Raw genomic sequence first — 57357 nt, 5'->3', positions numbered from 1 at the left:
CGATACGGCGATCGGGCCGACCGGGCGCACGGTGCGCTGCGCCAATTGCCGCCATAGCTGGTTCCAGGAACCCGCCGCCCAGCCGCCGCTCGAGCTGGCTGCCGGACCGATGGAAGCGGCGCCGCTGCCTGCCGAACCGGGAGGTGAAGACGCGGTCGCGGCGACCTCGGATGCGGCGATATCGCCCGCAGCCCCAACCGTCCCCGATAGCGCTTCCGTCCCATCGACACCTGCCGAAACCCCGCCGGACGGTGCTGTGACGGAGGTTGCCGCGCCCCCGCCTCCGAGTGCCTTTTCGGCGGCGCCCGACCCGCAGCCACGCACTGCTTCCGTTGCGGCCGAGGAAAAAGAGCCGCCGCTGCCTTTCCGTCGTCCGCGCCGCAACCCGGCCAAGCGCTGGACCGCAGTGGCGGCGGTCGCGGCGGTGCTGATGGTCGCCACGACCGCCAGCCTCGCCTACTTCGGGCTGCCAGGCTGGGCTCAAGGGCTGGGCATCGGCGGTTCAGCGGGCGAGCCCGACCTCGTCATCGAATTGCCGCCCAACCAGGACCATCGCGAACTTGCGGACGGAACGATCTATTTTGCTGCGTCGGGCGTGATCATCAATCCGACCGACCGCGAACAGCGTGTCCCGCCCATCCTGGCCGAGCTTCGCGATGCGCAGGGTACGATCGTTTACAGCTGGACGATCAAGCCCCCGGTGCGGATGCTGCCGCCAAATGAAAAGGTCAATTTTAGCGAGGCGAAGCTCGACATTCCTCGCCGCGCAACGCAGCTTACGGTAAGTTGGTCGCTGCCGAAAAATTGACGTATCGGCCGGCTGATTCGGTGTCAGGGCTTCACAGGCTGACGGCCGCGGCCAGCGAGAGCAGAAAGCTGGTCCCGGTCGCGATGATGATGGGGACGAAGCAGCGCCACCCCTGATCGAGCAGTAGCGCGAGCCGGGCCTTCATCGCGGTTGCGACGATGGCGAGCAGCAATAGCCCCTGCGCCGCACTCCCCGCTCCCTTTTGCAGCGCGTCTGGAAAAGCGAACAGTGAATTGACTGCGGCGATAGCCAGAAAGCCCATGATGAACCAGGGCAGGCGAAGCGGAATCCGCCTCGCTTCGCCGTCCGGCCGTCCAGATCCGCGGCCCAGCCATAGCGCGACCAGCATCAGCATCGGTGCGAGCAGGGCGACGCGGGTCAGCTTGACGATCGTTGCGATCTCACCGGCATTGGCCGAATAGGAAAAGCCGCCGCCGATCGCCTGTGCCACATCGTGGATCGATGCGCCGATCAGGAAGCCGGCTTGGGCATCAGAGAGGCCGAACTCGCGGGCGAGGACGGGATAGAGCGTCATGGCGAGTGCGCTGGCGACGGTGATGCCGACCAGCGTGAGGGTGAAGCGGGCCTGGTCGACCCGCTTTTCACCGATTAACGAATAGAGTGCCAGGGCGGCAGAGGCGCCGCAGATCGCCGTCGCGCCGCCGGCGAGGAGCGCGGCGTGACGATCTTGTGCGAACAGCCGGGCACTCGCGACGGTAACGACGATAACGGCGAGCATTATCAGCAGCAGCAGGGCAAAGGGCAGCGGCCCCAGTTCGACGAATTGGGCGGCGGTGATGCGGGCGCCGACCAGGACGATGCCTATGCGTAGCGCTGTCTGCGACAGAAGATCGAGCCCCGCGTGGGTGCGCTTGTCCTGCGACAGAAAGCTGAGCGCCAGACCGATGAGCAGCCCCATCAGAACGATCGGCGCGGCATAATGGTCGGACAGCCAGGCCGCGGCGAGCGCGGCAATCGCCGTGACGAGCACGCCGGGTAGATAGTCCCGCCACCGCCGCCGCGTGGGCGGGCGGGCTTCCAGTTGCAATTCGCCATAAAGATCGGCGGCCATCGGCCAGCTTTGTTCGGATGCACGCATCGGTTTTTCGTCCCCTTGCGCCGTGCCGCTTGGCACATCGACGCCCTGCGGTCGATAGGCCATTGCTGGCGGGCGCACAGCTTGCTAGAGGCCTCGCTCAATCAGCACCCGTAGCTCAGCTGGATAGAGCGCTGCCCTCCGAAGGCAGGTGTCAAGCCGCATTGGCGGGAATTCTTTCTTCCTAAACACCTGAAAATGCGTCGCTTTTCCTACCATCCGTTTTGCGGATCGTAACTTTATCGTCTCACGGAAGCACCACGGAAGCAAAGTCCAGAAAGCTGCCGGAAGCGATGGGATATCAGCGGCGGTCAGACCGGTCTCGAGACCGAGCTATCGAATCCGTTGACCAACACCGGTTCGACCGGCTAGGCAGCGCCGCGAAGCACCCGTAGCTCAGCTGGATAGAGTGTCGCCCTCCGAAGGCGAAGGTCACAGGTTCGAATCCTGTCGGGTGCGCCATTCAAGCATTTTCGGGTCGAGGGTTCGAATCTCTTCGCCCTCGTCATAGATGGCGTTGTCGTCGTTGCACATGTCGGTCGGGCCATAGATCATGGTCGCCGGCAATAGAGCCAACGGGTAAATGCCCGGTTTCGCGGTGTCGCACGCAATATCGCGGTGGCTCGAATCCGGCCCGCGAGCCCATCCTGCGCAATCGCCAATCAAACTTCTTGCTGGCGGCTTTCCTGCCTTGCGTCGCGCAAAATCTCGATGCCGCCCTTGATGGCGATGAGGGCTGTCGCAAAACCGACGAGCAGATCGGGCCAGTTGGTGCCGAGCCACCAGACCAAGACGCCGGCAATCAGGATGCCGCCGTTCGAGATGAAATCATTGAAGCTGAAGGTCGTGGCAGCCCGCAGGTTCACGTCAGGCTGTTCGATGCGCTGGAGCAGTCGGAGGCAGGCATAATTCACGACCGCAGCGACCGCCGACATGATCATCATGGTGCTCCCGATCGGCTCGCTGCCTTGCAGATAGCGCCGTCCAACGTCGAGCAGGACACCGGCGGCGAAAATCAGGAGCATGACGCCAGAAGCGGTGGCGGCGCGCGTCTTCCATTTCATGCCGCGCATCAGCGCGACCAGACTGAGGGCGTACACCGCGGCATCGGAGAGATTGTCGAGGCCGTTCGCGATGAGTGCGCTGGAATCGCCCATCGCTCCGGTGATGAGGAAGGCGGCAGCGATCGCCGCATTGAGGAGCAGGACGATCCACAGCGTCCGCCGTTCGTCCTTCACCTTCGCAATGTCCTCAGCCATCACAAACTCCTTCGCCCCTCGGCTTCAAAAAGGGGACGGAACCCATTTGGGTTCCGCCCAGTGTCGTCTCCCGGAAGGCGCGGACAGGGGGGAAGCGCCGACCGGGATGACGGTCAGGTCGCGAGTTTCTGCTCCTGGCGCGGACCTGCGAGCTCTTCTTCCTCGGCCTTCGCGCTCCGGCGATGGACCAGCAGGTAGAGCGCCGGCAGCACCAACAGCGTCAGGATGGTCGACGAGATGATCCCGCCGATCACGACCGTTGCCAGAGGCCTTTGCACTTCCGAGCCCGCCCCGACGTTGATCGCCATTGGCACGAACCCGAGCGACGCAACGAGCGCGGTCATCATGACGGGCCGCAGCCGGGTCAGCGCCCCTTCGCGGATCGCGTCGAGCAGGCCTTTGCCCCGTTCGCGCAAATCCTTGATGAAGGAGAGCATCACGACGCCGTTCAGCACCGCGACGCCGGAGAGCGCGATGAAGCCGACGCCCGCCGAGATCGACAAGGGTATGCCCCTTAGCGCCAGCGCCGCGACGCCGCCGGTCAGCGCCAGCGGCACGCCCGAGAAGACGATCGCTGCGTCGCGTACCGAGCCGAACAACATGAACAGCAGCCCGAAGATGAGCAGCAGGACCAGCGGAACGACGATCTGGAGGCGCGCGCTCGCCGACTGAAGCTGTTCGAAGGTGCCGCCATATTCGACATAATAGCCGTCGGGCAGTTCGACCTCGCCTTCGACCTTTTGTGTCAGCTCGTCGATGAACGATCCGAGATCGCGCCCGCGGACATTCGCCGTGATCACCGCGCGGCGTTTCCCATTTTCGCGGCTGATCTGGTTCGGTCCCGCCGCCAACGAAATCTCCGCCAACTCTGACAGCGGAACGAAACCGCCGGCCGGAAGCGCGACGGGCAGATTGCCGAGCGAGGCGAGATCGGTGCGGATCGCTTCGGGGAGCCGGACGATGACGTCGAAGCGCCGATCGCCCTCGAACAGCTCGCCCGCCTGCCGTCCGCCGGTCGCGGTCGATACCGCGTCCTGGACCGTCTCCATGCTCACGCCATAGCGCGCCAGCTTGTCGCGGTCGGGCGTGACCGAGAGCATCGGCAGGCCGGTCACCTGTTCGAGCTTCACGTCCTGCGCACCCGATATGCCGCCGGCCACTTCCTCGATCGCCTGGCCCGTTTCGAGCAGTTGATCGAGATCGTCGCCGAAAAGCTTGATCGCGACATCCGCGCGGACGCCGGCAATCAGCTCGTTCATGCGCATCTTCACCGGCTGGGTGAACTCATAATTGTTGCCGGGCACCTCGTTCACCGCCTTGTTGAGCTCGGCGACAAGCTGATCGCGCGGCTTGCGCGGATCGGGCCAGTCCTTCCGGTCCTTGAGCATGATGAAATTGTCGGCGACAGAAGGCGGCATCGGATCGGTTGCCACCTCGGGCGTTCCGATTTTGGCGAACACCCGTTCGACCTCGGGGAATTGCCGGATGCGCTTTTCGAGCGCCTCCTGCATCGCGATCGACTGGGTGAGGCTGGTCCCCGGAATGCGCATCGCGTGCATTGCGATATCGCCTTCGTCGAGATCGGGGATGAACTCCGATCCGAGCCGCGTCGCCGCCGCCCCGCTCAGCGCAACCAGCAGGATCGCGCCGGCAAGCGCGGCCTTGGGCCAGTCGAGAACGCGGTCGAGCATCGGGCGATAGCCCTTGCCGAGGCCGCGCATCAGCCAATTTTCCTTTTCCTCGACCTTGCCCGTGACAAACAATGCCACGGCGGCGGGAACGAGGGTCAGCGAGAGGATAAGCGCTGCCGTCAGCGCGAGGACGACCGTGATCGCCATCGGGTGGAAGGTTTTGCCCTCGACGCCTTCAAGCGCGAAGATCGGCAGATAGACCGCGGTGATGATGATCACGCCGAAGATGCTCGGCTTGATCACTTCGGCGCTTGCCGAGGCGACGAGGCCGAAACGTTCGTCGCGATCGAGCAGGCGGCCGAGCCTGTGCTGCGCCTCGCCGAGCCTGCGCAGGCAATTTTCGACGATGATCACGGCGCCGTCGACGATGAGACCGAAGTCCAGCGCCCCGAGGCTCATGAGGTTCGCCGATGTCCGCGTCTGGAGCATGCCGGTGAGCGTCATCAGCATCGCGACCGGGATGACCGCCGCGGTAATGAGCGCGGCGCGGAAATTTCCGAGCAGCAGAAAGAGGATCACGATGACGAGCAGCGCGCCCTCGGCGAGATTCTTCTGCACCGTCGCGATCGTGCGCTCGACGAGCGCGGTGCGATCATAGAGCGGCCGGGCTTCGACGCCCTGCGGCAGCGCGCGCGACGCTTCGGCGAGGCGTTCGGCGGACGCTTGGGCGACGACGCGGGGATTTTCCCCGATCAGCATCGACACCGTGGCGAGCACGACTTCTTTGCCATTCTCGGTCGCAGCGCCGGTGCGGAGGCCCGAGCCGATCGCAACGTCGGCGACGTCGGCGATACGGATCGGCACGCCGCCGCGCGTCGTAATGATGATCTGTGACAGGTCGCGCTCATTCGCGGCCTGACCCGGAACACGGATCAGGATCTGCTCGCCGCTGCGCTCGACATAGCCGGCGCCGCGGTTGGCATTGTTGCTTTCCAGCGCCGTGACGACGTCGTTCAGCGAAAGATTGAGCGCCGCCAGCGAAGCCGGGTTGGGGGTTACATGATATTGGCGGGCATAGCCGCCGATCGTGTTGATCTCGGCGACGCCGGGGATCGTGCGCATCTGCGGACGGATCACCCAGTCCGAGAGAGTGCGCAGATCCTCCGCCGTGTAGGGCGTGCCGTCAGGCTTCTTCGCCCCCGGCTTGGCCTCGACCGAAAACATGAAGATCTCGCCGAGACCTGTCGAGATCGGTCCCATTTCGGGTTCCATGCCTGGGGGCAGCTGTCCCCTTGCGGCTTGCAGCCTTTCGTTCACCTGCTGGCGCGCGAAATAGATGTCGGTGCCATCCTCGAACACCACCGTGACCTGGCTGAGGCCGTAGCGGGAGATCGAGCGCGTGTAGCTCAAATTGGGGATGCCCGCGATCGCAGTCTCGATCGGGTAGGTGATGCGCTGCTCGGATTCGAGCGGCGAATAGCCTTCCGCCTTGGTGTTGATCTGGACCTGGACGTTGGTGATGTCGGGAACGGCGTCGATCGGAAGCTTCGTGGCGCTCCACGCCCCGATCGCGCAGAGGAGCGCGACGACGGCGAGGATGAGCCAGCGTTGCCGGATCGAGAAGCCTATGGTTTTGGCTAGCATGATTTCCTACTCCCCGATCAATGGTCGTGGCCCGCGCCCGACTTTTCGATGTCGGCGCGAACGAGGAAACTGCCTTTGGTGACATAGGATGTGCCGGGCTTGATGCCCGACAGGACCTCGGTCCATTCGGGCGACGAGCGACCAAGCTTCAGCATCCGGACCTCATAGTCCTGCCCGAAATTGGCATAGACCACCTTGAAGTCGCGGAAGGGCTGGATCGCCTCGGTGCGCACCGCGAGCGGGACGTTGACGGGATTGACCATCACGCGTCCGCGCAGCGCCATGCCGGGGCGGAGCGCGCCCGAGCGGTTCGGGATCGTCGCGCGCATCAGCGCGGTTCCCGCCTCGGCATTGCCCTCGGGGAGGAACTGGCCCAGGCGCGCCGTGGCGATCGCCGCCCCGTCCTGCGTCTCGACGGTTACCTGCATCCCCGGCCGGATCGTCGCGAGATCGCGCGGGAAGATGTTGAACACGACCGTCGTCTGCGCCGGATCGGTGACCACATAAAGCGCGCGGCCATCGGTCACATCGCCTGGATTGGCGTTGCGCTCGGCAACAACCCCGCCGACCGTTGCGTGAACGGGATAGACCTGGAGGCTCTCGCTCGATTCGATACGCGCGAGGAGTTCGCCGCGGCGGACCGTGTCGCCGACCGCCTTGGTGACCGAGACCACGCGGCCGGGAAACTGGCCGCGAATCTCGGAGCGGGCGGTCGGAGACAATTGCACGGTGCCATAGAGTTCGCGCATTTCGCCGACAGTCGCGGGTCCGACGATCGCGGTCTCGATGCCGCCGGCCTTGGCGGCATCGGCGGCGATCCGCGTGCGGCCTTCGGGGTTCGCATATTTCCAGACATGGCGCTTGCCATTCACCACCGCGACCACTTCGACGTCGAAGCTGTGCGGTTCGGTGACCACGCCCTGGCCGACGAGGAACTTGCCCTGCGGGCGGAAGGTGAAGCGATCGACGTCGCCGCCGAGGCGGGTCAGCGTGATCGCGAGCTGGACGCTCTTCGGGTCGACCGGCTTGCCCGCCACGGTCGGATAGACGCGGAACTGGGGCTCGGTGCCGCTCTCGAAGATGGTCACCTCGACCGCGACGTCGCCGCTCTTGAGGAGGCGTCCGCCATTGGGACCTTCGCTCTCCTCTTCGCCTTCGCCTTCGCCATGGCTTTCGCCTTCTTCATGCTTGTCTTCGCCCTCGGCGCCGCCGCCGCAGGCCGCCAGTGGCACGGCGAGGAACAACGCCGCGGTCGCGGCGCGAAACGGAAAAGTCTTCATGGATTTGTCTCCGCAAGAGGGGCCGCGTCGAAGCGGCCGGTCAGGCGATCGATCTCCGCGAGCGCGTCGCGGTAGGTCGTCATCGCCTCGGCCCATTGGCCCTGTATCTGGATGATGGTGTCGGCTGCGTCCTGGACGTCGGCGAATAGGAAGCCGCCGCGCGCATAGCCTTCGCGCACCTGTGCGAGGGTCTTGACCGCTTTCGGATAGACCTCGTTCATGATGCCTTCGGCCCGCACCCGCGCAGCGTCCGCGTCGGCCCGCAGCGAGGCGAGGCGGCGAAGCCGTTCGAGGCGGTTCGCTTCCGACTGGAACTCGATCTGCCGTCGTTCGGCCTGCGCCCGGGCGATATTACCCTGGTTGCGGTCGAAACGGCCGATCGGGATCGACACCCCGCCGAGGACCGCGATATCATTGGTCTCGCGAAGGAAACGCGTGCCCCCCGAGACCGTATAGTCCTGCACCGCACGGCTCTGCTCTACGACGACCTGCGCCCGAGCGCGGTCGACCGCGGCATCGAACACCGCGGTATCGGCTTCGGCGAGCGGCGGATCGCGCGGATCGGGCTTCTCGATCCCTTCCGAAACGACGAGCCCGTCGGCGCTGCCGCCCCAATAGGATGCGAGCAGCGACCGGGCGGCGATCCGCTTGGCCTGCACTTCCTTGAGCGCCAGTTCGGCCTCGAGAATGCGGGCATCGGCCCTCGTCTCGACGAACAGCGGGTCCTTGTAACCGCGGACGCGCCGGATCGCCTCGCTCCGCATCTCCTTTTCGAGTTTGACCCGGTCTTCGGCGATCCAGACCATCTGTTCGGCGATCTGGACGTCGATATACGCTCGCTGCACAGTCTGCGCGATGTCGAGCCGGACGACCCGCCATTGCGCCTCGGCAAGCACGACACCGCGTTCGGCGAGCGCCATGCGCGCCGCACGCTTGTCGCCGCGCTCGATCGGCTGCGAATAGGTGACGGTCAGCTCGGACTGACGAAACAGCCCATAGCCTCCGGTTCCGGCGGCATTGTCCATGTCCACCGACACCGTCGGGTTCGGACGAACCCTTGCCTGCAACTGGTCGCCGCGCGCGGCATCAACGCCTGCTTCGCCCGCTCTAATCTCGGGGGATGCGGCTATGGCCCGCTCGACCGCCTGGTCGAGCGTTAGCGGCTGGGCCCAAGCGGACCCTGCCAGCAGCGCAGCCCCGGCCAACAGGGCGGCGCGCATACGGATATGCATATTGATTCACTCCTGAACGAGTCGGCTGAGCGCAGACCGGAAAGGGTCGCGCGGCAGGCTGATTCAGGCGAGGGGCGGGTTCAGGGGAGGCGCGATGGCGCGCGAGGTGAGGCGGGTCGCAGGCACGGAGAACAGGAGTCCGCCCGAGAAGCAGCGAAAATTGTCGCTGCCCGCGAGCGCCTGGTCGGAGGCGACCGGGCAATTATGATGGCTGCCGTGAAGGTCCGCGTCCTGCTGGCTACCGGAAGCGTCGCCGCCCGACAATTGATCGGGCCCATTGTGCATGAAAACATGGGCGCTGTCGGCGTGATGCGGCATGCTGGCGTCCGCAGGCGCAGCCATGTGCAACCCGCTCAGCAGCAGGACAAACAGCATAAACAGGCGGAGCGGAGCGCCGGACATCGTCGCGCCCCTAACAGCCAAAGGGCTGTTTCGGAAGACCCCTTGCCGCGGCATCGCGATTAATTTGCCCGATCGCCGTGCAAATCTGTATCGACGCGCGCCTGTTCGATCCGGGCAGCGAGCGCGTCGGGGATGGCCATGTTGCGGAATGCGCTGATCCGGGCACGCCCGCTGTTGCCGATCGGCAAGCGGCCGGTCAGCGAACCGAGCGGCACAAGCATGAGGCGAAATGCCTGCCCGCCCGATTCGCGCCAATCGCCCTGCGACACGGCATAGCCAAGCATGCGCCAGTGCGAGGCAAGATGCGCATCCATATAGGGCTGCGCGACGATATGCTCCCATTCGAGCGCCTTCCAGGCCGCGGCCGAATCACCGATTCGCCGCGCATCGGCAAAAGCGCGGCGCTGTTCGTGCAAAATCGGATCAGCAGCAGCTCGCGGAAGCATGGTTTCGATCGTTGCGGCCATATTTTTTCTCCCTCCTCTTCGTCCCGCCCCCTCTTGCACCCTGTAGTAGCTACAGGGTCAAGCCTGCATGTGGCGGATGAACGACTGGACGATTCCGCCGCCCCGGCTGACCGGCGAGAAGAGAAAGCGGATGGGGTCGCGAACAACAGTCGGCCAATTTGCTTAAATATAGCTGGCCACGGCGATCCACTTTCTTGGATGATGTGACCCAAGAGATATGAACGTCCATCGCTCTGGTTTGCTATTATAGTGCATTATGATGCTTGCGATGAAGTAATCGCCAAGTGACATTTTGGAACGAAGGCCGAAATGTGATAACGTTACAGGGTGCTTGGGCCCACTGCCAAGTCGGCATGCGCCACCGCTAACCAACTTCTTCTTTCCAAAGGAGGGTTCCGATGCTAGGGGCGGGCTCAATGCGACGGGTGCTTCTCCTCTTGCTGACGATTTTTCTCGCATCGGGAACGATTGCGGGTTCGATCGCGCATGCGAATGAGGAACGTGCCGAAATGAGCCTGGCGGCAGTCGGGCTCGATCCGGGATGCATGTCGACGCCGGCTACCGATGCCGCCGAACCCGAGAAGAAATCCTCGGACGACCAGAAGCCGACCCCCGCCGCACCGCATGGCTGTCATGGTCATCATTCGGGTGTGCCCGCCGAAGCGCTCGCCGCTTCGAGCGAGATACCTGTTGGCCAGTCGCATGCGCAGATGATGGCGGCCGCCTTGCCGCCTGCCACCTTTTTAGGGACGTTCCGCCCTCCAATCGCCTGACGCTCTAGGTCTGCGCGCGCCCTTCGCGTGCGCCATTCCCTGGAAACGTCAGGAGTCCCCTTTTCATGAAGTATATATTCGCCGCCGCGTCTCTCGCGGCGCTTGTGGCCGCCGGCTATGGTGCGCCCGCTGCCGCGCAGGCACGGGATGCGGCCGTCGTAGGCCCCCCTTCCGAGACCGGCGAAGCCGTCAGGACGGGCCCTCTCCCCGCGCGGCTGTCGCTTGCACAGGCCATGGAGGAAGCCGATGCGCGTTCGCCGCGCGTTGTCGCCGCCCAGGCTGAAGTCGAGGCCGCACGCGGTCGCCAGCGCCAGGCCGGCTATCGCTACAACCCGACGCTCAACGTCGATGTCGAGAATTTTGCTGGCACCGGGCCCTATTCGGGGTTCAACGGCCTCGAAACGACGGTGTCGGTCAACCAGCGGATCGACGTCGGGGGCCGCCGCCGCGCGCGGATGACCCTCGCCGACGCCGAGTTCCTGGCCGCGAAATATCGCCTCGAGATTGCGCGCGCCGACCTCGCCTTCGACGTGCGCAACCAGTTCGCGACCGCGATCGCGGCACGCGACAATCTGGCGCTCGCCCGCGAGAATGAAGCCCGCGCCCGCGAACTCGTCCGCGTCGCGCAGGCGATGGTCGACACCGGCAACGAGCCGCCGCTTCGCGCCTTCCGCGCCAATGCGGCGCTCGTGCAGGCGACCGCCGAGCTCCGCACCGCCGAGGCCGAAGAGCTGACGGCACGGCGCTCGCTGGCCGCCTTGCTCGGCGCGACCGTGCCGCCCGCTGAACTCGCCGATGGCGATCTCGGCGTTGCGCCGACCTCGGCCGATGCGCTCGAGACGCTCGACGTCCGCCTCGCCGAAACCGAGAAGCTCATCGCCGAGGCTCGCCTTCAGGGTCAGCGCGCCGATGGCCGTCTCGATCCGTCGGTCGGCTTCGGGGTGCGCCAGCTTCGCGAAACCGGCGACCGCGCCCTGATCGCGAACGTCTCTGTCCCGCTTCCGGTCTTCGACCGCAACCGCGGCAATATCTCGGCCGCGAGGTCGGATGTCGCGGCGGCGATTGCCCGGCGCGAGAATGCGGTCGTCAATGCGCAGGCCGAGATTGCCAATGCGCAGGCCGAACTCGAAGCCTCCGAGGCCCGCCTCGCCGCGCTTGAGGGAAGCGGCATCGAGCAGGCGCGCGAAGGCGTCCGGCTCGCCGAACTCAGCTACCGCGCCGGCAAGTCGACGCTCGTCGAATATATCGACGCGCAGCAGGCTTATGCGACGACGCAGGCCGAGCTGATCGCGGCGCGGCAGGCGCGCGCGGAGGCCCGCGCGATCCTCGCGAGGCAGGCGGCCGCCGACGGCGACGCGGACCATCAGCCATGACCCGGCGGGCCCTTCCGATGGAGCGGGCCCCGCGCCCGGTCCCGGCTTTCATCAGCAACAGGCGCGCGGAGGCCTTCGCGCGAGCTGCCTCAATTTTCGGAGATAGAATATGATCACCAAGGACAAGCGTCTCCTCGGCACCGTCGCAGGGGCCATGGCGCTCGCAGCCGTCACCGGTTTCGGTGTCGCGCGCTGCACCGCCGATCCCGCCCCGGCGCCAGCTGCCGAAGGCGGCGAGGAAGCGGCGGCCGAAGCGGCCCCGAGCAGCCTCGTCATCACCCCCGAAGCGATCAAGGCCGCCGAGATCGGCGTCGAGACGATCGGAGCGGGCGGACTCGGCTCGGAAATCATCTCGCAGGCGACCGTCACCGCCGCGCCAAGCGGCGAAGCGATCGTCACCGCCCGCGCCGGCGGTGCGGTGACGCGCCTCTTCAAGCGGCTCGGCGATCCGGTCCGCGCCGGCGAGACGATCGCCATCGTCCAGAGCCGCGACGCCGCGCAGATCGCGGCCGAGCGGGTCGCGGCCGATGCGCGCTCGACGCTCGCGCAGAAGAATCTCCACCGCGAGAAGACCCTGCTCGACCAGAAGGTGTCGGCGCGCGTCGATTATGAGCGGGCGCAGGCCGAAGCGGCGGCCGCCGCCGCCGAAGCCCAGCGCGCCCGCGCCGCGGCAAGCGCCGCGCAGGTCACCCGCGACGGCAGCAGTGTGATCGTCGCGAGCCCGATCTCGGGGCGTATCACGTCCGAAGCCGCGAGCCTCGGTGCCTTCGTCCAGCCCGAAACCGAATTGTTCCGGGTGGCCGATCCCTCGAAGGTGCAGATCGAGGCCGCCGTTGGCCCCGCCGATGCCCAGCGCCTCAGCCCCGGCGACCGAGCGATCATCGAGCTGCCCGACGGGCAGACGATCGACGCGCGGGTGCGGGCAGTCACGCCCGGCCTTTCGGGCGACACCCGCTCGGCGACCGCCGTACTCGATGTGTCCGGGACGCTCCAGCCGGGTCTCGGTGTGCGCGTCCGCCTGCTTCCGAGCCGCGGCGCCGCGGTTGGTGGTCCTGCCCGCATGGTGATCTCCGACGAGGCGCTTCAAACGCTCGAAGGCCGCGACGTGGTCTTCGTGCGGACGAACAACGGCTTCCGCGCCCAGACGGTCACCGTCGGCCAGCGCAGCGCCGGCCGTGTCGAGATCCTCTCGGGTCTGAAGCCCGGCCAGATCGTCGCGACCAAGAACGCTTTCCTGCTCAAGGCCGAACTCGGCAAGGGCGCGGGCGAGGAGGAATAAGCCGTGATCGCGAAACTGATGGCGCTATCCGTCCGCGCGCGCTGGGCGGTGCTATTTCTCTTCCTCGTCGTCGCGGGCCTTGGGGTCTGGCAGCTCACCAAGCTGCCGATCGACGCGGTTCCCGACATCACCAACAAACAGGTCCAGATCAACACGATCGACCCGCGCCTGTCGCCGGTCGAAATCGAAAAGCTCGTCACCTATCCGGTCGAAATCTCGCTGGCCGGCATTCCGGGGCTCGAGACGACCCGTTCGATCTCGCGCAACGGTTTCAGCCAGGTGACGGCGATCTTCACCGATGACACCGACCTCTATTTCGCGCGCCAGCAGGTGGGCGAACGCCTCCTCCAGGCGGGTGAAAATCTGCCCGATGGCGTCACGCCGCAAATCGGGCCGGTGACAACGGGTCTCGGTGAAGTCGTCATGTATACCGTCGGCTACAAGAATCCCGACGGCAAGGGCGCGAAGAAGGTCGCGGGGCAACCCGGCTGGCAGCCCGACGGCAGCTATCTGACGGCCGAAGGCGACGTGCTCACCGACGAGGTGGCGAAGGCCGGCTACCTGCGCACCGTGCAGGATTGGATCGTCAGCCCGCAATTGAAGTCGGTCGGCGGCGTTGCCGGCGTCGACTCGATCGGCGGCTATGCCAAGACCTTCGTCGTCGAACCCGATCCGACACGCCTCACCAGCTACGGCATCTCCTACAGCGAACTGGGTGAAGCGCTCGAACGCGCCAACCTCGCAGTCGGTGCCAACTATTATAACCGGGCGGGCGAAGCCTATCTCGTGCGCGTCGATGCGCGCGTGCGTTCGGTCGACGAGATCCGCAACGCCGTCGTCGCGACGCGAGGCGGGGTTCCCGTTACCGTCGGGCAGCTCGCCAATGTGAAGATCGGCGGCGACCTGCGCACCGGTGCGGGGAGCATGAACGGCAAGGAGGCGGTCATCGGTACCGTGCTCATGCTGATCGGCCAGAACAGCCGCACGGTCGCGGAGGATGTGTCGGCGAAGATCGCGCAGATCTCGAAGACCCTTCCTCCCGGCGTCGAGGTGAAAATCGTTCTCGACCGCGCCAAGCTCGTCAACGCAACGGTCGGCACGGTGGAGAAGAATCTGACCGAAGGGGCCCTGCTCGTTGCGGCCGCGCTCTTCTTCCTGCTCGGCAACTGGCGCGCGGCGATCATCGCGGTGCTCGTCATTCCCTTCTCCTTCCTCATGATGGCGATGGGCATGAATGCCTTCCGCGTTCCCGGTAACCTGATGAGCCTCGGTGCGCTCGACTTCGGTCTGATCGTCGACGGGGCGGTGATCATCATCGAAAACTGTCTGGCGAGACTGGCGCACAGACAGGAACATGAAGGGCGATTGCTGTCGCTTCGAGAGCGTCTCGAAGAGACGATGCGCGCCAGCCAAGAGATGATCAAACCGACCGTCTTCGGCCAAGCAATCATCCTGCTCGCCTTCGCTCCGCTGCTGATGTTCACCGGCGTCGAGGGCAAGACCTTCTCGCCGATGGCCATCACCATCATGCTCGCGCTGGTCGCGGCGTTCATCCTCGCGATCACGCTCGTTCCCGCGCTCGTCGCCCTGATGATCCGCGGCAAGGTCGCCGAGAAGGAAGTCTGGGCGATCCGCAAGACCAAGGAACGCTATCTGCCCTTGCTCGACAAGGCGATCGCGCGTCCGTGGCCGTTCATCGGGGGCGGGCTTGCCTTCTTCCTGTTGGCGATCCCGGCCTTCGGTCTCCTCGGCTCGGAATTCATTCCGCAGCTCGACGAGAAGAATATGGCGCTCGCCTCGACGCGTGTCCCGTCGGTCAGCCTCGAACAGTCGCTTGCCATGCAGCGCAATGTCGAGGCCGCGATCACCAAGCTGCCCGAAGTCGAGCTGATGTTCTCGAAGACGGGTACCGCCGAGGTGGCGACCGACCCGATGCCGCCGAACATCTCGGATGGTTTCGTGATCCTCAAGCCGCAGGACCAGTGGCCGGCGGGTGTCGACAGCAAGGCCGATGTCGTGGAGCGGATCGAGAAGGCCTCAGGCGGCCAGCTCGGACAAATGTATGAAGTCAGCCAGCCGATCCAGCTTCGCTTCAACGAGCTGATCGCGGGCGTCCGCGGCGACGTGGCCATCAAGCTCTACGGCGACGACCTCGACAAGATGTCGCTGTCGGCTAACGAGATGGTGCGCGTCCTCCAGGGCATACCGGGAGCGGGCAGCGTCAAGGCCGACCAGGTCGGCGGCGCGCCGACGCTCGACGTGAAGCTCGATCGCAATGCGATCGCGCGTTACGGCCTCTCGGTCCAGGAAGTTGCCGACACGGTGTCGGCAGCGCTCGGCGGCCGAGAATCCGGCCTGCTCTATGAGGGAGACCGGCGCTTCGACATCACGGTTCGTGTCCCCGATGCGACCCGTGTCAATCTCGACGACATCCGCGCCATCCCCGTCCTGCTCCCGCAGGAAGGTGGCACGCGCGGTCAAATCCCGCTCGCGCAGGTCGCGCAGATCCGGCTGACCGAAGGGCTCAACCAGATCAGCCGCGAAAACGGCAAGCGGCGTGTCGTCGTGCAGGTGAACCTCGAAGGCCGCGATGCGGGCTCCTTCGTGGCCGAGGCGCAGCAGAAGATCGCGCAAGTGAAGCTTCCGGCAGGCTATTACCTCGAATGGGGCGGCCAGTTCGAAAGCCTTCAGGCGGCGTCGAAGCGGCTCTCGATCGTGGTGCCGCTCTGCTTCGCGGGCATCTTCATCCTGCTCTACATGGCGCTCGGCACCTTCGGGCGCGCGACCGCCGTGTTCCTCGCGGTGCCGCTCGGCCTCGCGGGCGGGGTGTTCACCCTCGCGCTCACCGGGATCAACTTCTCGGTGTCGGCGGCGGTGGGCTTCATCTGCCTTGCGGGTGTCGCGGTCCTCAACGGACTCGTCGTCATGACGGCGATCCGGGAACGGCTCGAGGATGGCATGCCCCTCGTCGAGGCGATCCGCGAGGGCATGACCGAGAAGATGCGCGCGGTGATCATGACCGGTTTCGTGCCCGCGATCGGCTTCGTGCCGATGGCGATCGCGACCGGCACAGGAGCCGAAGTGCAGAAGCCGCTCGCGACGACCGTCATCGGCGGTCTCATCGCGGCGACGATCCTGACGCTGCTGGTCCTGCCGGCGATCGCCAAGGTCGTGCTCGGCTCGAACTGGCAGCCGCCCTTCATGAAACGCAAGTCCGAACCGGCCGGCGAGCCGGTCACTGAATAGGAGAGGTTCATGCAAAAAGCGTCCAAGCTCTTGCGCGTCTATACCGACGAGTCCGCCTTCTTCGGCGACCAGCGCGTCTTCGAGTTCATCGCCGATCTCGCCCGCCAGCAAAAGCTGGCGGGGGTGACGGTCCTCGAAGCGGTGCTCGGCTTCGGCCGTTCGGCGCATCTCCATCGCAAGCATGCGCTGGAGAATGACCGGGCGGTGGTCATCGAGATCATCGACGAGGAAGGGAAGCTGCGCGAATTCGCCGCGCAGCTCGCGGAGATACCGGACATCGGGCTCATCACGCTCGAAGCGGTCGACATCCTCGGCGGCAAGTCCGCTGCGGAGCCTCCCGATGTTCAGAGCTGACCGGCGTCCACCCGGTCTGCACCGCGACGCAGGTACCCGGCCTGCGTCGCGGACTAACGCACGGTCGCGAGGAGCCTGCCCATGTTCTCGGTAGGCTCCTCCTTCCGGCTCCCGGTTCCGATCGGACGCGTCTGGCGCCTGCTCGTCGATATCGAACGCTATCGCGACTGGCATCCGACTTTGCGCTTTGCCGATCGTCCCGGCGACGACGAACGGGTGGATTATGTCTATGCGCCGCGAACGGGTCGGGGACCCGAACTCACCGGCGAGGGGACGATCATCAACCTCGACTGGCTCAAGGGCTTTGCCTGGCGGACCGGAATGCGCGGAGTGCTCGTCATCGAGGAAAGCTACCGGCTCGAAAAGCTGGGGCAAGGCGTCGAGGTCACGCACCTCGTCTCCTGCCGCGGCGTCTTTTCCTGGCTCGGCTACCCCTTCCTGAGACGCGCGTTCCGCATCTTCCTCAAGCGCTCGAATGATGCGCTTGAGCGTCACCTTCAAAAGAGCAGCGTGCAGACCCGCTACGCGGGCCGCAGCGGAATGCGCGGATGATTGTTCGAACACTTGGCCGCCAGGACTCCTTGGCTGTTGCCCTCACACCCCGGTCGAGGGTGGCCGGCGGTCAAGGAGGTGCGGGGGGAGGTCGCAGTTTCGCCCCCCGCACCTCATCCTTCGGGACGCCGGACTCTTGCCCGGTTCCGATCAAGAATAGCCACACGAAGAGGATTGCATAATGGCTGACCAGTTGAGGCTCGATATCCCCCTGCTTCTGCCCGAGGTTGACCGCGACGCTGATCAATGCGTCTCACGCCTGACGGCCGATCTCGAAGGACGAGACGGTGTCGACAAGGTCCATGTCATCCGGACCCGCGACGGCTCACCGCCACAGCTTTGCATCCATTATCGCCCTGACGTCCTGCCGCTTGAGCGGGTCCGCCAGCTCGCGCGTAGCGTCGGCGCCAATCTCACCGAGCAATATCAGCATCTTTTCTGGAGTGGCCTTGAAGGTGTCGGCCATGCGCGGCGCGCCCGGACCATCAGCGATCGGCTCCGCCAGCTTCCCGGCATCATCGAGGCCGAAGTCGGCGTCGCCGGCACGATCCGCGTCGAGTTCAAGCGCGCCGAAACCACCGTAGGCAAAATCAGAAAGGCACTGGCTGACATGGGCGTCTCGCAGAAATTCACAGCTTCCGCTGCCGCACGGGCCGCCAACGGGGCCGACCCAACGTCGGCAGAGCATGATCATGGTCCCGATCACAAACATGGGCCTGGCCACAAACATGGCGATCACAAGCCCGGCGACGACCACAAGCATGGCGAAGGCGACCATGGCCATGACCATGGCGGCATCTTCGGCGAGCGCACCGAGCTTATCTTCGCGCTGCTCTGCGGCCTCGTCCTCGGCATCGGCTTCGCGATCGAGAAGCTGGCGGCCGCGCCTGAATGGGTGCCGTTTGCCTTCTATATCGCCGCCTATGGCTTTGGCGGCTGGTTCACCGTCCGCGAGGCGATCGAAAATCTGAAGCTCAAGCGCTTCGAAATCGACACGCTGATGCTGGTCGCAGCCGCCGGCGCCGCGGCGCTCGGCGCGTGGGCCGAAGGCGCGCTTCTGCTCTTCCTCTTCAGCCTCGGCCATGCGCTCGAACATTATGCCATGGGCCGCGCCAAGCGCGCGATCGAGGCGCTCGCCGAACTCGCGCCGCAGACTGCCTTTGTGAAAGGCCCCGATGGCGCGACCCGCGAAGTCTCGGTCGAACTGCTCCAGATCGGCGATACCGTGGTGGTGAAGCCCAACGAACGCCTGCCTGCCGACGGCTTCGTCACTCTCGGCCGGACCGCGGTCAACCAGGCTCCGGTGACCGGCGAAAGCGTGCCCGTAGACAAGGAACCTGTCGCCGACCGCGCCGCAGCGGCCGCGAAGGCCGACACGCTCGACGCGAAATATCGCGTCTTCGCCGGCACGATCAACGGCTATGGCGCGATCGAGATCGCCGTCACCCGGCTCGCGGCCGACACGACGCTCGCCAAGGTCGTGAAGATGGTCAGCGAGGCGGAGACGCAGAAGTCGCCGACCCAGCGCTTCACTGACAAGTTCGAGCGCATCTTCGTGCCGAGCGTGCTGGCGCTGGTGTTCGTCCTGCTGTTCGCCTGGGTCGTCGTCGACGAACCCTTCCGCGACAGCTTCTACCGCGCGATGGCCGTGCTCGTTGCCGCCAGCCCCTGCGCGCTCGCGATCGCCACGCCGAGCGCGGTGCTCTCGGGTGTCGCGCGCGCGGCCAAGGGCGGCGTCCTCGTCAAGGGCGGCGGACCGCTCGAAAATCTCGGCTCGCTGACCGCGCTCGCCTTCGACAAGACCGGAACGCTGACCGAAGGCAAGCCGCGCATCACCGATGTCGTACCGGCGGCTGGCGTTCCCAAGGAAGAACTGCTGCGCATCGCGGTCGCGGTCGAGCGGCTCAGCGATCACCCGCTCGCCGCCGCTATTGCAAGCGATGGCGAGACGATGCTGACGTCGGCCCGCGTGCCGGTCGCCGAAGATCTCAACAGCCTTACCGGCCGCGGCGTGACCGCCAAAGTCGAGGGCGAGACGGTCTATATCGGCAAGGCCGAGATGTTCGGCGCCGACGGCATCGCGCCGATCGGGACGGAAGTTGCGAGCGCGATCGAGCGTTTGCGCGAACGGGGTCGGACCACCATGGCCGTGCGCATGGGCGACCGCGATCTTGGCGCAATCGGCCTCATGGATACGCCGCGCGAGGCGGCGCGCGACGCGATCTCCAAGCTTCGGGACCTTGGCATCGGCCGCATGATCATGATCTCGGGCGACCATCAGAAGGTCGCGGAATCGATCGCGGCCGAGGTCGGGATCGGCGAGGCCTGGGGCGACCTCATGCCCGACCAGAAGGTCGACGCCATCCGCGATCTCAAGGCCGAACAGCCGGTCGCGATGGTCGGTGACGGGGTGAATGACGCCCCGGCGATGGCCAGCGCCACGGTCGGCATCGCCATGGGCGCGGCCGGGTCCGACGTGGCGCTCGAAACCGCCGACGTCGCGCTGATGGCCGACGATCTCGCGCATCTGCCCTTCGCCATCGGCCTCAGCCGCCAGACCCGCCGGATCATCCGGCAGAATCTCGTGGTGAGCCTCGGGGTCGTCGCGGTGCTCGTCCCCGCGACGATCTTCGGGCTCGGCATCGGGCTCGCGGTCGCCGCGCATGAGGGATCGACCCTCGTCGTCGTCGCCAATGCGCTGCGCCTGCTCGCGTATCGCGACCGCAGCATGGCCTGAGCGAGCGGCGCGCGGTCGGGGGCCGAAGGCCGGAAAGGAGAGACGGAGCGATGAACTTCAAGAATATCTCGGCCTGGTCGATCCGGAACCCGATCCCGCCGCTCGTCCTCTTCTTCGGCCTGACGGTGGCCGGCATCCTCTCCTTCCTGATGATGGGGGTGCAGAGCGATCCCGACATCGATTTTCCGGGCGCGATCGTCATCATCAGCCAGCCCGGCGCTGCACCGACCGAGCTCGAGACGCAGGTCACCCAGCGCGTCGAGGCCGCCGTCCGCACCATCGAGGGGATCGACGAACTCAATTCGACGGTGACCGAAGGCCAGTCGCAAACCTTCGTCCAGCTCGCGATCGGCACGCCCATCGACCGCGCGGTGAACGATATCCGCGACAAGATCAGCCAGATTCGCAGCAATCTTCCGAACGGCATCCTCGAGCCCCAGGTGATCCGCCTGTCGACCTCGGGCAACACGCTCGCTTACTGGTCGGCGTCGGCGACCGACATGACGCTCGAAGAGCTGAGCTGGTATGTCGACAATGTCGTCGCCAAGCGCCTGATCGCGGTCGACGGAATGGGCGATGCCTATCGGCGCGGCGGTGTCAGCCGCGAAATCCGCGTCATCCTGAAGCCCGAGCGGATGCGCGCCTATGGCCTCACCGCCGCGGCTGTGAACACCCAGCTCGTCCAGCTCAACGTCAATGCGGCCGGCGGGCGGATGGAGGTCGCGGGGTCGGAGCAGGCGGTCCGCATCCTCGGCAATGCGAGCAGCGCCAATGCGCTCGGCGAAACCCTGATCTCGATCGGTACCAATCGCACCGTGCGGCTCGCCGATATTGCCGATGTGCGAGATCTTTATGCCGAGCAGCGCTCGGTCTCGAAACAGGGCGGCAAGCAGGTTCTGACCTTCGGCTTCGAACGCGCGAAAGGCGCCTCGGACGTCACCGTCTATGACGCGGCGGTCGCGGAGCTGCGCAAGCTCGAAAAGGAAAATCCCAAGGTCAAGTTCACCGAGCTCTTCAGCGACATCGAATATACCAAGGGCCAATATCATTCGGCGCTCAACGCGATGATCGAGGGCGCCGTCCTCGCGGTCGTCGTCGTCTTCCTCTTCCTGCGCGACTGGCGCGCGACGCTGATATCGGCGCTCGCGATCCCGCTCTCGGCGATCCCGACTTTCCTGTTCATGGATCTCATGGGCTTCACGCTCAACACGATGACACTGCTCGCGCTCAGCCTCGTGGCCGGCGTGCTCGTCGACGACGCGATCGTCGAGATCGAGAATATCGTGCGCCACATGCGAATGGGCAAATCGGCCTATCAGGCCTCGATCGACGCCGCCGACGAGATCGGGCTGGCCGTCCTCGCCACGACGATGACGATCGTCGCCGTGTTCCTCCCCGTCGGCCTCATGCCGGGCGTTGCGGGACAATATTTCAAGAATTTCGGGCTCACCGTCGTCGCCTCGGTGCTGATGAGCCTTGCCGTCGCGCGCATGATCACGCCGATGCTCGCGGCCTATTTCCTCTCGGCGCAGGGCCAGCAGAAGCATGGCGAGGGCCCGCTGATCGACGGCTATATGCGCCTCCTGCGCTGGAGCCTCGATACCGGCAAGGCCGATGCCGAACGCGCCAAGGGAGGGCGCCGCAAATGGCTCGCCTATCGCAAGGACAATCGCATCTGGGTGATGGGCATGGGAGCGGTCGCGCTGGTCCTCACAATCTTCAGCTTCTCGCTGCTCCCGATGACCTTCCAGCCCTCGATCGATTCCGATACCAGCCGCGTCGCCATCCAGCTTTCGCCGGGAACGACGCTCGAGCAGACCGAGGCCGTCGCCGATCAGGTCACCGAGCTCATGCAGCGCGACCCGCTCGTCGAATCCGTACTCTCACGCATCGATGTCGGCACCGCGACAGTCTATCTCAAGCTCCGCAAGGATCGCGAGATGACCTCGACCGAGTTCGAGAAGGATCGCGCGCCGGCCCTCGCCAAGGTTCCCGATGCGCGGATCAATTTCCAGTCGCAGCATGGCGGCGGCGGCGGCAGCAACCGCGACATCGCGATTACCCTCGGGAGCGACGATCCCAAAAAACTCGAAGACGTCGGGGCGCGGTTGCTTGCCCAGATGGCGAATGTGAAGGAAATCCGCTCACCCCGCGTCGAAGGCAATCTCCAGCGCCCCGAAATCGTGATCCGCCCGCGCTTCGCGCTCGCAGCGCAGCTCGGGGTTACGACCCAGGCGCTCAGCCAGTCTATCCGCGTCGCGACCCTCGGCGAAATCGACCAGAATAGCGCCAAATTCTCGCTTTCGGACCGGCAGATACCGGTTCGCGTCGCGCTTGCCGAAACCGCGCGCGAACGGCTCGACACGCTCCGCAACATGCCCGTTCCCACCCGGAACGGAGGCTCCGTGCCGCTCTCGGTGGTCGCCGAGATCGGCTTCGGGGCCGGCCCGACCCAGATCAATCGCACCAACCAGGTTCGCCAGCTCACCATCGGCGCCGACCTCGCGCCGGGTCTGGTGACGGGCCAGGCGATGGAGAAGATCGAGCAGCTTCCGGCGCTGAAGGAGCTTCCTGCCGGTGTCACCCGCCTCGTCCTCGGCAGCGCCAAATGGCAGGCCGAAATGCTCAAGAATTTCGCGATCGCGGTCGTGTCGGGCGTGTTCCTTGTCCTCGCTGTGCTCATCCTGCTCTATCGCAAGATCATCCCGCCCTTCGTGAACATGGGGTCGCTGCTGCTGGCGCCCCTGGGCGGCGCGATCGCGCTGCTCGTCACCGGCTATCCGCTGTCGCTCCCGGTTTTCATCGGTGTGCTGATGCTGCTCGGGATCGTCGGCAAGAACAGTATCCTTCTCGTCGATTTTGCGATCGAGGAGATGGCGCAGGGCGTTTCGCGTGACGCGGCGATCCTCGACGCTGGGCACAAGCGCGCGCAGCCGATCCTGATGACCACCGTCGCAATGGTCGCCGGCATGATCCCGACCGCGCTCTCACTGACCGGTGACGGCGCCTGGCGCGCACCGATGGCGGTGACCGTGATCGGTGGCCTCATCCTGTCGACGATGCTGACCCTCCTCATCGTGCCTGCGACCTTCAGCCTCGCGAGCGGCTTCGAGAGGAGAATGGGGCCCCGCCTTCGCCGCTGGTTCACGACCGGCGGCGCCCACGCCGATCCGCTGCCCGCGGCCGGCACAGACTGACAGACGCCGATCCGCGCTTGGGTCCGGGTCGGAGAAAGGAGCATCAAGTGGTCGACTTCGAGCGGGAGCGCATCCTCCCTTATTCGCCAGCACAAGTCTGGGCGGTTCTCGCGGATTTCGAGAACCACAAGATCTGGAACCCCTATACGCGCATTCAGGCTCTGCAGGAGGACCCGGTTTTGCTTCGCTACGAACTGCGGATGGACCCCCACAAGCCAAAGTTCGTCGAAGTTCCCGCAATCCTTCTCGCGGCCTATCCCGAGCGTTTGCTGACGATCGATGTGCGGCCGAACTTTTTGCTGAAGTTTGAAGAAAGCTACGCGCTCACGCCGACCGAAGGCGGAACGAAGCTTCATCACAGCTACTCGGTTCGCGGCTTTCTGGTCGGGCTCCGCTTGCCCGGCGTGCGCACAAGCTTCGAGAGGATGCTGGAATCGATCGACGGCATTCTCTTGAGCTGGCTCGACCGCAAATATAAGGGGTCGGCGCCCAAGGCGGTGCCGCCGAGCAAGCCGATCCCCCGGCCCAAACCCAAATATCGGGGCGGACGGCGATGACAACATTCCAGCTGCTCGCGCCGCGCAAATGGCGCCTGCTAGCCGCCGCGTGGATCGTCGCCCTCGCATCGAGCCTTGCCGTCCTCTTCATCGGGGAAGTCATGGGCCAGGCACCCTGCAACCTCTGCTGGTTCCAGCGCGCCTTCATGTTCCCGCTCGCGATCATCCTCGGCTTGGCGACCTTCCGCTCCGATCGGGGCGTCTTGCCTTATGCCGGGGCGCTCGCGCTCTTCGGCTGGCTCATCGCCTTCGCGCATCTCATTCTCTACGTGGGGATCATCCCGACGCCGATCCTCCCCTGTGGTGAAGGCCCCTCTTGTTCCGGGGAGAGCATGGCGATCGGCGGCATCCCGATTCCCCTGCTGTCGCTCGCCGCCTTCTCGCTCATCCTCACCCTGCTGTTGCTTTTCCAAAGGAGACTGAAATCATGAATAGACGTACCGGTGTCGTGGCCACCATCGCGCTCTCGGCGCTCGCCTTCGGCGGGGGCGTGCTGCTCTACAGCGGCTCGGTCGCCGGCGAACCCGCCCCGCAGGTCAAGGCCGTCCCCGCCGCCAATCTGGTGCGCCCGCATTCGGCCATCATCGGCCCCAAGAATGCGCCGGTGACGATCGTCGAATTCTTCGATCCGTCCTGCGAGGCCTGCCGGGCCTATTTCCCGCAAGTGAAGGCCATCCTCGCCGCCAATCCCAAGAATGTCCGGCTCGTGATGCGTTATCTGCCGCTTCATCCCGGCTCGGCCGAGGCCATCGTCATGCTCGAAGCAGCGCGCGCGCAGGGCAAGCTCGAACCCGTCATGGCCGCTATCCTCGAAGCCCAGCCCGACTGGCACGACGGCAAGATGGATGGCGCATGGGCGGCGGCCGAGAAGGCAGGCCTCGACGTGGCAAAGGCGCGCGCCATGTCCTCTGACCAGCCGATGGCCTGGATGGAGCAGGACATTGCCGATGCCCGTGCTCTTGGGGTTCGCGGCACGCCGACCTTCTTCGTCGACGGCAAGCCGCTCGACAGCTTCTCGCCCGAGCAGCTCGATGCACAGGTTCGTGCGGCGGTTGCTGCCAAGAAGAAGAAATGAGGCCGTGCCCGTCCGGCGCGACCTCGCCGGACGGGTCGGCACGAGGGCCGCTGGCGGCGTTCATCGCGCAGGCCGCCCGCCCTGCCGATGTTCGCGGACCGAGGGGTGTGAGTTCAGGCGCCGTTCAACGCCAGGAAGGCCAGATCGGGCCTTGAAGGAGAAACCAGATGCGCAAATTCAGCCTGATGGCGGCGGCCCTGCTTGCCATGGCGATCCCGGGCACGGCTCTCGCCCAGCATCATGGCGATCGCGGCAGTTCGTATCGCGGCCATGACGCGCCGCGGGGACATGACCGGGACTATCGCTCCAATCGCCACGACCGCCCCTATTATGGCAGTGACCGCCGATATCGGTCGCATAATGGCGGATATTATCGCGGCGATGACTATCGCTACGACCGGCGCGACCGGCACGAGCGGCGGAACTACAAGCGCAAGCAGCATCACCATCACCGCCTTCGCCACTGACGGCGCTGCCGCACCTATGCGGCGCGTCTAGGCGAGCGGACGCCGCGCGCGGTAGATCGAGATCGATCCGGTCGGCGTCTTCACGACACGGGCTTCCTCGACATCCGCGAACCCGGCGGCGTCGAGGAGCGGTGGGATGCAGCCCCGCGCGTTCGGCTCGGTGTATTCGAACCCGTCAAGCCATTGAATCTGACGGAACAGCATCCGCATCAGCGCCGAGCGTTGCTCGCCATAGTCGGCGAGGATCAGCTCGCCGCCGGGCCGGAGGAGCCGGACCATCTGGCTCGCGATCGCCTCCTTCACCTCCATCGGACATTGGTGAAAAACGAGACTGGAGACGATCTTGTCGCAGCTCTGGAGCGGCTCGATATCGTCGAGCGCGTCGCCCATCGCTTCGAACCAGCGGATGCTAACGCCGGCCGCCTCGGCCTTCTCGCGGGCTATCGCGAGCACCGCGGGATCGGGGTCGACGCCGAGGATCTCGGTTGCGGGCGACAATTGCTTCAGCGCGATCGCGAGCGTGCCGGTGCCGCAGCCGATGTCGACGATCCGCTCGCCCGCGGCAGGTGCAGCGAGACGAAGCAGCTCGCCGCGCCAGCGCTTCTCGCGCGTCATCAGCGCGATGGCCGCGTCGTAGCGTTCGAGCGAACCGCCCTTGCCGAGAGCGGGGACGAAATCTCTGTCTGTGTCTGTCATGGCGGCGGCCTTAGCAGCCCGCCCGCGGTGCCCGCTTGAACGGAGGGGCTATGCCTCGAAAAGCAGGTCGGTCGCCCGGACCCCGAACATCGCCTTGATCGTGCGCGCGAAATGGGCGCTGTCGCTGAAGCCCGCAGCATGCGCCGCCTCGGTCGCGGTGGCCCGTCTGCCAAGCGCCTCGAACGCCACCCGCATCCGCCGCCACAGCACATGACGCTGGAATGGCATCCCCACCTCCTCGGCGAACAGATGGCGGAAGCGCCCCAGCGAGAGCCCCGCTTCGCGCGCCGCGTCGGCAAGCCGCACGGACCCCGTCGGTATCAGGCGGTCGATCGCGGCCAGCGCCTGCGAAACGCGCGCATCGAGCGGCGTTCTCGGGCTTCGGGCTAGCCAGTCCCGCCAGAAGGCCGAACCGCCCTCCTCGGAAACGAGAAGAGGCGCGGCAGCGGTCAGACGCTCGACCATGGCCGGCGGCGGACCGAAGCCCGCGGTCGGTTCTACGAACCACAGTTCGGCGTCCGCCGCGGGAAGCAGCCGATGCGGTGCATTGGGTTCGATGAGCAGGCATCGGCCCTCCACATGCTGGTCCCGCGCGTCGATCGCCGCGACCGGCTCGCTGGAAAACACCGCCTGCGCTGCGAAATGCCGGTGCGCCACCGCGTCGCCGACCGATCCGGTCCAGACCGCATAACAGTCGCCGAGGCGAAGCCGGCCGGTCCAGAGCGAGATTTCGGTCATAGTCGGCGCATAGCAGGCCGGGAGGGCGCGCGTCACCTTGGCTCGGTCGCGGCCTGCGCGCCGCGCCCTGGCCGGCCGCCTGCGGCGGCCGAAGAGCGAGAGGCGAGCCGGGAGATGTGACGGATTGGAACCGGGAGAGAGTCTCCCGGGTCCGTCGCGGAGACCTGACATGACCCTTCCCATCCTCGCCGAACCCCAGGCCACTTCCCCTGGTTACAAGGTCGATATCTCGCGGGGCCAGCGCATCGGCCGCGTGTCGTCCGAATGGTTCTCGCGCCCCGACGACGAGCGCTATCTTTCACTGAATGAGCTCTACGCCGCGGTGCGCCGCCGCGCAGAGGCCGCCTCGACCCGCACTGTCGAGACAAAGGCGATCCGGGTGGTCGCGGCCGCCGACGAGCCCGAGCGCCTCAGCCTTCTCCTTCCCGATCGCGAGGCACCGGTCGCGCCTACCCATTGGTCGTTCGGGCAGCTTTGCAGCCTGGTTGGCGCGCCCTCGGGCTATTTGCGCCAGCTTCCCGCGGCGCTCGCCGGCATCAACATGCAGCATGGTCTGCTCGCGCATCGCGGCGAGCTGGTGAAGACGCTCGAGACCGGCGATGGCCGGACCGAGCTGCGCGCGGTGACCGGCCCCGACTATGGCCGCATCTGGGATCATGAGCTGGTCGCGGCGGTCATGAAGATCGCGGGCACCGGCACCGGCGACACGCGCTGGAAGGTGCCGGGCCTGCTCGACTGGACGACGATGCACCACAACCCGTTCGTCGAGGTCACGAAGGACACGACGACGCTCTACGCCAGCGATCGCGATGTGTTCCTGTTCCTGGTCGACGACGCCAACCCGATCGAGGCGGGACGCTTGCCGAATGGCGATCCCGATCTCTTCTTTCGCGGCTTCTACTGCTGGAACAGCGAGGTCGGCTCGAAGGCGCTCGGCATGGCGACCTTCTATCTCCGGGCCGTCTGCATGAACCGCAACATCTGGGGCGCCGAGGGTTTTGAGGAAATCAGCATCCGCCACAGCAAGTTCGCGGCCGGTCGCTTCGCCCAGGAAGCTGCCCCTGCGCTGGAGCGTTTCGCTGCCTCCTCGGCCGGGTCCTTCGTCAACGGGATCAAGGCATCGCGCGCGGCCATTGTCGCGCGCACTGACGATGATCGGCACAGCTTCCTTCGCAAGCGCGGCTTCTCGAAGGGCGAAACCGACCGGATCATCCGCAGCGTATTGAAGGAGGAAGGGCATCCGCCCGCGTCGATCTTCGATTTCGTGCAGGGAATCACCGCGCTCGCCCGCGAGCGGCCGCACCAGGACGCGCGTCTCGATCTCGAAGCGAAGGGCGCGAGGCTGCTGGCGTCGGTTCACTAAATCACCGCCGCTCGCACAGTCCGGCGTGGCTCTTTCCCTCAAGAGGGAAAGGGCTGCGCCGGTCCCATGACGGGCCAGGAGCCGGGAGAGAGTCTCGCGGCGGCTCGTCATGGAGAAGCAGCCATGACGAAACATGCAAAAATCTCGCTCAGCGGCGCGAAGGAAATTCCCTTCAATTCGCTCATTCTGAGCCAAGCCAATGTGCGGCGCGTGAAAGCGGGTGTGTCGATCGACAGCCTCGCGGCCGATATCGCGCGGCGCGGCCTGCTCCAGAGCCTCACGGTGCGTGTCGAGCGCGACGGCGAGGGCAATGAAACCGGGCGCTATGAAGTGCCGGCCGGCGGCCGCCGCTTCCGCGCCCTTCAGCAGCTCGTCAAGAAGCGCCGCATGGCCAAGACCGAGCCGGTGCCCTGCATCGTCCGCGAGGATGACGAGGTCTCGGCGGAGGAAGATTCGCTCGCCGAGAATATCCACCGCGAGCCGTTGCATCCGCTCGACCAGTTTCGCTCGATGCAGAAGCTTGTCGAACAGGGCAGCGACATCGAAACCATCGCCGCGACTTTCATGGTCACCCCGGCGGTCGTGAAGCAGCGCCTCAAGCTCGCGTCGGTGTCGCCGAAGCTGCACGACGTCTATGCCGAGGACGGCATGACTCTCGAACAGCTCATGGCTTTTTCGGTCGCGAGCGATCACGCACGGCAGGAGCAGATCTGGGAGATGCTGCAAACCAGCGGCAACCAGCAGCCCTGGTTCATCCGCGCGCGGTTGACCGAGGACAAGGTCCGTGCCTCGGACAAGCGCGTCCGCTTCGTCACCCTCGCGGCCTATGTCGAAGCCGGCGGCCATGTCCTGCGCGATCTCTTCGAAACCGACGATGGCGGCTGGATCGAGGATGTCCCGCTGCTCGACCGGCTCCAGTCGGAGAAGTTCGACGCCGAGGTCGCTGCGATCGTGGCTGAAGGCTGGAAGTGGGTCGAGACCGCGGTCGATTTCGATTACGGTCATACCTACGGGCTCCGCGCGATCGACGGCGAAGCCCCCGAGGCGAATGAGGACGATCAGGCGCGGATCGAAGCGCTGCGCGAGGAAGCCGACCGGCTCGAGGATGAATGGGCGGGCGCCGAGGAAGTCCCCGACGAGGTCAGCGCCCGGATCGAGGCGATCGACGAGGAAATCGCGCCCTTGGTTTCGAAGCCGTTGATTTACGACCCGGCCGAGGTCGCGATCGCCGGCACCTTCGTCAGCATCGATGTCGACGGGACGCTGCATATCGAGCGGGGCTATGTCCGGCCCGAGGACGAGCCCGAAGTGGAGGCGGTCGGCGACGAGGCTGCGGAAGCAGACGGCGAGCAGGCCGAGGGTGACGCTGGTGGGACCGACGAGGCCGGTGACGGAACCGGCGAGCGACAGGAGGCCGAGCGTCAAGACGAGGATCCCGACGATCTTGTCCGGCCGCTTCCCGACAAGCTCGTCACCGACCTGACCGGTCACCGGACGCTCGCGCTGCGCGATGCGGTCGCACGATCGCCCCAAGTCGCCTTCGCCGCGATGCTCCACACGCTCGTGCTGGAAAGCTTCTACAGCTATGCGTCCTCGGCGAGCTGTGTCGGCATTTCGATGCGGGGCCACTCGCTCGTCGGCTATGGCAGCACGCTGAACGATACCGCCTCGGCATTGTCGATCCGCGAGCGGCACGAAGGCTGGTCGGAAAGGCTCCCCGACGCGACTGCCGACCTCTGGGACTGTCTGGCCGCGCTCGACGCGGACGCGCAGGCGGCGCTGTTCGCGCATTGCGTTTCGTTCGGCGTCAATGCGGTGTGGGAGCCGGCGACCCGCTACAACGAAGGCCGGGTATCGGCCCGCGCGGTGGCGAGCCGGATCGACCACTCGAACATCCTTGCGCGCGCGGCGTGCCTGGACATGGTCGAAGCCGGCTGGACGGCGACCGTCGCCAATTATCTCGGCCGCGTGACCAAGCCCGCGATCCTCGACGCGGTGGAGGAGGCCTGCGGCACCGAGGTCGCCGGTCGGCTCGGGGGGATGAAGAAGCCCGAGATGGCCAGCGCCGCCGAGGAGCTGCTGAAGGGCACCGGATGGCTCGCACAGCCGCTGCGCACGCCGCTTCTCGCGGAGCCCGGCGAGGAACCGGAGACGGTCGCAGCGGGCGAGCCGGATTCGGAGACGGAAGCCGACGAGGCCGCCGTCGCCGCGAATGACGACGAACCCGGCGCGGCGGGGAACGAGCGTCATGAGGATGACGAGGAGGGCGACGATCTCGCCGCCGTCGCGGCCGAATAGCGCTGCCGTCCGCCTGATTGGGAAGTCCGGCGTCGGGCCGGGCTTCCCATTTTTCCGCACTCCCCTTGAAATCGGACGCGTCCGGGCGAACATCCTGATGGCATCAACCGGCAGGGGCTGCCGGGGCCGGCATGTTCGCGCGCAGCTTTGATCCGCCAGCGATCGGAGCGCGAGAGGATGTGTCGCTCGAAGGAGCCCCCTATGCCCACGACCGCAGCCGACATTGCCCGCCGCCTCGCCGACGACGCCGAGGCGGTGTGCCGCCGCTACCTCTCGAATGGACGCCGCGAAGGCCACTACTGGATGGTCGGCGACGTCCACAACAATCGCGGACGCAGTCTCTATGTGCGTCTCTCCGGTCAGGGCGACGGGCTTCGTCAGCCCGGCAAATGGACCGACGCTTCGAGCGGCGACCATGGCGACCTCCTCGACATCATCTCGGCCAGCTGCGGCCATGCGCGCTTCCGCGACACACTCGACGAGGCGCGCCGCTTCCTCAGTCTGTCGCCCGAGGAGCAGGCCCCGCGCAATCCGGCGCCGCGCAAGTCAAAGGCGGGGACAGCTGAAGCCGCACGCAGGCTTTGGGCCGCATCGAAGCCGCTCCAAGGCACGCTTGCCCGCGCCTATCTCGCCGGCCGCGCGATCGCCGATCTGCGCGACGACGCCTGGCTCCGCTTCCATCCTCACTGTTTCTACCGTCCGTCCGACGAGGATGATCCGCTCGTCCGCAGAGCATGGCCGGCGCTGATCGCGGCGGTCACCGACGATGCGGGCCGGGTGATGGGGGTCCACCGCACCTGGCTCGACCCCGCCTCCTGCGACAAGGCCCCGGTCGCCTATCCCCGCCGCGCCATGGGGCATCTGCTTGGGCATGGCGTTCGCTTCGGGTCGGCCGGCGCCGTGATGGCAGCCGGCGAAGGCATCGAGACCATGCAGTCGCTGAAACAGGTCAGCCCCCTGTTGCCGATGGTCGCGGGCCTGTCCGCAGCGCATCTCGGCGCGCTCGAATTTCCCGAACAATTGCGGCGCCTCTATGTCGCGCGCGACGACGATCCCGCGGGGACGGCCGCGCTTGCCGCGCTCCGCGACAGGGCCGCTCCGCTCGGAATCGAGGTCTTCGGACTCGAGCCGGCGCGAGGCGACTTCAACGCCGATCTCGTCACGCTCGGTCGCGAGCGGATGGGCGCTTCGCTGCGGAGCCAGTTCCAGCCGGGTGATCGCCACCTTCTGCAATGAGCGCGGCGCCGGTCCCGGAAAGGGGAAGCGGGAGTATGGTCCGCCGTCTGCCCTTCGAAAGGCCACGCTCCGGCCTTCGCAAGAGGGCGACTGCGGCGGGCGACATCGAGCCCGCAATGGCCGCCGTGCGGCTATTTTCCGCCGGGGCGCGGGGCGCCCCTTTGCATCGCGAGGCAAAATAGCCTTCGGCCCGCCATCCTCCGCTCATCGCTCCGGCCGCGGCCGTGCCGTCCGCGGTGCGGTTCGCTCCCGCCCGCCGCCCTGCGTCGCCGCGAAGGCCGCGCGAGCGCGGCGATGCTCGAAGGAAGACGATGATGGCCCATGTTCCCGATCCCGACACCCCTGCCGACACCGGCGCCACCCATTTGCTGCTTCAGGAGATGCAGCTCTTCGGCCACCGGCCCTATGAAGACGAACCCGATCCCCGCCCGCTCCCCGAGCCGAGGCTCGCCGCGGGCGCCGTCGCCGACATGTTCGACGGGCTTGCCGCATGCCTCGAAGAAACGCGGCTCGAATCCGATCTCGAAGATCTTCTCTGGAACCTCGTCAACCTGTTCCACCGCGCAGGCGAGCGGGTCGAACGCACCCTCGACGACAATGAACAGCTCCAGCGCAGCCTCCAACGCGAACAGGATGGCAGCGAAATCCGCTCGGTCGAACTCGAGAAGGCGACGCAGCAGGGCATCAGCCTTATCGAACGGCGCGATGCGATGGAATTCTTCCGCGAGGCCGCCGCCGAGCAATATCGTCTCCACCTCCGCAAGGCGTGGGCACCGCGCGCGGGGTCGCGGGTCCACCATCGAATGATGACAGCGTCGCTGATCGACAGCCGCGATTTCCTCGACGCCCGGCTGCGCGAGAAGGCCGCGGCGCTGATCCCGGCGGGCACCCGCATCCTCTTCAGCGGCGGAGCCGACAGCGACGCGCATGCGGCAATCTGGGATGCCCTCGATCGAACCCGCGCGCGGCACCCCGACATGATCCTGATGCATGGCGCGACGCCCACCGGCGCCGAACGCGCAGCCGCCTGCTGGGCGGAAAACCGGGGTGTCACACAGGTTGCCTTTCGGCCCGAGTGGGGCAAACATGGCAAGGCCGCCCCGTTCAAGCGCAACGACCGCATGCTCGATGCGATGCCCGTCGGCATCATCCTCTTCCCCGGAACGGGCATTCAGGACAATCTCGCCGACAAGGCCGCGAAACTCGGGCTGCCGGTCTGGGATTTCCGTCAGAGAAAGGGCTGACGGAGCGGCATTTTCCGGGGACGCCGCGCAGATAGCCCCAATCTGGTTCTTTCTCGCGAATATATTTGTAATATATTCTAAGGGCCTACAAATTTACATCATTGTAGATCGTCCGGGCCAGGGACGTTCGCTCGTCGCCGGTTGGTCCCATTGAGAGGGATGCGCCAGCCGGCCATGGAGGGGCAGGCCGCTCGCCTGACTTGGCGACAGCGATTGGTGACTGCCATGGGTCGCAATGCCGACAATGGACGCCGCGCGGGCTTTCGAGCACGACGTCATGCATGTCGAGGACGAGGCCGGACTGGCCGCTCTTCTGGAGGAGGTGTGCAAACGGCTCGGTTGCAGCTGGTTCGCGCTCAGCCATCATGTCGACTTTCTCGCCGCCCCCGATCGCGGCATCCGCGTCCATAATTATCCCGAGGACTGGGCGCTCTGGTTCGACCGGCGGCGCCTCGGCATCTCCGATCCGGTCCATCGCGCCAGCCAGCGCAGCGCGGCGGGTTTCCTGTGGCACAATATGGCGCGTTACGATCCGCCGCGCGAGGGCGATGCGGAGATATTGGAAGAGGCCCGCCGCCACGGGATCGGCGATGGCGTGACCATACCGGCGCATATTCCGGGCGAAGCCCATGGGTCGATCTCCTTCGCCTGGGAGCCCGGCAGGGCGGCCATTCCGGAAGCGCTGGCCTTCGTGCGCTCGATCGGCGGGCCGATCTTCGAGGCGGCGCGACTCCTCGCCAACCCGGGGCTTGCGAATCCGATCGCGCGCCTCACCGACCGGCAGCGCGAATGCCTCATCTGGGCCGCGAAGGGGACGCCGGTCTGGGCGATCGCCCGCATCGTCGGGCTCAGCCCCGACACGGTGAAAGAGCATCTGAAGAACGCCCGCGCGCGCTACGACGCGAACGGCGGGACCCTGCTCGCGGTCCGGGCGCTCTATGATGGCGACATCAGCTTCGCGGACATCGCCCAGCGCTGACACCCCCCAATGATGGTATGGCAGACCGCAAAAAAGCGGTTCAATTGGAACGCCTCTTTCAAAACGGAGGCGATATCATGTTACTTGTCATCGATCACAACAATCGGGCGATGCAGCATCAGGCGCTGCGCACGATGTTCGAAGCGCGGAAGCGCGTGTTCATTGATCTTCTGAAATGGGACCTGCCCGCGCTTGCCGGCCGCTACGAGCTCGACCAGTTCGACGATGTCCACGCGACCTATCTCATGGTCACCGATGGCGACGCCAATCATCTCGCATCGGCGCGGCTCCTTCAGACCACCCGGCCGGCGCTGCTCGATAGCCTGTTTCCCGAGCTTGTCGCAGGCGCCATTCCCCAAGGACCCGACGTCCTCGAAATCACGCGCTTCTGCCTGTCGCCGGGGATCGGTGCCAGGCGACGACGCGAGGCGCGCGACACGCTTCTTGTCGCGCTCGCCGAGCATGCGCTGGACAATGGCATTTCGACCTACGTCGGCGTCGCCGATCTCGCTTGGTTCCGGCAAATCCAGACCTTCGGCTGGGATTGCGACGCGCTCGGCGCGCCTGTGCTGCACCGGGGACAGGCGCTGACCGGCCTTCGCATCGACATAGATCCTTCGACGCTCGCCAAGCTCGCCGCCGCCGGCATCGCCGCCGCTGACGGCGCGATTGCCGCGCACGCAGCATGAGGAGGGCGCCATGAACTTCGAAGCAATCACCGACATCGCGCGGTCGCCGATCGATCCATCCAGCGCCCGCCTCATGGACGACGGCTACGCGATCCTTCGCGGCGCGGCGCCCGCCGACCTCCTCGGCGCGATCGCTGCCGATCTCGCGCCGCGCTACGCCGCCACCCCTTTCTGTGAAGGTGGGTTTTACGGAGAGCGCACCAAGCGTTTCGGACGCCTGCTGATCCGCTCGCCGCACATGGCGGCGCTCGTCATGAACCCGGCGATCCTCGCGTTGGCCGAAGCCGCGCTCGGACCATGGTGCGAGCGCATCCAGCTCAACCTCGCCCAGGCGATCGAGCTGCACCCCGGCGCGCTCGCGCAATTTCCGCATCGCGATCAGGATATGTGGCAGGGGTCGCTTGGCGAGGTCGAATATCTGATCAACGTCATGTGGCCGCTGACCTCCTTCACGGCAGAAAATGGCGCGACGACCATCTGGCCGCGGAGCCATGGGGTCGAGGCATTGGTCGAAGAGCCCCCGGAGCCCCCGATCGTGGCGGAAGCTGAGCCGGGCGACGCCATCATTTTCCTGGGATCGACGCTGCACGGCGCCGGCGAGAACAGGACCCCGGACGTCCGGCAGGGGATCATAGTGAGCTACTGCCTCGGCTGGCTCAAGCCATATGAAAATCAGTGGCTTGCCTATCCGCCTGAGATCGCAGGTAAATTTCCGCGCGGTCTCTCCGAGCTTGTCGGCTACACGCAGCATCGCCCGAACCTCGGGAACTTCGAGGGTCAGTGCCCCTCTATTCTGTTCGATGGCTATCCCGACGACCCGGTTGCCGCAGTCGACGCGCTGCGCCCCGATCAGAATGCGCTGCTTGCAGATTATGTGGCCGCGCAAAGCCGGGACGGCGGGAACGGGGTTCTGGCGGCATGAGCCCCGGCGCTACCATGGAGCGCGTCTACCTCGATCTGAAGGCGCGCGTGCTGGCCGGCGAGTTCGCGCCGGGGGCGCGGCTCGACCCGTTGCTACTCTCGCGCTCGCTATCGGCAAGCGCGACGCCTGTTAGGGACGCCCTCAACCGGCTCTCGGGCGAGAGGCTTGTGGAAAGTTGGCATCAGGAGGGCTTTCGCCAGCCACAGCTTGCCGAAGGGGATATCTCCGACCTCTATATCTGGGCGGGCTCTTTGCTGTCGCTCGCTCTCAAGGGGCGCACACCGATGCCCGAGTCGCCCGATGGCCTGATCGAGCTCGCGACTCACGATCGCTATTCGGAGGGTATCGATCGGCTGTTTCGGACGATTGCGATCGGCAGCAGCCACCGCGAACTTCGCTATGCAATCGTCAATGTGATCGAGCGTACTGCCGCTATTCGTGAAACGGAGGCCGCGGTCGATGAGCGCGCGGCGCACGCGCTGGCGGCGATGTCGGAAGATTATCGTTTCGGTCGCTGGAGCTCATTGCGCAACAAAATCACGCAGTTCCACCGTCGGCGGGTCGCCTTTGCCAGCCGGGTCGCGGCGCGGGTGCGGCCCCGCTCGCAGCCCCTTAGATAATATTCGACCGATATGAGTCGTATAAAATCCCTATCCGATACGGTCGGCGTAGCTTTCTCGGTGCCGCAATCCCGCGGCATTCGGAAAGGAAACGGTCATGGATCGTGAAACCAACGACCTCGTCGAACTCGGCGCCGTCACCCGCGACACCGCCGGCCAGAAGGGTCTGCCCTTCGAACAGGGCGGCCTTCAGAACATTCCCGGCCTGAGCCAGGAATGATCGCTGGACCGGGAGCCGTCTCACGCCGGCTCCCGGGACCCTTCCAATCCGGACGACGGAGGATGTGACTATGGAACGCGACACGGAAAATCTCGTCGAACTCGGCAGCGTCAGCGACGACACCGCGGGCGACTGGGGTGTCGGCTTCGAAATGGGCGGGCGGGTGCATGTTGCCGGCCTGGCACAGGACTGAGCAGGACCCGGGAGCCGCGCCTATCGCGGCTCCCGCTTCTGCATAGGACCATGAGCTGGGCGCTGGCACCGGGTATCGGATATTGTGAAACGGGCGGCGAGCTCGTTTTCCTCGACCTCGCTCGTGATCGCTATTTTGCACTTCGCGGCGCCGATCGGGCGTCGTTCGAACGCTTGCGCGCCGGGGAGCCGAACGACAGCGAGGCAATGACCTCGCTCGTCCGGAGCGGACTGCTGGCCCGAGCCGAGGGCGGCCGCTGCCTCGACCCTGCCAATGTGGACGTTGCCGGCAAGGACCTTGCGGCACGAGACGACGGGTTCGGCATTGGCGCGGGCATTTCGGCGACCCGCGCACTCTACTGGGCGCGCCGGGCGATGCGGCCTTCGCAGATAGCAGGCACCATCGCCCGTCTGGCCGAGAAAAAGCGCACCATCTCCGACGTAGATGATGAAAGCGACATCATATCGATCGCGGCCCGCTATGCCGCGAGCCGCTGGATTGCGCCAATCTCCCCTCGCTGCCTCGTGGACGCGCTTGCCCTCGATCACATCCTCCTCGCGCGAAACCTCCGGGCAACGCTCGTTTTCGGCGTGCGCACGCATCCATTTGCGGCACATAGCTGGCTCCAGACGCCTTCGACCGTGCTAACCGGCACAGCTGCGGAAGCTCGCAACTTCACTCCGATCCTGGTTGTCGGATGAAGCGCGGCGTCCTCGCCTTCTTCGGGGAGCGACGCGCCGGGATCGGCGAAGCGGCGCATCGAAACCAGCTGCTGCCGATCGAGACCTTCCCGGGCCTGTCATTGTACGCCGGGCGCGAACTGCGGGCGCGCCGGATCGCCGATGGATCGTTCATCGTCGGAGACATTTTTTCGCGTCGTGGCAGCTCCATTGCAGAGACCGGCGAGGGGTGGGGCAATTTTCTCGCCTTCTGTCAGAATGGTTCGCGCTTTTTTATCGAACGCGCGCCGATGACCGGTATGCCGCTCTACTGGGCGCGGCACAGGGACGGGATCGTCTGCGCGAGCCATTTGCCGCTACTCGATGGCCTGGCGATCGCGCGCGGCATCGACTGGACGTTCGTTGCGCATTGCCTGGCTTTTCGGAATTTGAGGACCGAGCGCACCGGCTTGGCCGGCTGCGCCGAATTGCTACCGGGGTCGCGGCTGGCACTCGACGGCGGCGAGCTGGCTATCGAACAGACATGGACGCCGTGGGACCATGTCGACAAGCCGAACTTCGTCTCCGCTTCGGAACTGGCGTCGGCGCTCGAGCGGCAACTCCTTGCGTGCACATCGGCTTTGACAGCATCACGGCGCGATATCGTCCTCGAGCTCTCCGGCGGGCTGGATTCGTCGATCGTTGCGGCCACCCTCGCGAACGCGGGCGCGGAATGCTCGGCGATAACCTTTGCGACCCTCGATGCCGATGGCGACGAACGGCCCTACGCCCGGGCGGTGGCGGAGCGCTGCGGCATGGCACTTTGCGAGGTCGAGCATGACGACCGGCTGATCGACCTCGCGGCACCGCCTGCGCATCGGCATTTCCGACCCGGCGCCTATGCCGTGCTCGGCGGGATTGATCGAGCCTTCGATGCGGCGGTCGGTGAGCGCGACGTCTCGATAGTCGGGGGCATCGGCGGAGACAATGTCTTCGCCTTCGACAACACCGTCGCCCCGATCCTCGATGCCGCGAGCCATTTCGGCCTTGGCCGGCGCGCGTTCACCGCTATGCGCGACGTCGCCCGGGCGTCGAACGCTTCGCTGTGGGATGCCGCAAAGCTGTCCTGGCGGGCATGGTGGAAGGGGCCGCGCCAGCATTGGGAACGGGATTATAGTTTCCTGGCGCCGGATGCGGTCCCCGACGAGCCATTTCGGCATCCATGGGATGAGGGCGGAGCAGCTGCCTCGCAAGCGAAGCGCAATCACGTCGAGGCGATACGGCGCATCCTCGATTTTCTCGACCGGCCCGGGCGATGGTATGATCGCGACGTCGTCGCGCCGCTGCTTTCGCAGCCGGTCGTCGAATTCTGCCTGGAGGTGCCGAGCTGGACGTGGGTGTCCGGAGGACGCGACAGGGCCATCGCCCGCGCGGCTTTCGCCGATCGTTTGCCGCCCGAGGTGGTGTGGCGCCGGGGAAAGGGGCGGATCGAGTCTCTATGCGTGGCGGCCTATCTCAAGCAGCGGCCGGCGCTGCGCGAGCTATTGCTCGGCGGGCGGCTGGCGGATCGCGGCCTCCTCGACCTGCCATCGATAGAGGCCTATTTCGCACGCGACAATCTGGACGGCAATTTCGACTATTTCCGGCTGCTCGAAATCGCCGACGCCGAACGCTGGGTCCGGTCGACCGAAGCCGCGTTCGAGTGCGGGCCAAGCGTCGACCAGCGCTGATACTGTTGCACCTTTGCCGGATCGGGATCGATGGCTCCCGTTAGCCAATAGCGAAACCAGTCGAGATTGCGCTGATAGGCCGCCAGCTTCTGGCGTGGCTCCACCTTGATATGCGGCGCGAAGGGGAAGATGTGCATTTCGCCCATTCGAGCCGACGCCAGCTTGCTTTGCAGTTCGATCGCCAGCCGCGCCTCATGTTCGGGGAGTTGCATGAGCACCGGCGCCTTGAGGCGGTCGAGATTGGATGCGGCCGACATATTCCGCCACGCGGCGCTGTCCTGGTCGGGCGGTCCGAGCTTCCAATGCGCTTGAAGATTTGCCGTGAACATTTCGCGCCCCGGCCGGGCATTGAACCAGTAATAGGCCGGCTCCATCTGCACCGAGGCGATCGACACCGCCCTGAGCAGATCGCTGTGCGTCGCGGTCCACATGCTCACCTCGCTGCCGAAGCTGAGTCCCCCCATTCCGACACGCGCGGGATCGATGTCGCCGTGCTCCGCGAGATATCCGATCGCGGCGCGAACGGTTTCGAGACCGATCTCGTAGCTTGCGCGGGCGGAAGCGCCGCCCGGTCTCGCATTGATGCAGAGAGCGGCGATGCCGTTCGCAGCGAGCGCACGAAGCGGCCATTCGTCGCCAAGGCCGCCGCGTAGCCATCCGGAGCAACGATAATAGGTGACGAAGAGCGGCAGCCGCCCGGGGATCTTCGGGCGAATGAACACGCCCGACGCACGGCTGCCGCTCACCTGCCATGCGATACTTTCGGCAAGGAGCCCATCGCGGTCAGGATCTGGATTGGGAGTATCGACGATCGTCTTCGTGCCGTCGAAAGCGAAGCGCACCAGGCGTGGCGCCACCTTGGCCCCCGCCTCGACGCAATAGAGCGCGGAGTTCGACGCGGCGCACGGGACAGTTTCGTCGCGGCCACCCGAGATCAGGCCAGTCGAGGCGGCGAGGGGTGAGAGGGTCGCATCGGCCGCGCTCCACAGGAACAGTTTCTGCCGGAAGCCATTGTCGCGAACGGCCACGGCGATGCGCCCGTCGGCAAGCGGCGTCATCGAGGTCAGGCGCCAAGCGAAGCCATTGCATCCCGCCGGCTCCGAGCAGGCATCATGCGCGCGAAGGAGAGCCTCAAGCGCTTGCGGTGCTGGCGTTTCGGCGGGCGGTGTGAGTGCCTCCAAATCCGGGGCATCGGGGGGCTCTGCCGAGCCTGTCGCAAGATCGAAGCGGAAGACGCTCCGCGGACGATCCGCCAACAGCGGCACACGGTCGAACCACTCACCCGAGAAACGCTGTGTGGCCGGTCGCCCGTTGATCAGCGCGCCGCGGAAAAGTGGCTGTGCGAGGTCCGTCTTGCCGTCTACCAAAACACCGCTCTCGCGTTCGACTTCTTCCGCGCGGATGATTTCGCCGCGCGCCGGTCCCTCCCTGAAAATGAGGGCGCCATCGGGGGCAATAGCGAAGGTCTCGATATCGCCCTCGCGCTCGACGAGGCGGGTGAAACCCGATCCGTCGATATCGCTTCGCCAGAGCGCGACACGGCCATCGACCAGCGCCCGCACGATGATCGTCTTGCTGTCGGCGGACCATTTGGCCTCGCCGGGTGTCACGGTGCCGACGTCGTTCCACATCGCCGTGCCGAGCCGGCCGAGCGCGCGCGGGGGCGCCGTGCCGTCGCTCCCGACGAGATACCAGTCGACGTCGATCCGGTTGCTGGCCGTCGATGGCCGTTCGATGCGGTAAACGACCCATTTGCCGTCCGGCGAGGCAGAGAGGCCTGATATGTCGGCGGTCTCCGCGATCTCGCGCGGGGTCGTCTGACTGGCCGCGGGCGATGCCGCGGCCAGCAGGAGAAGTGCCACTGCGGCGCGTTCTACCACCGAACGGTCGCCTGCAGCGAAATCATCCGCCCGAGCGGATTGGCCTTCTCGGGGTCGTAGCCGAGGGCCGAGGTATTGCTGCGATTGGTCACATAGGGCGGGTCGAGGTCGAACAGATTTTGAAGGCTAAGTGCAAGCGTGAGACCGCGGTCACCCTCGCCGTTGCCGATGCGCTGCGCGATCGTCAGGTCTACCGTTGTCCATGACTTGACCTGTTCGACCGGAGTGACGATCTGGTTCGTGTAGCCATCGATATGGTTGACGAAGGCGTTGGCGGAGAAGCCGCCCCTTGACCAGCCAAGTCGGCCGCGCAGCCGCCATTTGGCTGGGTTGCCGTAGGTTCCCACGACATCGGTCGCGGGTGCCCCGGGAGTCAGCTGCCTGTCGATCGAGAAGATGTGGCTGCCTGCCAGTCCGACGTCAATGATGCCGCCCGCGACTTCGGGCGCGTAGCCGACATCGAAATCGAGCCCGCGCTGCCGCACAGCCGACAGGTTGCGGATTTGCCCGTCGAGGATCGCCACGATATCGGTCGGCGCGAGCCCGAACGGATTGCTGAAGGTTGGTGCGTTGAAATAGCTTTGCACGAGTGCGAGCGGAGGATTGTCTATGATGACCCCTCCAAACACGTCGCGGTTGGAGAGGAAACGGAGGAAATCCTCGCTCGCGGTGCCTATGCGGTTCTTGTAGTCGACGTCATAATAGGTGAGCGATGCCTTGAGACCGGGCAGCGACGGCGGGGCAATATCGAAGCCCGCGGTCCATGTCGTGGCCTCTTCGGGGCCAATGCCGGGCGCATAGCCGAACAGCGCGAGGACATTGGAAAAGCCGGTCGGCGATGCCGGGTCCGCCGACACGAAGGTCGTGTAGAGCGAAACCGCGGGGCCGATCAGCTCGTCGAACGCCGGGGCGCGGAAGGAGGTGCCGTAGGAGCCGCGAAGCGCAAAGCCATCGGCAATCTCCCAGCGCACGCCGAGCTTCGGATTGGTGGTCCGCCCGAACTGGTTGTAGTCCTCTATCCGTCCCGCGAGCGAGAGGTCGAGTTTGCGGATTCCGGGCACCGCATTGTCTGCGCCGAAGATCGGCACGAGCAGTTCGGCATAGGCCGATTTGACGTGGCGCGGTCCGGGGAGGCCGGCGAGTGGTTCGATGAGCGGCGCAGCGAAGCTGATGTCGTTCGTCGTCGTGTAGCGATAGCGTTCGCGGCGGTATTCAGCGCCGATGGCGAGCCGGACATCGCCGCCGGGAAGCCGGAAAAGTGGCCCATCGCCGCGCAGCGCCGCCGACCAGCTTTCATAATCATCCAGCGTGGAATAGCTGCCCCTGATGCTCGCGATCGTTGCCGGGTTGTTGGCGCTGCCGGCGCCGAAGATATTGAAGGCGGTTGCCGGATTGGTGTCGGCCAATGCGGCGCGGAGGCGCGCGCGGTTCGTCGCATTGATCGTCTCGGCCTTGCCCTTCTGGCGGCCGTAAGTGCCGCCAAGCTGCACCCGCCAATCACCGAATGCCTGCTCGAGGCTGGCATTTGTCGTGATACCGCGAACCCGGCCGACGTCGAGCTGCGGACCAAGATCATTCACGAAGCTATAGGCGACAGTCACCGGCTGGTTGGTTCCGATCGGGTCGACATAATAGGGATTGGTCACGGGCACGGTCGCGGCCTGGAGGAAATCGCCGATGCCGACCTTGCGATAGCGACGTTCGGCCGCGAGCAGATTGGCGCGGAAGGTCAGGCTGTCGGTCAGGTCGAACTCGCCGGCGGCATAGACGCTATGCGTGCGCTGTCGCGGCAGCAACTCGCTCTCGGCGCGCGCGTCGCGGCGATTCTGCACCCCGGCGAGAAGGGCCGCAGCGTCGAGATTGCGTCCATCCTGCCCCGCGGGAATGCCGAAGATCTGTCCGTTGGCCGCGGTAATCGTGCCCGGCACGGCAAAGGTCGAGCGAAAATCGGGACCGCCGAAGGGGCGGAGGTCCTCGGTCGCGAAATCGCGCTTGCGGGCGGCGAGCGCGCCGCGCTGCGAATATTGATAGGCGAGGGTCAGATGCGCCCCGTCCCAGCTTTTTCCGAAAAGCTGGCCGAACTGGACTTCGGTCATATCGCCATCTGCTGTTCCGGCGCGAAGGATCGTCTCGGCACCCTCGAAGCGGCTGCGCAGCCGCACATTGACCACGCCGCCCACCGCGTCCGCGCCATAGATGGCCGAAGCACCATCGGTCAGCACCTCGATCCGTTCGACCGCGCTCATCGGAATAAGCGAGATGTCGGCAAAGACACCGCCGATGCCGCCGAGCGCGGGCCGCGCGCCGTCGATCAGGACGAGCGTCGAGGAGGCGCCCAGCCCGCGCAGGTTGATGCTCGACCCATAGGTCGCATCGCTACCGGCGCCGTTGCGCGTCGTCGCGCCGAGTGTCGTTTCGGTGGGACCGCCGCCGAAATTCTGCGGCAGCGACTGGATGAGCTGCTGGACGGTGCTATAGCCGCTCTTCTCGATCGCATCGCGGTCGAGGGCGGTCATCGGCGAGCCGACGGGACCCGCCCCGCGAATGCGCGATCCGGTGACGACGATCGCTTCGCCTGCGCCGTCAGTCGATCCAGCCACCGCTGCATCGCCGTTTCCCTCTCGAAGAACCCAGGCGCCTTCAACGAGTTCGACCGTCAGGCCGGTGCCGGAAAGGAGACGCGAGAGGGCGGCGTCGGGGGAGAGGCGCCCGCGCACGCGGGCGCTGCGCTGGCCCTGGAGCAGGCTCGAAGCGGCAACCACCTCGCGGCCGGAGATATCGGAATATTGCCGGAGCGCGTCGCTGAGTTTCTGCGGCGCAATGTCATAAGTCTGCTGCGTGCCTTGAGCACATGCAGCCGGGGCATAGAGCGCAGTGGCCGACACGCCCGTGGCCAGGATCGCCGCGAAATATTTGATGATCATTCATCCCTCCCATGCGGCCGGTTTTGGCCGTCTGAAGGAAAGAAATGACGCCTCGGTAGAACACCCTATGGCAAATTTGGATCAGGTCGCGGCTGCGGATTTCCGAATTATGGGTCCGTCTGGCGCGATCTCGACTTCGAGCTGCAAGGCGGCCGCGAGCTTGCGCGCAAGCGGAACCGCCTTCGTCATGTCGAAGCGGCCAGTGACCTTCAGCGACGCAAGCCCCGGATCGGCGAGCCGGATATTGACGCCGCTCTCGCGGTTTGCCCGCTCGATGATCGCGCCGAGCGGCAAGTCTTCCGCCCAAAGCGAGGCCGTCGGCGCGGCGGCGGGTTCGTCCGCCACGGGCTTCGGTCCCGTCGATCGCACTTCGGCGCGCTCGCCGGGACGCAGTCGGAGCGTCTCGCCGCCATCGCGGCGTCGGACTTCGACCGATCCTTCAACAAGGGCGATCCGCGGCACATCGTTCCGCAGGTCGATTTCGAAGATCGTGCCAAGCGCGCGGGTCAGGGAGTCGCCCGCTTCGACGAGGAACGGGCGCGCCGCATCATGGGCCACCTCGAACCGCGCCCGACCTCCGCGAAGGATCACACGTCGCTCGCCAGCGGAGAAACGCGTCTCGATCTCGGCGCCATCCATCAGGGTGACCCGGGTTCCGTCAGCCAGCTGGCTCTCGCCCTGCCGGTCGTTGACCGCGACGATGGGCTGGTCGCCGTTGTTTCGCAGCACCTGCCAGGCGAAAACGCCCGCGATCAGGGCAACGATGATCGTTGCGAACGCCCAGCGATAACCGCCGGGCTCGCGTGTCTTCTGTTCCTGGCGGGCACCGGCCTCGATCCGCGCGCGCGACATATCGGCCGCATAGCTCCAATTGTCCTTCGCCTCTGCATAGGCGCGGGCATTTTCGGGGTCGGCCAGCCACGCGTCGAATGCGGCCTGATGCTCTCCGGCATCGGGACCCATCATTATGTCGAGCCAGGCGGTGGCTTCGCTGTCCGCCCGGCTCACTGCTTGCCCCGCGCGCGCTTGATGGCGGCTAGCGCTTTGGTCATGTGGCTTTCGACCGTCTTCACGCTGATTCCCTTGATTCGAGCAATCTCGGGATAGCGGAGGCCATCGAACCTGTGCATCAGGAAAATCTCGCGCGTGAGCGGAGATAGCCTCGAAATGGCTCTTTCTGCCCGGCGTAGTACGTCGCGGGCTTCGAGCGCGTCCTGCGGGTCGACCGCGCCCTCATGTTCGTCGCCGAAGCTGTCGTGGCGATCCGTGTGACGGCGGCCGTCGGCACGGGCATATTCCGCGAGCAGCATCCGCGCACTTTTGACGAGATACGCACTCGGGCGCTCGATCAGGGTGGCGAGGCCGCCGCGGGCGCTCGCGAAGCGGCTGAAGACCTCTTGCACGAGATCGCCGACGTCCTGGTTCGCAGCGCGCCGGCGGAAGAAGCGGGTCAACTGGGGATGATGCTCGGCATAGATGGCCTCGATCCGGGCAGTGCGGCCGGTCAGCTCCCACTCCTCCGGCGGCAGCGGGTCGCCGCCGGCTAAGCCGGTTCTGCCGTTATCCTTGTCCTCAAAATCCATGCCACTGCCTTCCCGTTCAGGCGAAGGCGGCAAAGCCGGGCGTTGAGAACTTGCTTAGCGAACAAGCGCCGCCGCCTTTAGCCCGGAGGCTTGGACATGCGCAGCGGCCACCCGGCAGGGATGGAAAAGATCAATCAAGCTATGCAGGTTCTCACGCCTGGCACCGTGCGCCTCGAGCCCGATGCACCCCCGAGCATAGCCGCGCCGTACCGTCATGCAAGCCGCGGCCGTGAAGATAGGTCCAGATCGAGTCTATTTGCGGCGGACAACGCCCATTCGGTCGCAATGGAGAGTAGACGTCCGAAGATGCAGGTCTAGCGCGTCAGCTATACGCAAGCAGGTCGAGCGGCCTTTGTTCCTGCTTGCTCACAGCATCATAGAGAGCGGTGATGAAGGCGAGCATTGCGTGCTCCGCTCCCTTTGCGGTCAGCCAGCCGTCGCGGTACCCGATGAAAATGTTACTCTCGATGATGTAAACCCCCGCCGGAGGGAAAATTTCGCGTGGCCGGAATTTCTTTTCAACGGTTTTGATCGTTTTTGGACCTCTGTACGCCACCACAAAGAATGGGACCTGGTAATTGGACCAAACTGCAAACTCCCCCTTTTTCGGGCGTGCCTGGTTAACGAGCCCATTCACCTCAATCAGCTTCTTTTCCGCCTCAGCCCACTGCTTTGAAAGGTCCGATTTCACCTCTATTGCGGCTCCTACTGTATCGGCGAAATAGAGCCTGTTCTCGCCCACGACGGGAAAGCTCAGACTAACGGGAAGCTCGACCACCAAATCGATTTGGCCAGTGGTACTGGAGTATCTGTCGGTGATGACGCCCGAGCCCACCCTGAAATGAGCAGGAAGAACCTCATCCAGCAGGTTGTGGAGGAATATTTCGCGCTCTCTCCCGGAGACGGGTGACGGATAGTCTTGGCTGTCACGGTATGCGGCGAGAAGGCCCTCGCGAAGAGCCAGCATTTTCTTCCGAACCATCTCTTGCATCAATCTCTCCCAAGTCGCGCGTAGGCGAATTAGTGATGATACATCGGAAACTGGCGTGGCGTCAGCAAACAGTCGCACGGCGCGATCACTGAGATTGCGCGAGGCAGCACCTTGAAGTGAGCCGGCGTCGCGGTCACGATCTCGCCATCGGTGTTGATCGGCATGGGCCTGCGGGTATCGATATCGAACTCGACGCAGCGCGCGGTGCGCACTTCCTTCCATGCCCCATGCGTGCCCGAGCGGAAGGCGCGGAGCATGAGCGCGAGCTTCCATAGGTTGCGCATTTCGAGGCTGTAGAGGTCGAGCGTGCCATCGTCGATAGCGGCATTCTCTTCGACAATATTGCCGCCGCCGTAGAGCCGGCCATTCCCGATCGCGATTTGATATGTCCCGACTTCGATGCTGCGGCCCTTCTCGATGATCTTCGCCCGGAACCGGTCGGCGCCCGCGAGAATCCGCAAAGCGGCGACCGCATATCCCAGGCGGCCAAACCGCTTCTTGATCGCGGGATCGAGCTTCTGCGCCAGTTCGCTGCTGAGCCCGATGCTGGCGACGTTGAAGAAGGCATGGCCGTTGACGGTGCCGACGTCGATCGGTCTCTTGTGGCCATCGACGATAACATCCGCCGCCGCTCCGAAATCGAGCGGGATCGACAGCGTGCGCGCGAGATCGTTCGCCGTGCCCGCGGGAATGATCCCGAGTGGCAGGCCGCTTTCGATGATCGCCGGCGCCGCAGACGAGATCGATCCGTCCCCGCCACACACCACGACAAGATTGGCCTCACGGTGCAACCTCGTTACGTCACGCGCAATCTCGGGCAGGCTCTCGAACGGTTCGACAGTCACAGCGAGTCCGCCGGATTCCAGTCGATCGCGAACAGGCTGCAAAGCGGCCTCACCCTGCCGCGCTTTCGCGTTGTGGAGCAGAAGTGCGCGCGTACCGGTTGGCCACGACATCGGCGGGATCCTGTATGGAAGCGAGAGGACGGCAAGGCCGAAATTCGACCTTGCGCGGCGGCTATACAGGCCTCGCTCGACGCCGAGAAGAGGCGTTGAGCGGGCCGCCCTTCTCATAGGGCTTTTCCGCCTATGCCAGGCGCTGGGCTCATCTCCGTTCGCGTCGCGCGGGGCCCCGGTGAGCTGCGCCAACCTGGTCGGCGGCGGCAGCAGCGCAAGCCGGGCTCCGCCCGGCTCCGCCGCTTCGCTTCGGCCCTGCGGGTGCGCGGCTGCCTAGAACCGCCGTCCTGTCCGGCTGCACTCCCGGGATGATCCCGCGGAGCGCGAGCGGGAGAAATATCATGCCGAGCATCGGCATCGTCAGCGGCAGCATCGAGAAGGGCTTTGCGGGCCAGCTGATCACCCTTTCCATCAAGGCGCCGATCGAGGTCCGCCGCAACCAGGGCAAGACCAACGACATCCAGCCCGACTATCGTGTCTGGTCCGATGGCGTCGAGATCGGGGCCGGCTGGATCCGCGTCGGCGAGGTGTCCGGACGTCCCTATGTGTCGCTCTCCTTCGCGACGCCTGAATTCGGTCCGCGGCGCATGTACGCCAATCTTGGCCGAGCGGCCGGACAGGACCGCGACGACGTCTTCGCCATTCTTTGGAGTCCGGTCGACTGACCGGGCCTCCTTTACGGTCCCGTCGCATCCCGGTTCAATCTCGGGGTGCAAGGGTGCCGCCACCTTGTTAGGGTGACCGCAATGCAGACCAGTCTCGAGCACCTTCCCCCGCACAAGCAGCGCGAAATCGAGCGCGTCGTCCAGATCATCTTCGAGGAATTCGAGGATGCGCTGGCGCTCGCGACGCAGGGCTGGAAAAAGAAGGGGCGCATCGCCAAGATCATCCTCTACGGCAGCTATGCGCGGGGCGGATGGGTCGATGAGCCGCACACCGCGAAGGGCTATCAGTCGGATTACGACCTTCTGATCATCGTCAACGACAAGCGCCTTACCGATCGCGCCGACTATTGGTCGAAGCTCGATGATCGGCTCATTCGCGAGCTGTCTGTGACCAAACATCTGCGCACGCCGGTGAACTTCATTGTTCACAGCCTCGACGAGGCGAACGCGGGTCTCACGCAGGGACGCTACTTCTTCATCGACATCGCGCGGGACGGCATTGCGCTCTACGAGGCCGACGGGAAGGAGCTCGCCGAGCCCAAGCCGATGACGCCGCATGCAGCGTTGGAAATGGCACGGGAATACTATGAGGAATGGTTTCCCAGCGGTGGGCAGTTCATGCATCACTATCGGAGTTCGATTTCGGAGGGATGGTGGAACAATGCCGCGTTTCAGCTCCACCAAGCAACCGAGCGATACTACAACTGTGCCCTGCTAACCGTCAGGTCCTACGCGCCGCACGTCCACAACTTAGCGTTCCTACGTACCCAAGCCGAAGGAATGGATTCGCGGCTGATCGATGCTTGGCCCCGAGAAGCCAAAGCCGATCGATCGCGTTTCGAAAAGCTCAAGGAGGCCTACATCAAGGCGCGCTATTCCAAGCATTATCGGATTAGCGAGGATGAGCTGGCCTGGCTCGGCGAACGGGTCGACGAGCTGGCTCGGATCGTCCGTCTCATCTGCGAAGAGCGCATCCGCCAGCTTGAGGGCGCCGTGAGTTCGCCGGCGACATAGCGGGTCACGTCCTGATCACCGCCCGTGGCAAAGTTTGAACTTCCTTCCCGAGCCGCATGGGCAGTGTTCGTTGCGGCCGACCTTCTTCCGCGGTTCGACGCTTCGGTGTGCGCCACGGCGTTGATCAAAGAGTGCCTGTAGCGCTGCTGGAATATCGACGCGGCGTTGAGGTGGTCCACCCTGAAGCCGCACCCGCCGGATAATTGCCTTCTGTTCCTGAAAGGCCCGTCGATGGTTCGGCTCCATTGCATCCTCGAACGGCAGTAGGCGTGCTACTTCGTTTTCTGCCGCTTGGTGGTCGCCGCAGTAGGCGAGCACGACAGCATAGAGAGCGCGCGCCTCAAGCACCCGACCCGCTAGGCCAGCGCCTTGAAGAACCGGGAAGATATTCCGTTCAAGGGTTTCCCTCGCGGCGATGAAATCATTCACCCAAACTAGCTCGTCGACGAGATCAAGGCCGACGCGGACAAAGGACTGATAGGATTGAGACAGCTCGTAGAACTTCATCGCATGGATGCGGGCGAGGTTCGACCGGGGGCTACGTCTCCCGATCGCCTGCGCGAGAAGATCGTGACTGTCGGCGATATGCTTCAAGGTGTCGGTTATGTCTTCGCCCTGCGGGAGAAGCCGTCGCAGCTCAGGGGCATTGCGGCCTATCACGTCATCAGGTGTCAGCCCTAGCTCCGCATAATATTCGGCGATGAGGGCGCTGGCTTCGCTGACCGCGGCATCACGATCGCCTAGCTTGAACAATGCCAAGGCTCGATTGTACCGAAAGATGCGTAAATGCTCTGGCTTGTCCGGCAGGCGTTTCTCAACCTCGTCCAGCATTGAGACGACGCCGTCCCTGTCACCCTGTTCAGACATGAGCAACATGCGCTTCATGCCCCATGCAAGCCACTCATCTTCACCGAGACCATGTGCCCCCAGAAGAGCTTCCATCTCGTCGATCCGCGATTTAGCAGCGTCGAACTGGCCTTCACGAAGGTCATTGAAGACCAAACCGTCGAGCGCCCACAGACGCGTCTCTGGGTCTCCATGCGGGTCAGATGCAATCGCCAACAGAAAGGGTTCAATCTCAGGCCAGACACCGAGTTCATGAAACAATTCATCGGTCGCGAACTGGACGAGGATACGTCCGTCTCCCAACAAGCCGAAGAGGCGGATAAGCAGTCCGAACTTCGCCAGACTCCAATCCGTCCTGATCGATGCGATGATCACGCGCTGGAGCGCGGTGAATGCACTCGTCTCGAACTCAGCGCCCCGAGCAGTCAGGCTGGCCTTACCTAGCATTCGGACCGCGTCGTGGATTTTGAGCCCCGCGTTGCCGAAAATTTCGAGTGCGCCCGTTGACGGCAAGGATCGCAGCTTGGCAGCGGCCGCTCCGGCATCGATGCCGCAAGCACTACGAAGCAGGTCGATCGCATCGTTTCGCGACAGTGCAACATCGGCGAGGCTGAGGATTGCGATGGTCTCTCGGTCCTCGGCCGGCAGGCCTTCAAACGCCCGCCTCAGGATGATCTCCTGAGCAGTTTCAACAATATGCGTCTGGCTCTCAATGTCGTCGCAGAACGCGCGAATGGAGCCTCCATACTCACGGGCGGCGATCGTCGCTGCATTGAGTACGTAGAATGGCAGGCCGCCGGTAATCCTCGACAATCGCTCGCAGTCGCTGAAGTCCAAGCGGCAACCGGCGTCATGAACGGCCGCCGCGATGGTGTCCTCATCCCAGCCGCCAAGCGTTTCTGCTCGGATATTCAGCCCGGCCTCGAGCGCCGATATGTCCGGACCGGGTTGGCCCAGCAGCACGAAGCGCAGATTGGGTGCGCGTTTGACGATTGCGATGAGGTCGCTTGCGGGCACCCGGTGACAATTGTCGATTACGACATCGGCGTGCAGTCCCCCCTCGCCAAGCTTGATGCTCAGCGCTCCGACCATTTCGAGCCCGCTGGACCCGGGCAGTAGAATTTCCCCGAGCGCGTCGCCCGATCGGCCGAACATTCGTGCGGCGACCTCACGCGCCAGCGCCGAAGCCAGTGCCGGTCCGGGCGTGTCACCGACATCGAGATAGGTCACCGGTAATGGTGCATGAAGGGCGGACTCGGCGACCCAGGCGGTCTTTCCGGAACCAGACAGACCCGAGATGATGCGGGCCGGCTGCTCGCCGAGCAGCGCGGGCTCGTCCACCTGCGCGCGGTATACCGGGGGCGGAGCCGGAAGTTCCTGCATCTGCACCACGAGCTGATCGAACAGATCGGGTAACTCATCGCGGGAAAAGCTGTGATCGTCGCGTGGCGGGCTTCCCGCGGCGGCGAACATCACGAGGCTGGCCAGCTTCCACGTCAGGGTCTCCGGACGAAGGAGTGCGAAGGGAAGCTTGTCGGCAAGTTCCGAACCAAGACCGATCATCCCTGCGATGTCATCCGCTGGCCGCGGAAGGCATTGGTCCTTTGGCTCGGGTCCGGCCGGCCAGTGCAATTCGACGTCGGCGGGCCAGTCCTGGGCCTCGATTGCCTTGAGGAGTGACGCCGATGGTGTGGCATTGGTGGCGATTACAAATCTCGCCGTACCCGGCCGTTTTCCATTTTCATGCTCCGCCCTGAGGTCGGCGAAACGCTCGAGGGTGCCCGCTATGTCGCTCGGCTGGAGGAGGTCGTTCCGCGTCTTGATCTGTGCGTAGATGCGAGCGTCGGGAAGCTGGACTTCGATATCCTCGTCGCGCTCGACGACGATGCGCTGAACTGCTGCCGTTCCGGCGAGGAGAAGGCAGGCGACCGCATATAGATGCTGATAGAGAAATCCCCGATGGACCGCCTCGATCCGAACGAGCTGGCGTTCGTCGACGACCGAGAATGGCTCTGGTGGTGTTTCGTTGCTGCCGGAGTTCATCGCGTCCGGGCCATTCTCTCCGCTTGTCGTCATCGGGTCTTGAATGCCGCGACCACCTTGTTGGTCCCGTTCATGAGCAGGCCGCACTGGATGTCGGCGACCAGTATCGTTGAGTTTACCGTGAGGTCGGTCGGGTTGCTGATCGTGGTCTTGCCGGTCGGGAATGTGGCTCGCACGACATAGGGGAGCTTCGGCACGGCGACGAAAGCAATCTTCGCCTGCGGTTTGAAGGCCTGTGCCTCGGCAACGCTCATCGGCACTTCGCCAACGATGGCATCCTTGTTCTGGAAAAACAGTTCCTCGCCATAGCGGGCGGGTTCGCTCTCGAAGATCGCCTTTTCGATCCGCGTCACCTTGCTGACGTTGGTTTTCGCGCCGAAGCCATTTTGTGCGGAATAGGTGCCGGTGACCGTGTCGCTGCTCGAAATGACAACATCGAGATTGCTCATCGTGCTGGCCTTGGGATCGGTGACCTTTGCGTAGTAAAAGGCGTCCCACGCGTTGAAATTGGTGTTGTCGAACAGGTACGCTTTGACTTCGAACGCACCCTTGTCGGCATTGTAAGCAAGATACCCTGCGCCCTCGATCTTCTTCGAAATGATCAGGGGACCGGCGCCGCCAGCGGCTGCGAGGCGCGCCCGGTAGGCATCGCTGGTCTCGAACTCGTCCTTCGGCGCAACCGGGCGGATGCTCGCTATCGCCTGATCGAATGTCTGCGGCTGAACAGTCGTACCAGTGTAAGCATCGCAGCTCGATTGGGCATGCGCGACGCCCGGCGCCGCCATCAGCAACGCGCCAAAAATGAACTTCTTCACTCCGCCTCTCCCCCGAGAATGGTCTTTGGCCATCCTAGCGGCGTTCGAGGGTTTTGGCTTGGATCAATTGCACCAACTTGGGGGCGCAAATCCCTTAGGGCAGAAATGTGCCCGGTCGCGGGATAGCGGGGCCGGGGATTCAACCGGGCTGGGGCTTGATGTCGAAACCCAGAACCGCTTCATCGTTGGTCCAGACTTCGTCGAGTGCGTCGGCGCGGTCTTCCTCATAGCCATCCACGATCGCGCTATATTCCCGGGCGTCGCCCTCCACCCGGCGCTCGATCGTGATCGCGCGCATCTTCCGGTCGGCGAGCGACAGGCTGAAAGTCTCGCGCGTGACCGGCGCATTGCGGCGGTAGCGGGCCTTGATATGCGCGATACGCCGTTGGGGAGCATGGCGCTCGGTAATCGTGACGGCGGCGAGCACGAACAGCGTGGCCACCGCACCGAGGATCGCAAGCTCGAAGAAGCCGACGCCGAAGAGCATGCCGAGCGTCGACGTCATCCAGAGCGAGGCCGCCGTCGTAAGGCCGCGGACGTTGAAGCCTTCGCGGAAGATCACCCCGCCGCACAGAAAGCCGATGCCGGTCAGAATGCCGTGCGCCATGCGCACGGGATCGATGCGGATGACGGCAACCGGCGTCTCGCTGAGCCACGCCATCTGGTGAACCGCCGCAAGCATCAGCAGGCAGCAGGACAGGCTCACGAGGATATGGGTGCGCAATCCCGCCGGGCTCGCACGATATTCGCGCTCGGCACCGATGACCGCTCCGGTCACGACCGCAGCGACGATCGGCCAAAGCAATTGCGGGTTCAGCGGTTCCATATCTTCTCCTTCGGCTCCTTTGCGAACGTCGAGGAAGAGAATTGGATGCGCGGCAGCGTCCGCGCCCTATGTGACGCCGTAGATGGCAGCGCGTCGCTTGAAGGCCTCTGCCGATCCTTCGAGAATGTCGCAGGCAAACTGCCGTGTCGCGGGATGATCAATCGAACCGCTGGAGACGATCCGTCCATTGTCGTCCTGCGCCTTGAGCACGATGATCTGCTCGGCGTCGCCAAGAACGGCGATGTTCGCATTATGGGTCACGATGATGACCTGCCGCCGCTCCTTCGCGCGCCGTAAGACCGGGACCAGCGTCTGGTAGATGAACTCGCTGTCGAGATGGTCTTCGGGCTGATCGATAATGAGCGGCCGATTGGATTCTGCAGACAGCATCAGGGCAAGCAGCACCGACTGCTTTTGACCGAGGCTGAGCCGGCTGAAATCGCGAATCATGGGTTGGGCTCTGCCTGCCATCGCCTTTGCGACGATCAGCTGTGGCTTGTCGCTGACTTCAACTGCCTGGAGCTTGTGCATAACCTCGGGCGGGGTCAGGTTGTCGATCACCGCCTGCGCATCGGCGTCGGAAAAGACCGTCGAGCCGTCCTTTTCCTTCACACCTTTGATCGTGGCCTTGTCCTTTTTGAGCACGGCCTGCACCAAGCCGGGCAGCGACAACGTCTCGATCAACAGCTCCGCGCGAGGGACCCGTGACGTGCGCCAGCTCATTGCCTCCGAGATGACGGAGCATCCCGATGGCGAATGGGCGCTGTGCAAGAATTTCAGCGACACGCTAAGATCGGTCAGAACCGCTTTCAGGGTCGTGCTTGCTTTCACGCCGTAGGCGCTACGCTTCGTTGCAATGCGTTGCCGTATGTCCCAACGCTTTTTGACGAGTTCGGCCCGCTCCTTGCGCGCGCGTTCGAGGGCCGGTTCCCAGGTCTTCAGCTTCCGGAGGCGTTCCGTCAGCTTCGCTTCGTCAGTGGACAGGCTATTGATGAAAACGATGTCCAACCGAACGCCACTTTGTTCAAGGGCTTCGCGCTTCTGGTCGATTTCGGCTCGCGCTGTCGCTTCCTTCACGCGCCACGCGGCGAGTTCCTTATCCATGACGGCACCGAGCGCCTTCGCCGCGTCCTGCAAATCGGTTTCCGCGGCAACGACCTTCGATTTGAACGCTGCCGCTTGGGTCGCGATCGCCTGATACTCATCGCCGCCGATAGTCAGGTCGGCCGGGTCCACCGACGTTTCGATACTTTCGATGCACTCGCGTAACGCCTCGTTCGAGGTCAGCCCAAGCAGCTCGTCGAGATCGCGTCGCAGTGAAGAGCGGACTTCTTTCTCTTTCTCGAGCTTCCGGATGAGCGCGATGACTTCCTTGCCCTTCTGCGCTTCGAGCGCCGCCAGCTGGGATTTTTTATATTTGAGGTCACGATCCACGCCCGGGATCAGGGCGACATTTTCCGCCGCCTTCTTCAGATCGGCCTCGGATTCGAGCAGGGCCTGCCGCACCTCGCGCTCCTCCTTCAGGTCGGCCGCGACGCCGATGAAGCGATCGAGAAAGCTCAGCAGTCCTGCGGGGTCGGCCGTCGCATTCTGGCTGATCGTTGCCGCTTCGCTCTGGGCATAGCATTCGACCGCGAAACTCGGGAGCATCGCATCCGGATCGTCGGGGTCTTCGACGACGGAGTCCCGGCGCCGCTGCATCTTGATTGTCTGACCCGATTGGTCCGTCACCACGAGATCGATGAGATCGGGCCAGACTTCGGAGTCCACAACATCGGCGGCGCCCGCGTGACCTGTGAGGCAGCGTATGGCTTCGAAGGTCGTGGACTTGCCCGTACCACGACCGCCGATGATGCAATTGAGGTTGGGGCTGAAATGGACCCCTTGGTCGCTCAGGAATCCGCCGTGCATAGCGAGGGCTCGCACCATCGGAATGCGAGCAGGGACATCTTCTTCGATGCGAACCCTTGCGTCGCTGTCTTGGAGCGCGAGTTTCAGCGCCTCAAAGGAAACGTCCTGCATCTTGTAGCGCGTGACCTTGCGATCCCCGGCGGCATTTCGGCCCAGCGCGTTGAGGCTATGAGAATCGGAGTTGAGCAGTCGGGCGAGATACTGGTTCTTGCCAAGGCCCAGCGCTTCGATCCGCTGCCGGCCGAGAAGCTTCCTGTCACCGTCAGGGTCGAGATCGGAGTAAGATATCGGGCTGTCGCCGCGCTTGAGTTCGATCCCAAGCAATGCCGGATGGCAGATGATGTCTTTCTTGTGGGGCGGGCTTCCCGGGAGTTCCGTTTCCAGGCCCTTACCGCCGTCGACATGCGCGAGGACCGCGAAACCGCCTCCCTCTTTGACGAGGTTGAGAATATCGATGAAGCCGGTCGAGCAGCGCGAGTTCGCCATGCCGCGATCCGCCAACGAGAGTTTGGCATGAAACCTGTTCAATGCATCGAGCGTGGCGAAATAGCAGAGAAGATGGCCATGCGCCGTCGAGAGCTCCACTGCGGGGACGACGAGCAGACCAGTGCCTTGTGCGGCTTCAAGTGCCGGTCCGATCCCCGTAATTTCATTATGATCAGCGATCGCAATGAGGTCCAGGCCCTCTGAGCATGCCAAACTCACAATCGCCTCGGGTGTCGCGCTCGCGTCGGAGACGTCGTGCGAACCCACCACGCTGTGGATATGGAGGTCGCCGCGAAAGAAGCGAGCGCCATTGTCCAAGCCGATTGCCTCAGTGATGTCCATTGATATGCCCCACTCTCTCCCGGGATCGCGCGTTTTACGCTCGACGGTCTCGATCCTCTGAGCGCCGTTCTAGCGGATTGGCTTCTCCGCACCAGCCACCAGCTAATCCGATATGGAATCCGTTTGCGCCCGCGCCGTCGGTTCGCCGAAATGGCTGCAACCATGTGCGCATCGGCCAGTTGCTATTTTGTCAGCCTTCGAACGGAGCATTTATGGCCAGCAGCCCTCCAGACCCCCATCCGGACTCTCCCCCCACCGGGCCCGAGCAGGTGCCTGAGCAAATCCCGCTTCCTGATGATGACGGTCGCGAAAGCGTAGAGGACGTTCCTGCGACCGAATAAGTTCGGCAGTGTCGACAAGGAAGGAGCGCGGCGACCTGTTGAGCGCACTCTGACCTCGCAGGCTCGGTCAGGGGTCGCGCGGATGTAGGGCCGCGCAGCGCGCTTGGCTCGCTTTCCTTGCGGGGCGGCCGCTAGGCACTGGCGCGCATCGCAGGCCGCCCCGCTGCGGGCTCGCCAAGAGCGCGTCTGTTCGAGCCCTTCGGGCTGGCCGCTCCGTCGGCGGTCAGGGCATCAACTCTTCGAGGATCAGCAGGCCGAGGAAGCCGACGAAGAACATTGCGCTGATGAGCGGACTGTCCGGGCGTTCATGCGCCTCAACCAGCAGCTCCTCGGTCACGAGGTAGAGAAGTGCCATCAGGCCGAAGCTCAGAAAGCCGACGATCACAGGCGTCGGGAGCAGCGCCACTGGCATGGCGACCGCGGCGCCGACCGGGAGCAGCAGGCCGAGCAAGAGCACGGTCATGACGACGCGTAGTTTCGAGGTGATGGTTTCGCTCAGTTCACCGGTCAGCGCGAGGCCGATGAACAGGACTTCCAGCGTCAGCGCGATGGTGAGCAGGATGCCGGCCTTCTCGCCCGCGACAAAAGCAAGGCCAAGCACCAGCCCATCGACGAATATGTCGATGCCGACGGCGCCGAGCATCGCGACGGGTCCCTTCGCCCGGCCTTCCAATTCCTTGAGGAGCAGCATGACCCCGACACCGGCCGCGCCCCCGAT

General features: G+C 65.0%; 48 protein-coding genes and 1 tRNA gene (2 of these 49 running past the window's edge). 28 read left to right on the top strand and 21 right to left on the bottom strand.

What is annotated here, in order from left to right; genetic code table 11:
• Window positions 1-808, top strand: the 3' portion of a protein-coding gene (locus U0S50_RS09235) for a zinc-ribbon domain-containing protein (protein ID WP_322308485.1). 44 nt of this gene lie to the left of the window's left edge; only the last 808 of its 852 coding nucleotides appear in the window; its start codon lies beyond the left edge, outside the window; the stop codon is at window positions 806-808.
• A gap of 31 nt (window positions 809-839) precedes the next feature.
• On the opposite strand, the gene U0S50_RS09230 is transcribed toward U0S50_RS09235, so the two are convergent.
• On the bottom strand, window positions 840-1907 hold the full coding sequence (locus U0S50_RS09230) for a YeiH family protein (RefSeq protein WP_322308484.1): 1068 nt from the start codon (window positions 1905-1907) through the stop codon (window positions 840-842).
• Window positions 1908-2289: 382 nt separating this feature from the next.
• On the opposite strand from U0S50_RS09230, the gene U0S50_RS09225 reads away from it, so the two are divergent.
• A tRNA-Arg gene (locus U0S50_RS09225) sits at window positions 2290-2366 on the top strand.
• Here the strand turns inward: U0S50_RS09225 and U0S50_RS09220 are convergent.
• The 7 genes from U0S50_RS09220 to U0S50_RS09190 all read right to left on the bottom strand — a co-directional run bounded on the left by U0S50_RS09220 (window position 2337) and on the right by U0S50_RS09190 (window position 9819).
• Window positions 2337-2459: a hypothetical protein gene (locus U0S50_RS09220; RefSeq protein WP_322308483.1), complete on the bottom strand. Its 123-nt coding sequence runs from the start codon at window positions 2457-2459 to the stop codon at window positions 2337-2339. The two genes, U0S50_RS09225 and U0S50_RS09220, sit on opposite strands and share 30 nt — an antisense overlap.
• 107 nt (window positions 2460-2566) lie before the next feature.
• Window positions 2567-3163 (bottom strand): cation transporter, encoded by a 597-nt coding sequence (locus U0S50_RS09215; protein ID WP_322308482.1) that lies wholly within the window; start codon window positions 3161-3163, stop codon window positions 2567-2569.
• Window positions 3164-3276: 113 nt separating this feature from the next.
• Window positions 3277-6438 (bottom strand): CusA/CzcA family heavy metal efflux RND transporter, encoded by a 3162-nt coding sequence (locus U0S50_RS09210; protein WP_322308481.1) that lies wholly within the window; start codon window positions 6436-6438, stop codon window positions 3277-3279.
• A gap of 17 nt (window positions 6439-6455) precedes the next feature.
• Window positions 6456-7718 carry an efflux RND transporter periplasmic adaptor subunit gene (locus U0S50_RS09205; RefSeq protein ID WP_322308480.1) on the bottom strand — a complete coding sequence of 421 codons (1263 nt, stop codon included), beginning with the start codon at window positions 7716-7718 and terminating at the stop codon, window positions 6456-6458.
• Complete coding sequence (locus U0S50_RS09200; protein ID WP_322308479.1) at window positions 7715-8950, bottom strand: TolC family protein; 1236 nt, start codon at window positions 8948-8950, stop codon at window positions 7715-7717. Before U0S50_RS09200 ends, U0S50_RS09205 begins: the two co-directional genes overlap by 4 nt.
• 63 nt (window positions 8951-9013) lie before the next feature.
• Window positions 9014-9352, bottom strand: coding sequence for a hypothetical protein (locus tag U0S50_RS09195; RefSeq protein ID WP_322308478.1), 339 nt, complete (start codon window positions 9350-9352; stop codon window positions 9014-9016).
• 59 nt (window positions 9353-9411) lie between these two features.
• Window positions 9412-9819, bottom strand: coding sequence for a DUF3703 domain-containing protein (locus tag U0S50_RS09190; RefSeq protein ID WP_322308477.1), 408 nt, complete (start codon window positions 9817-9819; stop codon window positions 9412-9414).
• Window positions 9820-10235: 416 nt separating this feature from the next.
• Here U0S50_RS09190 and U0S50_RS09185 point away from each other — a divergent pair, with 416 nt between their 5' ends.
• From U0S50_RS09185 to U0S50_RS09130, 12 genes are all read left to right on the top strand, one after another.
• Entirely contained in the window at window positions 10236-10592 is a 357-nt protein-coding gene (locus U0S50_RS09185; protein WP_322308476.1) for a hypothetical protein, read from the top strand.
• 65 nt (window positions 10593-10657) lie between these two features.
• A complete protein-coding gene (locus U0S50_RS09180) occupies window positions 10658-11965 on the top strand; it encodes a TolC family protein (RefSeq protein WP_322308475.1) in 1308 nt (435 codons plus the stop codon).
• A gap of 109 nt (window positions 11966-12074) precedes the next feature.
• A complete protein-coding gene (locus U0S50_RS09175) occupies window positions 12075-13244 on the top strand; it encodes an efflux RND transporter periplasmic adaptor subunit (protein WP_322308474.1) in 1170 nt (389 codons plus the stop codon).
• A 3-nt stretch (window positions 13245-13247) separates the two neighbouring features.
• Window positions 13248-16490 carry a CusA/CzcA family heavy metal efflux RND transporter gene (locus U0S50_RS09170; protein WP_322308473.1) on the top strand — a complete coding sequence of 1081 codons (3243 nt, stop codon included), beginning with the start codon at window positions 13248-13250 and terminating at the stop codon, window positions 16488-16490.
• A 9-nt stretch (window positions 16491-16499) separates the two neighbouring features.
• Window positions 16500-16844: a DUF190 domain-containing protein gene (locus U0S50_RS09165; RefSeq protein ID WP_322308472.1), complete on the top strand. Its 345-nt coding sequence runs from the start codon at window positions 16500-16502 to the stop codon at window positions 16842-16844.
• Window positions 16845-16925: 81 nt separating this feature from the next.
• Window positions 16926-17396 carry an SRPBCC family protein gene (locus tag U0S50_RS09160; RefSeq protein ID WP_322308471.1) on the top strand — a complete coding sequence of 157 codons (471 nt, stop codon included), beginning with the start codon at window positions 16926-16928 and terminating at the stop codon, window positions 17394-17396.
• 181 nt (window positions 17397-17577) lie between these two features.
• Complete coding sequence (locus U0S50_RS09155) at window positions 17578-20133, top strand: heavy metal translocating P-type ATPase (protein WP_322308470.1); 2556 nt, start codon at window positions 17578-17580, stop codon at window positions 20131-20133.
• Window positions 20134-20183: 50 nt separating this feature from the next.
• Window positions 20184-23330, top strand: a complete 3147-nt coding sequence (locus tag U0S50_RS09150) for an efflux RND transporter permease subunit (protein ID WP_322308469.1) — start codon at window positions 20184-20186, stop codon at window positions 23328-23330.
• Between the two features lie 47 nt (window positions 23331-23377).
• A complete protein-coding gene (locus tag U0S50_RS09145; protein ID WP_322308468.1) occupies window positions 23378-23887 on the top strand; it encodes an SRPBCC family protein in 510 nt (169 codons plus the stop codon).
• The gene (locus U0S50_RS09140; protein WP_322308467.1) at window positions 23884-24318 is read left to right on the top strand and encodes a disulfide bond formation protein B; all 435 of its coding nucleotides are present in this window, start codon (window positions 23884-23886) and stop codon (window positions 24316-24318) included. Before U0S50_RS09145 ends, U0S50_RS09140 begins: the two co-directional genes overlap by 4 nt.
• Window positions 24315-24962 (top strand): DsbA family protein, encoded by a 648-nt coding sequence (locus U0S50_RS09135; protein ID WP_322308466.1) that lies wholly within the window; start codon window positions 24315-24317, stop codon window positions 24960-24962. Before U0S50_RS09140 ends, U0S50_RS09135 begins: the two co-directional genes overlap by 4 nt.
• 167 nt (window positions 24963-25129) lie before the next feature.
• A complete protein-coding gene (locus U0S50_RS09130) occupies window positions 25130-25429 on the top strand; it encodes a hypothetical protein (protein ID WP_322308465.1) in 300 nt (99 codons plus the stop codon).
• Between the two features lie 27 nt (window positions 25430-25456).
• On the opposite strand, the gene U0S50_RS09125 is transcribed toward U0S50_RS09130, so the two are convergent.
• Both U0S50_RS09125 and U0S50_RS09120 read right to left on the bottom strand, forming a co-directional pair.
• The gene (locus tag U0S50_RS09125) at window positions 25457-26125 is read right to left on the bottom strand and encodes a class I SAM-dependent methyltransferase (protein ID WP_322308464.1); all 669 of its coding nucleotides are present in this window, start codon (window positions 26123-26125) and stop codon (window positions 25457-25459) included.
• A 48-nt stretch (window positions 26126-26173) separates the two neighbouring features.
• Window positions 26174-26863, bottom strand: a complete 690-nt coding sequence (locus U0S50_RS09120) for an AraC family transcriptional regulator (protein ID WP_322308463.1) — start codon at window positions 26861-26863, stop codon at window positions 26174-26176.
• Between the two features lie 169 nt (window positions 26864-27032).
• Here U0S50_RS09120 and U0S50_RS09115 point away from each other — a divergent pair, with 169 nt between their 5' ends.
• The 12 genes from U0S50_RS09115 to U0S50_RS09060 all read left to right on the top strand — a co-directional run bounded on the left by U0S50_RS09115 (window position 27033) and on the right by U0S50_RS09060 (window position 39016).
• Window positions 27033-28226, top strand: coding sequence for a DUF932 domain-containing protein (locus U0S50_RS09115; protein ID WP_322308462.1), 1194 nt, complete (start codon window positions 27033-27035; stop codon window positions 28224-28226).
• A 123-nt stretch (window positions 28227-28349) separates the two neighbouring features.
• On the top strand, window positions 28350-30524 hold the full coding sequence (locus U0S50_RS09110) for a ParB/RepB/Spo0J family partition protein (protein WP_322308461.1): 2175 nt from the start codon (window positions 28350-28352) through the stop codon (window positions 30522-30524).
• 201 nt (window positions 30525-30725) lie between these two features.
• Window positions 30726-31760 carry a toprim domain-containing protein gene (locus U0S50_RS09105; RefSeq protein ID WP_322308460.1) on the top strand — a complete coding sequence of 345 codons (1035 nt, stop codon included), beginning with the start codon at window positions 30726-30728 and terminating at the stop codon, window positions 31758-31760.
• Window positions 31761-32074: 314 nt separating this feature from the next.
• Entirely contained in the window at window positions 32075-33004 is a 930-nt protein-coding gene (locus tag U0S50_RS09100) for a DUF2493 domain-containing protein (protein WP_322308716.1), read from the top strand.
• 235 nt (window positions 33005-33239) lie between these two features.
• A complete protein-coding gene (locus U0S50_RS09095; RefSeq protein WP_322308459.1) occupies window positions 33240-33983 on the top strand; it encodes a LuxR family transcriptional regulator in 744 nt (247 codons plus the stop codon).
• A gap of 77 nt (window positions 33984-34060) precedes the next feature.
• Window positions 34061-34672, top strand: a complete 612-nt coding sequence (locus U0S50_RS09090) for an acyl-homoserine-lactone synthase (protein ID WP_322308458.1) — start codon at window positions 34061-34063, stop codon at window positions 34670-34672.
• A 10-nt stretch (window positions 34673-34682) separates the two neighbouring features.
• Window positions 34683-35594, top strand: a complete 912-nt coding sequence (locus U0S50_RS09085) for a phytanoyl-CoA dioxygenase family protein (protein WP_322308457.1) — start codon at window positions 34683-34685, stop codon at window positions 35592-35594.
• On the top strand, window positions 35591-36214 hold the full coding sequence (locus tag U0S50_RS09080) for a GntR family transcriptional regulator (RefSeq protein WP_322308456.1): 624 nt from the start codon (window positions 35591-35593) through the stop codon (window positions 36212-36214). The genes U0S50_RS09085 and U0S50_RS09080 overlap by 4 nt, the downstream gene beginning before the upstream one ends.
• A gap of 97 nt (window positions 36215-36311) precedes the next feature.
• Window positions 36312-36434, top strand: a complete 123-nt coding sequence (locus U0S50_RS09075; RefSeq protein WP_322308455.1) for a benenodin family lasso peptide — start codon at window positions 36312-36314, stop codon at window positions 36432-36434.
• Window positions 36435-36504: 70 nt separating this feature from the next.
• Window positions 36505-36627 (top strand): benenodin family lasso peptide, encoded by a 123-nt coding sequence (locus tag U0S50_RS09070; RefSeq protein WP_322308454.1) that lies wholly within the window; start codon window positions 36505-36507, stop codon window positions 36625-36627.
• Window positions 36628-36677: 50 nt separating this feature from the next.
• The gene (locus U0S50_RS09065) at window positions 36678-37328 is read left to right on the top strand and encodes a lasso peptide biosynthesis B2 protein (RefSeq protein WP_322308453.1); all 651 of its coding nucleotides are present in this window, start codon (window positions 36678-36680) and stop codon (window positions 37326-37328) included.
• Window positions 37325-39016, top strand: coding sequence for an asparagine synthase-related protein (locus tag U0S50_RS09060; protein WP_322308452.1), 1692 nt, complete (start codon window positions 37325-37327; stop codon window positions 39014-39016). The genes U0S50_RS09065 and U0S50_RS09060 overlap by 4 nt, the downstream gene beginning before the upstream one ends.
• Here the strand turns inward: U0S50_RS09060 and U0S50_RS09055 are convergent.
• From U0S50_RS09055 to U0S50_RS09030, 6 genes are all read right to left on the bottom strand, one after another.
• The gene (locus tag U0S50_RS09055) at window positions 38923-40878 is read right to left on the bottom strand and encodes an Atxe2 family lasso peptide isopeptidase (protein ID WP_322308451.1); all 1956 of its coding nucleotides are present in this window, start codon (window positions 40876-40878) and stop codon (window positions 38923-38925) included. The genes U0S50_RS09060 and U0S50_RS09055 overlap by 94 nt on opposite strands.
• Before the next feature lie 11 nt (window positions 40879-40889).
• On the bottom strand, window positions 40890-43820 hold the full coding sequence (locus tag U0S50_RS09050) for a TonB-dependent receptor (RefSeq protein ID WP_322308450.1): 2931 nt from the start codon (window positions 43818-43820) through the stop codon (window positions 40890-40892).
• Window positions 43821-43901: 81 nt separating this feature from the next.
• Entirely contained in the window at window positions 43902-44828 is a 927-nt protein-coding gene (locus tag U0S50_RS09045) for a FecR family protein (protein WP_322308449.1), read from the bottom strand.
• Window positions 44825-45403: an RNA polymerase sigma factor gene (locus tag U0S50_RS09040; protein WP_322308448.1), complete on the bottom strand. Its 579-nt coding sequence runs from the start codon at window positions 45401-45403 to the stop codon at window positions 44825-44827. The genes U0S50_RS09045 and U0S50_RS09040 overlap by 4 nt, the downstream gene beginning before the upstream one ends.
• A 322-nt stretch (window positions 45404-45725) precedes the next feature.
• Window positions 45726-46394, bottom strand: a complete 669-nt coding sequence (locus tag U0S50_RS09035) for a DUF6602 domain-containing protein (RefSeq protein WP_322308447.1) — start codon at window positions 46392-46394, stop codon at window positions 45726-45728.
• A 29-nt stretch (window positions 46395-46423) separates the two neighbouring features.
• A complete protein-coding gene (locus U0S50_RS09030) occupies window positions 46424-47350 on the bottom strand; it encodes a lipid kinase (RefSeq protein WP_322308446.1) in 927 nt (308 codons plus the stop codon).
• Window positions 47351-47691: 341 nt separating this feature from the next.
• Between U0S50_RS09030 and U0S50_RS09025 the strand changes: the two genes are divergently transcribed.
• Window positions 47692-48015, top strand: coding sequence for a DUF736 domain-containing protein (locus U0S50_RS09025; RefSeq protein WP_322308445.1), 324 nt, complete (start codon window positions 47692-47694; stop codon window positions 48013-48015).
• Window positions 48016-48096: 81 nt separating this feature from the next.
• Window positions 48097-49029 (top strand): HEPN domain-containing protein, encoded by a 933-nt coding sequence (locus tag U0S50_RS09020; protein ID WP_322308715.1) that lies wholly within the window; start codon window positions 48097-48099, stop codon window positions 49027-49029.
• A 15-nt stretch (window positions 49030-49044) separates the two neighbouring features.
• Here the strand turns inward: U0S50_RS09020 and U0S50_RS09015 are convergent, their stop codons facing one another.
• The 5 genes from U0S50_RS09015 to U0S50_RS08995 all read right to left on the bottom strand — a co-directional run.
• Complete coding sequence (locus tag U0S50_RS09015; protein WP_322308444.1) at window positions 49045-51918, bottom strand: SEC-C metal-binding domain-containing protein; 2874 nt, start codon at window positions 51916-51918, stop codon at window positions 49045-49047.
• A gap of 29 nt (window positions 51919-51947) precedes the next feature.
• Window positions 51948-52733 carry a hypothetical protein gene (locus U0S50_RS09010; protein WP_322308443.1) on the bottom strand — a complete coding sequence of 262 codons (786 nt, stop codon included), beginning with the start codon at window positions 52731-52733 and terminating at the stop codon, window positions 51948-51950.
• Between the two features lie 139 nt (window positions 52734-52872).
• Window positions 52873-53559: an MgtC/SapB family protein gene (locus tag U0S50_RS09005; protein WP_322308442.1), complete on the bottom strand. Its 687-nt coding sequence runs from the start codon at window positions 53557-53559 to the stop codon at window positions 52873-52875.
• A gap of 66 nt (window positions 53560-53625) precedes the next feature.
• The gene (locus tag U0S50_RS09000) at window positions 53626-56298 is read right to left on the bottom strand and encodes a TrlF family AAA-like ATPase (protein ID WP_322308441.1); all 2673 of its coding nucleotides are present in this window, start codon (window positions 56296-56298) and stop codon (window positions 53626-53628) included.
• A gap of 564 nt (window positions 56299-56862) precedes the next feature.
• Window positions 56863-57357, bottom strand: partial view of a transporter gene (locus U0S50_RS08995; RefSeq protein ID WP_322308440.1) — the 3' portion only. It continues 192 nt past the right edge of the window; only the last 495 of its 687 coding nucleotides appear in the window; the start codon falls outside the window, past its right edge; it ends in the stop codon at window positions 56863-56865.

Source organism: Sphingopyxis sp., from assembly GCF_034380315.1.
Taxonomy (GTDB): domain Bacteria; phylum Pseudomonadota; class Alphaproteobacteria; order Sphingomonadales; family Sphingomonadaceae; genus Sphingopyxis.
The sequence above is the reverse complement of the archived record's forward strand: the minus strand, read 5'-3'. Positions and strand labels throughout refer to the sequence as shown.

Excerpts from the sequence above, each read along its gene's own strand:
- U0S50_RS09230 (WP_322308484.1), bottom strand. The coding sequence starts at position 1,907 with ATGCGTGCATCCGAACAAAGCTGGCCGATGGCCGCCGATCTTTATGGC.
- U0S50_RS09220 (WP_322308483.1), bottom strand. The coding sequence starts at position 2,459 with ATGATCTATGGCCCGACCGACATGTGCAACGACGACAACGCCATCTAT.
- U0S50_RS09215 (WP_322308482.1), bottom strand. The coding sequence starts at position 3,163 with ATGGCTGAGGACATTGCGAAGGTGAAGGACGAACGGCGGACGCTGTGG.
- U0S50_RS09210 (WP_322308481.1), bottom strand. The coding sequence starts at position 6,438 with ATGCTAGCCAAAACCATAGGCTTCTCGATCCGGCAACGCTGGCTCATC.
- U0S50_RS09205 (WP_322308480.1), bottom strand. The coding sequence starts at position 7,718 with ATGAAGACTTTTCCGTTTCGCGCCGCGACCGCGGCGTTGTTCCTCGCC.
- U0S50_RS09200 (WP_322308479.1), bottom strand. The coding sequence starts at position 8,950 with ATGCATATCCGTATGCGCGCCGCCCTGTTGGCCGGGGCTGCGCTGCTG.
- U0S50_RS09195 (WP_322308478.1), bottom strand. The coding sequence starts at position 9,352 with ATGTCCGGCGCTCCGCTCCGCCTGTTTATGCTGTTTGTCCTGCTGCTG.
- U0S50_RS09190 (WP_322308477.1), bottom strand. The coding sequence starts at position 9,819 with ATGGCCGCAACGATCGAAACCATGCTTCCGCGAGCTGCTGCTGATCCG.
- U0S50_RS09185 (WP_322308476.1), top strand. The coding sequence starts at position 10,236 with ATGCGACGGGTGCTTCTCCTCTTGCTGACGATTTTTCTCGCATCGGGA.
- U0S50_RS09180 (WP_322308475.1), top strand. The coding sequence starts at position 10,658 with ATGAAGTATATATTCGCCGCCGCGTCTCTCGCGGCGCTTGTGGCCGCC.
- U0S50_RS09175 (WP_322308474.1), top strand. The coding sequence starts at position 12,075 with ATGATCACCAAGGACAAGCGTCTCCTCGGCACCGTCGCAGGGGCCATG.
- U0S50_RS09165 (WP_322308472.1), top strand. The coding sequence starts at position 16,500 with ATGCAAAAAGCGTCCAAGCTCTTGCGCGTCTATACCGACGAGTCCGCC.
- U0S50_RS09160 (WP_322308471.1), top strand. The coding sequence starts at position 16,926 with ATGTTCTCGGTAGGCTCCTCCTTCCGGCTCCCGGTTCCGATCGGACGC.
- U0S50_RS09155 (WP_322308470.1), top strand. The coding sequence starts at position 17,578 with ATGGCTGACCAGTTGAGGCTCGATATCCCCCTGCTTCTGCCCGAGGTT.
- U0S50_RS09150 (WP_322308469.1), top strand. The coding sequence starts at position 20,184 with ATGAACTTCAAGAATATCTCGGCCTGGTCGATCCGGAACCCGATCCCG.
- U0S50_RS09140 (WP_322308467.1), top strand. The coding sequence starts at position 23,884 with ATGACAACATTCCAGCTGCTCGCGCCGCGCAAATGGCGCCTGCTAGCC.
- U0S50_RS09135 (WP_322308466.1), top strand. The coding sequence starts at position 24,315 with ATGAATAGACGTACCGGTGTCGTGGCCACCATCGCGCTCTCGGCGCTC.
- U0S50_RS09130 (WP_322308465.1), top strand. The coding sequence starts at position 25,130 with ATGCGCAAATTCAGCCTGATGGCGGCGGCCCTGCTTGCCATGGCGATC.
- U0S50_RS09125 (WP_322308464.1), bottom strand. The coding sequence starts at position 26,125 with ATGACAGACACAGACAGAGATTTCGTCCCCGCTCTCGGCAAGGGCGGT.
- U0S50_RS09120 (WP_322308463.1), bottom strand. The coding sequence starts at position 26,863 with ATGACCGAAATCTCGCTCTGGACCGGCCGGCTTCGCCTCGGCGACTGT.
- U0S50_RS09115 (WP_322308462.1), top strand. The coding sequence starts at position 27,033 with ATGACCCTTCCCATCCTCGCCGAACCCCAGGCCACTTCCCCTGGTTAC.
- U0S50_RS09110 (WP_322308461.1), top strand. The coding sequence starts at position 28,350 with ATGACGAAACATGCAAAAATCTCGCTCAGCGGCGCGAAGGAAATTCCC.
- U0S50_RS09105 (WP_322308460.1), top strand. The coding sequence starts at position 30,726 with ATGCCCACGACCGCAGCCGACATTGCCCGCCGCCTCGCCGACGACGCC.
- U0S50_RS09100 (WP_322308716.1), top strand. The coding sequence starts at position 32,075 with ATGGCCCATGTTCCCGATCCCGACACCCCTGCCGACACCGGCGCCACC.
- U0S50_RS09095 (WP_322308459.1), top strand. The coding sequence starts at position 33,240 with ATGCCGACAATGGACGCCGCGCGGGCTTTCGAGCACGACGTCATGCAT.
- U0S50_RS09090 (WP_322308458.1), top strand. The coding sequence starts at position 34,061 with ATGTTACTTGTCATCGATCACAACAATCGGGCGATGCAGCATCAGGCG.
- U0S50_RS09085 (WP_322308457.1), top strand. The coding sequence starts at position 34,683 with ATGAACTTCGAAGCAATCACCGACATCGCGCGGTCGCCGATCGATCCA.
- U0S50_RS09080 (WP_322308456.1), top strand. The coding sequence starts at position 35,591 with ATGAGCCCCGGCGCTACCATGGAGCGCGTCTACCTCGATCTGAAGGCG.
- U0S50_RS09075 (WP_322308455.1), top strand. The coding sequence starts at position 36,312 with ATGGATCGTGAAACCAACGACCTCGTCGAACTCGGCGCCGTCACCCGC.
- U0S50_RS09070 (WP_322308454.1), top strand. The coding sequence starts at position 36,505 with ATGGAACGCGACACGGAAAATCTCGTCGAACTCGGCAGCGTCAGCGAC.
- U0S50_RS09065 (WP_322308453.1), top strand. The coding sequence starts at position 36,678 with ATGAGCTGGGCGCTGGCACCGGGTATCGGATATTGTGAAACGGGCGGC.
- U0S50_RS09060 (WP_322308452.1), top strand. The coding sequence starts at position 37,325 with ATGAAGCGCGGCGTCCTCGCCTTCTTCGGGGAGCGACGCGCCGGGATC.
- U0S50_RS09050 (WP_322308450.1), bottom strand. The coding sequence starts at position 43,820 with ATGATCATCAAATATTTCGCGGCGATCCTGGCCACGGGCGTGTCGGCC.
- U0S50_RS09040 (WP_322308448.1), bottom strand. The coding sequence starts at position 45,403 with ATGGATTTTGAGGACAAGGATAACGGCAGAACCGGCTTAGCCGGCGGC.
- U0S50_RS09035 (WP_322308447.1), bottom strand. The coding sequence starts at position 46,394 with ATGCAAGAGATGGTTCGGAAGAAAATGCTGGCTCTTCGCGAGGGCCTT.
- U0S50_RS09030 (WP_322308446.1), bottom strand. The coding sequence starts at position 47,350 with ATGTCGTGGCCAACCGGTACGCGCGCACTTCTGCTCCACAACGCGAAA.
- U0S50_RS09025 (WP_322308445.1), top strand. The coding sequence starts at position 47,692 with ATGCCGAGCATCGGCATCGTCAGCGGCAGCATCGAGAAGGGCTTTGCG.
- U0S50_RS09020 (WP_322308715.1), top strand. The coding sequence starts at position 48,097 with ATGCAGACCAGTCTCGAGCACCTTCCCCCGCACAAGCAGCGCGAAATC.
- U0S50_RS09015 (WP_322308444.1), bottom strand. The coding sequence starts at position 51,918 with ATGAACTCCGGCAGCAACGAAACACCACCAGAGCCATTCTCGGTCGTC.
- U0S50_RS09005 (WP_322308442.1), bottom strand. The coding sequence starts at position 53,559 with ATGGAACCGCTGAACCCGCAATTGCTTTGGCCGATCGTCGCTGCGGTC.
- U0S50_RS09000 (WP_322308441.1), bottom strand. The coding sequence starts at position 56,298 with ATGGACATCACTGAGGCAATCGGCTTGGACAATGGCGCTCGCTTCTTT.